This window comes from Streptosporangium sp. NPDC000396, assembly GCF_042898655.1.
In the GTDB taxonomy this organism is placed as follows: domain Bacteria; phylum Actinomycetota; class Actinomycetes; order Streptosporangiales; family Streptosporangiaceae; genus Streptosporangium.
Genome location: NZ_JBIAZA010000027.1, coordinates 1 through 56,142, shown reverse-complemented (window position 1 = coordinate 56,142; position 56,142 = coordinate 1). Strand labels below are relative to the sequence as shown.

General features: G+C 66.4%; 54 protein-coding genes and 1 pseudogene (1 of these 55 only partly in view). 30 read left to right on the top strand and 25 right to left on the bottom strand.

Annotation, left to right across the window (positions count from 1 at the left end):
- From ACFY2X_RS34715 to ACFY2X_RS34705, 3 genes are all read right to left on the bottom strand, one after another.
- Nucleotides 1–376, bottom strand: partial view of an SDR family NAD(P)-dependent oxidoreductase gene (locus tag ACFY2X_RS34715; RefSeq protein ID WP_389946993.1) — the 5' portion only. 5,438 nt of this gene lie to the left of the window's left edge; the window shows 376 of its 5,814 coding nt (coding positions 1–376); it begins with the start codon at nt 374–376; its stop codon lies beyond the left edge, outside the window.
- A 127-nt stretch (nt 377–503) separates the two neighbouring features.
- Complete coding sequence (locus ACFY2X_RS34710) at nt 504–1,778, bottom strand: NAD(P)/FAD-dependent oxidoreductase (protein ID WP_389946991.1); 1,275 nt, start codon at nt 1,776–1,778, stop codon at nt 504–506.
- 229 nt (nt 1,779–2,007) lie between these two features.
- Nucleotides 2,008–2,823 (bottom strand): tetratricopeptide repeat protein, encoded by an 816-nt coding sequence (locus ACFY2X_RS34705; protein WP_389946990.1) that lies wholly within the window; start codon nt 2,821–2,823, stop codon nt 2,008–2,010.
- Between the two features lie 120 nt (nt 2,824–2,943).
- Between ACFY2X_RS34705 and ACFY2X_RS34700 the strand changes: the two genes are divergently transcribed.
- The gene (locus ACFY2X_RS34700) at nt 2,944–3,087 is read left to right on the top strand and encodes an SGNH/GDSL hydrolase family protein (protein ID WP_389947115.1); all 144 of its coding nucleotides are present in this window, start codon (nt 2,944–2,946) and stop codon (nt 3,085–3,087) included.
- 164 nt (nt 3,088–3,251) lie between these two features.
- Here ACFY2X_RS34700 and ACFY2X_RS34695 read toward each other — a convergent pair whose 3' ends face one another.
- From ACFY2X_RS34695 to ACFY2X_RS34685, 3 genes are all read right to left on the bottom strand, one after another.
- Entirely contained in the window at nt 3,252–3,464 is a 213-nt protein-coding gene (locus ACFY2X_RS34695) for a hypothetical protein (RefSeq protein WP_389947113.1), read from the bottom strand.
- 30 nt (nt 3,465–3,494) lie between these two features.
- Nucleotides 3,495–5,060: a serine hydrolase domain-containing protein gene (locus ACFY2X_RS34690; RefSeq protein ID WP_389946988.1), complete on the bottom strand. Its 1,566-nt coding sequence runs from the start codon at nt 5,058–5,060 to the stop codon at nt 3,495–3,497.
- 418 nt (nt 5,061–5,478) lie between these two features.
- The gene (locus ACFY2X_RS34685) at nt 5,479–6,702 is read right to left on the bottom strand and encodes an MFS transporter (protein ID WP_389946986.1); all 1,224 of its coding nucleotides are present in this window, start codon (nt 6,700–6,702) and stop codon (nt 5,479–5,481) included.
- Between the two features lie 70 nt (nt 6,703–6,772).
- On the opposite strand from ACFY2X_RS34685, the gene ACFY2X_RS34680 reads away from it, so the two are divergent.
- The 3 genes from ACFY2X_RS34680 to ACFY2X_RS34670 all read left to right on the top strand — a co-directional run bounded on the left by ACFY2X_RS34680 (nt 6,773) and on the right by ACFY2X_RS34670 (nt 9,732).
- Entirely contained in the window at nt 6,773–7,744 is a 972-nt protein-coding gene (locus tag ACFY2X_RS34680) for a helix-turn-helix domain-containing protein (protein WP_389946984.1), read from the top strand.
- A 153-nt stretch (nt 7,745–7,897) separates the two neighbouring features.
- Entirely contained in the window at nt 7,898–8,398 is a 501-nt protein-coding gene (locus ACFY2X_RS34675) for a GNAT family N-acetyltransferase (RefSeq protein WP_389946982.1), read from the top strand.
- A 215-nt stretch (nt 8,399–8,613) separates the two neighbouring features.
- Entirely contained in the window at nt 8,614–9,732 is a 1,119-nt protein-coding gene (locus ACFY2X_RS34670) for a serine hydrolase domain-containing protein (RefSeq protein WP_389946980.1), read from the top strand.
- 395 nt (nt 9,733–10,127) lie between these two features.
- Here ACFY2X_RS34670 and ACFY2X_RS34665 read toward each other — a convergent pair whose 3' ends face one another.
- Nucleotides 10,128–10,655: a GNAT family N-acetyltransferase gene (locus ACFY2X_RS34665; RefSeq protein WP_389946978.1), complete on the bottom strand. Its 528-nt coding sequence runs from the start codon at nt 10,653–10,655 to the stop codon at nt 10,128–10,130.
- A 106-nt stretch (nt 10,656–10,761) separates the two neighbouring features.
- Here ACFY2X_RS34665 and ACFY2X_RS34660 point away from each other — a divergent pair, with 106 nt between their 5' ends.
- Nucleotides 10,762–11,010: a hypothetical protein gene (locus tag ACFY2X_RS34660; RefSeq protein ID WP_389946976.1), complete on the top strand. Its 249-nt coding sequence runs from the start codon at nt 10,762–10,764 to the stop codon at nt 11,008–11,010.
- 123 nt (nt 11,011–11,133) lie between these two features.
- On the opposite strand, the gene ACFY2X_RS34655 is transcribed toward ACFY2X_RS34660, so the two are convergent.
- Both ACFY2X_RS34655 and ACFY2X_RS34650 read right to left on the bottom strand, forming a co-directional pair.
- On the bottom strand, nt 11,134–11,823 hold the full coding sequence (locus tag ACFY2X_RS34655; RefSeq protein ID WP_389946974.1) for a response regulator: 690 nt from the start codon (nt 11,821–11,823) through the stop codon (nt 11,134–11,136).
- Entirely contained in the window at nt 11,820–12,950 is a 1,131-nt protein-coding gene (locus ACFY2X_RS34650) for a sensor histidine kinase (protein ID WP_389946972.1), read from the bottom strand. Before ACFY2X_RS34650 ends, ACFY2X_RS34655 begins: the two co-directional genes overlap by 4 nt.
- Nucleotides 12,951–13,138: 188 nt before the next feature.
- Here ACFY2X_RS34650 and ACFY2X_RS34645 point away from each other — a divergent pair, with 188 nt between their 5' ends.
- Together ACFY2X_RS34645 and ACFY2X_RS34640 are read left to right on the top strand one after the other, a co-directional pair.
- The gene (locus tag ACFY2X_RS34645) at nt 13,139–13,795 is read left to right on the top strand and encodes a hypothetical protein (RefSeq protein WP_389946971.1); all 657 of its coding nucleotides are present in this window, start codon (nt 13,139–13,141) and stop codon (nt 13,793–13,795) included.
- 105 nt (nt 13,796–13,900) lie between these two features.
- A complete protein-coding gene (locus ACFY2X_RS34640; protein ID WP_389946969.1) occupies nt 13,901–14,509 on the top strand; it encodes a response regulator in 609 nt (202 codons plus the stop codon).
- On the opposite strand, the gene ACFY2X_RS34635 is transcribed toward ACFY2X_RS34640, so the two are convergent.
- Entirely contained in the window at nt 14,450–16,102 is a 1,653-nt protein-coding gene (locus tag ACFY2X_RS34635; RefSeq protein ID WP_389946967.1) for a sensor histidine kinase, read from the bottom strand. The genes ACFY2X_RS34640 and ACFY2X_RS34635 overlap by 60 nt on opposite strands.
- Nucleotides 16,103–16,197: 95 nt before the next feature.
- Between ACFY2X_RS34635 and ACFY2X_RS34630 the strand changes: the two genes are divergently transcribed.
- The 3 genes and pseudogenes from ACFY2X_RS34630 to ACFY2X_RS34620 all read left to right on the top strand — a co-directional run bounded on the left by ACFY2X_RS34630 (nt 16,198) and on the right by ACFY2X_RS34620 (nt 19,981).
- Nucleotides 16,198–18,156: a serine hydrolase domain-containing protein gene (locus ACFY2X_RS34630; protein ID WP_389946965.1), complete on the top strand. Its 1,959-nt coding sequence runs from the start codon at nt 16,198–16,200 to the stop codon at nt 18,154–18,156.
- Nucleotides 18,157–18,283: 127 nt separating this feature from the next.
- A pseudogene (gene tnpA, locus ACFY2X_RS34625) lies at nt 18,284–18,682 on the top strand (IS200/IS605 family transposase).
- Nucleotides 18,683–19,981, top strand: a complete 1,299-nt coding sequence (locus tag ACFY2X_RS34620) for an RNA-guided endonuclease InsQ/TnpB family protein (RefSeq protein ID WP_389946963.1) — start codon at nt 18,683–18,685, stop codon at nt 19,979–19,981.
- A 56-nt stretch (nt 19,982–20,037) separates the two neighbouring features.
- On the opposite strand, the gene ACFY2X_RS34615 is transcribed toward ACFY2X_RS34620, so the two are convergent.
- Nucleotides 20,038–20,583, bottom strand: a complete 546-nt coding sequence (locus ACFY2X_RS34615) for a dihydrofolate reductase family protein (RefSeq protein ID WP_389946961.1) — start codon at nt 20,581–20,583, stop codon at nt 20,038–20,040.
- Nucleotides 20,584–21,041: 458 nt separating this feature from the next.
- On the opposite strand from ACFY2X_RS34615, the gene ACFY2X_RS34610 reads away from it, so the two are divergent.
- The 8 genes from ACFY2X_RS34610 to ACFY2X_RS34575 all read left to right on the top strand — a co-directional run bounded on the left by ACFY2X_RS34610 (nt 21,042) and on the right by ACFY2X_RS34575 (nt 28,298).
- Nucleotides 21,042–21,554, top strand: coding sequence for a hypothetical protein (locus ACFY2X_RS34610; RefSeq protein ID WP_389946959.1), 513 nt, complete (start codon nt 21,042–21,044; stop codon nt 21,552–21,554).
- Between the two features lie 200 nt (nt 21,555–21,754).
- Nucleotides 21,755–22,435, top strand: coding sequence for a hypothetical protein (locus ACFY2X_RS34605; protein WP_389946957.1), 681 nt, complete (start codon nt 21,755–21,757; stop codon nt 22,433–22,435).
- 534 nt (nt 22,436–22,969) lie between these two features.
- On the top strand, nt 22,970–23,575 hold the full coding sequence (locus ACFY2X_RS34600) for a hypothetical protein (protein ID WP_389946955.1): 606 nt from the start codon (nt 22,970–22,972) through the stop codon (nt 23,573–23,575).
- Between the two features lie 145 nt (nt 23,576–23,720).
- The gene (locus tag ACFY2X_RS34595; protein WP_389946954.1) at nt 23,721–24,425 is read left to right on the top strand and encodes a class I SAM-dependent methyltransferase; all 705 of its coding nucleotides are present in this window, start codon (nt 23,721–23,723) and stop codon (nt 24,423–24,425) included.
- A gap of 405 nt (nt 24,426–24,830) precedes the next feature.
- Complete coding sequence (gene bla / locus ACFY2X_RS34590; protein WP_389946952.1) at nt 24,831–25,778, top strand: class A beta-lactamase; 948 nt, start codon at nt 24,831–24,833, stop codon at nt 25,776–25,778.
- 366 nt (nt 25,779–26,144) lie between these two features.
- Nucleotides 26,145–26,687: an RNA polymerase sigma factor gene (locus ACFY2X_RS34585; RefSeq protein ID WP_389946950.1), complete on the top strand. Its 543-nt coding sequence runs from the start codon at nt 26,145–26,147 to the stop codon at nt 26,685–26,687.
- Complete coding sequence (locus ACFY2X_RS34580) at nt 26,684–27,586, top strand: hypothetical protein (protein ID WP_389946948.1); 903 nt, start codon at nt 26,684–26,686, stop codon at nt 27,584–27,586. The genes ACFY2X_RS34585 and ACFY2X_RS34580 overlap by 4 nt, the downstream gene beginning before the upstream one ends.
- A gap of 226 nt (nt 27,587–27,812) precedes the next feature.
- Entirely contained in the window at nt 27,813–28,298 is a 486-nt protein-coding gene (locus tag ACFY2X_RS34575) for a hypothetical protein (RefSeq protein ID WP_389946946.1), read from the top strand.
- Between the two features lie 24 nt (nt 28,299–28,322).
- Here ACFY2X_RS34575 and ACFY2X_RS34570 read toward each other — a convergent pair whose 3' ends face one another.
- Entirely contained in the window at nt 28,323–29,285 is a 963-nt protein-coding gene (locus tag ACFY2X_RS34570; RefSeq protein ID WP_389946944.1) for a GlxA family transcriptional regulator, read from the bottom strand.
- Between the two features lie 72 nt (nt 29,286–29,357).
- Here ACFY2X_RS34570 and ACFY2X_RS34565 point away from each other — a divergent pair, with 72 nt between their 5' ends.
- From ACFY2X_RS34565 to ACFY2X_RS34555, 3 genes are all read left to right on the top strand, one after another.
- Nucleotides 29,358–30,098 (top strand): DJ-1/PfpI family protein, encoded by a 741-nt coding sequence (locus ACFY2X_RS34565; RefSeq protein WP_389946942.1) that lies wholly within the window; start codon nt 29,358–29,360, stop codon nt 30,096–30,098.
- A 182-nt stretch (nt 30,099–30,280) separates the two neighbouring features.
- Entirely contained in the window at nt 30,281–30,715 is a 435-nt protein-coding gene (locus ACFY2X_RS34560; RefSeq protein WP_389946940.1) for a helix-turn-helix domain-containing protein, read from the top strand.
- A 572-nt stretch (nt 30,716–31,287) separates the two neighbouring features.
- The gene (locus ACFY2X_RS34555; RefSeq protein ID WP_389946938.1) at nt 31,288–31,755 is read left to right on the top strand and encodes a MarR family winged helix-turn-helix transcriptional regulator; all 468 of its coding nucleotides are present in this window, start codon (nt 31,288–31,290) and stop codon (nt 31,753–31,755) included.
- Between the two features lie 69 nt (nt 31,756–31,824).
- Here ACFY2X_RS34555 and ACFY2X_RS34550 read toward each other — a convergent pair whose 3' ends face one another.
- The 3 genes from ACFY2X_RS34550 to ACFY2X_RS34540 are packed head-to-tail and all read right to left on the bottom strand — an operon-like array spanning nt 31,825 to nt 36,180.
- Nucleotides 31,825–33,771, bottom strand: a complete 1,947-nt coding sequence (locus ACFY2X_RS34550) for a hypothetical protein (protein ID WP_389946936.1) — start codon at nt 33,769–33,771, stop codon at nt 31,825–31,827.
- Complete coding sequence (locus ACFY2X_RS34545) at nt 33,759–34,760, bottom strand: hypothetical protein (RefSeq protein WP_389946934.1); 1,002 nt, start codon at nt 34,758–34,760, stop codon at nt 33,759–33,761. Before ACFY2X_RS34545 ends, ACFY2X_RS34550 begins: the two co-directional genes overlap by 13 nt.
- The gene (locus ACFY2X_RS34540; RefSeq protein ID WP_389946932.1) at nt 34,747–36,180 is read right to left on the bottom strand and encodes a hypothetical protein; all 1,434 of its coding nucleotides are present in this window, start codon (nt 36,178–36,180) and stop codon (nt 34,747–34,749) included. Before ACFY2X_RS34540 ends, ACFY2X_RS34545 begins: the two co-directional genes overlap by 14 nt.
- Before the next feature lie 290 nt (nt 36,181–36,470).
- On the opposite strand from ACFY2X_RS34540, the gene ACFY2X_RS34535 reads away from it, so the two are divergent.
- Complete coding sequence (locus ACFY2X_RS34535) at nt 36,471–37,826, top strand: DUF4407 domain-containing protein (RefSeq protein ID WP_389946930.1); 1,356 nt, start codon at nt 36,471–36,473, stop codon at nt 37,824–37,826.
- Nucleotides 37,816–39,321: a serine/threonine-protein kinase gene (locus tag ACFY2X_RS34530; protein WP_389946928.1), complete on the top strand. Its 1,506-nt coding sequence runs from the start codon at nt 37,816–37,818 to the stop codon at nt 39,319–39,321. The genes ACFY2X_RS34535 and ACFY2X_RS34530 overlap by 11 nt, the downstream gene beginning before the upstream one ends.
- A gap of 143 nt (nt 39,322–39,464) precedes the next feature.
- Here ACFY2X_RS34530 and ACFY2X_RS34525 read toward each other — a convergent pair whose 3' ends face one another.
- Both ACFY2X_RS34525 and ACFY2X_RS34520 read right to left on the bottom strand, forming a co-directional pair.
- Entirely contained in the window at nt 39,465–39,926 is a 462-nt protein-coding gene (locus tag ACFY2X_RS34525) for a hypothetical protein (protein ID WP_389946927.1), read from the bottom strand.
- A 508-nt stretch (nt 39,927–40,434) separates the two neighbouring features.
- Nucleotides 40,435–41,724, bottom strand: coding sequence for a hypothetical protein (locus tag ACFY2X_RS34520; protein WP_389946925.1), 1,290 nt, complete (start codon nt 41,722–41,724; stop codon nt 40,435–40,437).
- A 268-nt stretch (nt 41,725–41,992) separates the two neighbouring features.
- On the opposite strand from ACFY2X_RS34520, the gene ACFY2X_RS34515 reads away from it, so the two are divergent.
- Entirely contained in the window at nt 41,993–42,283 is a 291-nt protein-coding gene (locus ACFY2X_RS34515) for a hypothetical protein (RefSeq protein WP_389946923.1), read from the top strand.
- A gap of 408 nt (nt 42,284–42,691) precedes the next feature.
- A complete protein-coding gene (locus ACFY2X_RS34510) occupies nt 42,692–42,823 on the top strand; it encodes a hypothetical protein (RefSeq protein ID WP_389946921.1) in 132 nt (43 codons plus the stop codon).
- Here ACFY2X_RS34510 and ACFY2X_RS34505 read toward each other — a convergent pair.
- Nucleotides 42,820–43,167, bottom strand: coding sequence for a hypothetical protein (locus tag ACFY2X_RS34505; RefSeq protein WP_389946919.1), 348 nt, complete (start codon nt 43,165–43,167; stop codon nt 42,820–42,822). The genes ACFY2X_RS34510 and ACFY2X_RS34505 overlap by 4 nt on opposite strands.
- Nucleotides 43,168–43,716: 549 nt before the next feature.
- On the opposite strand from ACFY2X_RS34505, the gene ACFY2X_RS34500 reads away from it, so the two are divergent.
- Together ACFY2X_RS34500 and ACFY2X_RS34495 are read left to right on the top strand one after the other, a co-directional pair.
- Nucleotides 43,717–44,508 (top strand): WD40 repeat domain-containing protein, encoded by a 792-nt coding sequence (locus ACFY2X_RS34500; protein ID WP_389946917.1) that lies wholly within the window; start codon nt 43,717–43,719, stop codon nt 44,506–44,508.
- 508 nt (nt 44,509–45,016) lie between these two features.
- Nucleotides 45,017–46,063: a hypothetical protein gene (locus ACFY2X_RS34495; RefSeq protein ID WP_389946915.1), complete on the top strand. Its 1,047-nt coding sequence runs from the start codon at nt 45,017–45,019 to the stop codon at nt 46,061–46,063.
- Between the two features lie 673 nt (nt 46,064–46,736).
- Here ACFY2X_RS34495 and ACFY2X_RS34490 read toward each other — a convergent pair.
- The 4 genes from ACFY2X_RS34490 to ACFY2X_RS34475 all read right to left on the bottom strand — a co-directional run bounded on the left by ACFY2X_RS34490 (nt 46,737) and on the right by ACFY2X_RS34475 (nt 49,272).
- On the bottom strand, nt 46,737–47,555 hold the full coding sequence (locus ACFY2X_RS34490) for a hypothetical protein (protein ID WP_389946913.1): 819 nt from the start codon (nt 47,553–47,555) through the stop codon (nt 46,737–46,739).
- Nucleotides 47,556–47,844: 289 nt separating this feature from the next.
- The gene (locus ACFY2X_RS34485; RefSeq protein ID WP_389946911.1) at nt 47,845–48,477 is read right to left on the bottom strand and encodes an HAD-IA family hydrolase; all 633 of its coding nucleotides are present in this window, start codon (nt 48,475–48,477) and stop codon (nt 47,845–47,847) included.
- A 148-nt stretch (nt 48,478–48,625) separates the two neighbouring features.
- Nucleotides 48,626–48,949: a helix-turn-helix domain-containing protein gene (locus tag ACFY2X_RS34480; RefSeq protein WP_389946909.1), complete on the bottom strand. Its 324-nt coding sequence runs from the start codon at nt 48,947–48,949 to the stop codon at nt 48,626–48,628.
- Nucleotides 48,949–49,272, bottom strand: a complete 324-nt coding sequence (locus ACFY2X_RS34475; protein ID WP_389946907.1) for a type II toxin-antitoxin system RelE/ParE family toxin — start codon at nt 49,270–49,272, stop codon at nt 48,949–48,951. Before ACFY2X_RS34475 ends, ACFY2X_RS34480 begins: the two co-directional genes overlap by 1 nt.
- 487 nt (nt 49,273–49,759) lie before the next feature.
- On the opposite strand from ACFY2X_RS34475, the gene ACFY2X_RS34470 reads away from it, so the two are divergent.
- On the top strand, nt 49,760–50,284 hold the full coding sequence (locus ACFY2X_RS34470; protein ID WP_389946905.1) for a hypothetical protein: 525 nt from the start codon (nt 49,760–49,762) through the stop codon (nt 50,282–50,284).
- A gap of 815 nt (nt 50,285–51,099) precedes the next feature.
- Nucleotides 51,100–51,429, top strand: coding sequence for a hypothetical protein (locus ACFY2X_RS34465; RefSeq protein ID WP_389946903.1), 330 nt, complete (start codon nt 51,100–51,102; stop codon nt 51,427–51,429).
- 209 nt (nt 51,430–51,638) lie between these two features.
- On the opposite strand, the gene ACFY2X_RS34460 is transcribed toward ACFY2X_RS34465, so the two are convergent.
- The 3 genes from ACFY2X_RS34460 to ACFY2X_RS34450 form a co-directional block, all read right to left on the bottom strand.
- Nucleotides 51,639–52,130, bottom strand: coding sequence for a DinB family protein (locus tag ACFY2X_RS34460; protein WP_389946901.1), 492 nt, complete (start codon nt 52,128–52,130; stop codon nt 51,639–51,641).
- Between the two features lie 137 nt (nt 52,131–52,267).
- Complete coding sequence (locus ACFY2X_RS34455; RefSeq protein ID WP_389947111.1) at nt 52,268–52,366, bottom strand: inositol monophosphatase family protein; 99 nt, start codon at nt 52,364–52,366, stop codon at nt 52,268–52,270.
- Between the two features lie 533 nt (nt 52,367–52,899).
- Nucleotides 52,900–53,508 carry a hypothetical protein gene (locus tag ACFY2X_RS34450; protein ID WP_389946899.1) on the bottom strand — a complete coding sequence of 203 codons (609 nt, stop codon included), beginning with the start codon at nt 53,506–53,508 and terminating at the stop codon, nt 52,900–52,902.
- Nucleotides 53,509–54,348: 840 nt separating this feature from the next.
- On the opposite strand from ACFY2X_RS34450, the gene ACFY2X_RS34445 reads away from it, so the two are divergent.
- Entirely contained in the window at nt 54,349–55,920 is a 1,572-nt protein-coding gene (locus ACFY2X_RS34445) for a hypothetical protein (protein WP_389946897.1), read from the top strand.
- Nucleotides 55,921–56,142 lie beyond the last annotated feature (222 nt).

Here is a 56,142-nt window from a genome sequence, read left to right as displayed (position 1 = left end):
TGAGCGAGTTGCCGATGATCACACCGGTGGTCTTGTGCGGGGCGCCCTTCCCGTCGGGGAAACCGGCGTCGGCGAGAGCCTCGGCGGCCACCTCCAGCGCGAGCCAGTGGACCATGTCGGTGTTGCGATAGGTCGTTCCCGCGACCTTGAAGCGCAGCCGGTCGAACTCCCAGTCGCGCAGCAGCGCGGCCTCGGTCGTGTAGAAGTGGTCGGGCGCGGAGCGGTCCGCCGACCAGTAGTCGGCCAGCCGTACGCGCTCGGGGGGCAGCCGTCGGAAGGCCCTGCGGCCGGCGAGCACGTTGTCCCACAGCTCGCCGGCCGTGGACGCGTCGGGAAAACGGCATGCCATGCCGATAACGGCGATGCGAGAACTCAAAGGTATCCCCAAAGTCGGATTGCGGTGATTCCCGGTGGCCGCTGTTGTTTCTGCGGCTGCGAATTCAGGGCGAATTCTGGCGAACTCAGAGCGAATTCAGGGCGGATCAAGGCGGATCAGAGCGGATTCAGAAGGGAGTGCGGGCCTTCGCGGAATCGGATGACCCGTTGCGGAGCCGGTGGAACGCGTTGACCCGGACGGCGCGCAGCAGGGATCCCGGTGACGCGAACTCCTTGATGTCGATGAGACGGGAGGCGAAGGCGTAATAGTGCCTGGCCGCTCCGGCGTCGCGTGCCGCCGCGGAAAGCAGCAGCCGCTCGAAAGGATTGAACGGCCGCACGGCCGAATAGTTCTCCATCAGTTTGTGATGGCTGTCCAGCCCCGCGCGGTGGACCTTGGCGTACTCCGCGAGCCCCGGCAGCACGTCCCCCTGGCCCGCCACGGCCGGGCCGACCGCGTCCACCAGCCACTGCGCGGACTGGAACGCCCAGCCGCACCCGACCCCCCACAGCGGGTCGGTCGCCAGCGCCGCGTCGCCGACGAGGGCGAGCCCGGGACCGTACGGCTTGCGGTACACGTTGGGCAGATCGAGAGTTCCGACGATCTTGGAGACGCGCTCGGCCTCGTCGATGCGGGGAGCGTCGGGCAGGGCGCGGACGAAACGCTCGAAGCTTCCTTCGAGATCCTCACGGAATGCGGAGCTGTGCTGTTCCTTGTTCGGCGAGCAGGCGACCACGGTGATGTCGCCGTCGTTGGGGAAGGCGAAGGCGGTGTCGGGGTCGAGGAACCACACCCGGCTGGGATTGCCCTCCGGGGCCGGCAGGCCGCGGTACTGGGCGAAGAAGCCGAGCCTGTTGTTGGCGCTCAGCCTGGCGGGGAGCCCGCTGAGGCCGGCGACGGTCGAGTTGCGCCCGTCCGCGCCCACGACGAGTCGCGCGTTCACCCGCGTCTCCGCGCCGTTCGCGGTGATCCGGACCCCGGTGAAGCGGCCGTTCTCCTCCAGCAGCCCGTTGACGTTCTGGCCGAGTCGCAGGTCGACCCCCGGCGTTTCGGCGGCGAGCCGTCTGAGCAGGGGGTCCAGAGTCTGGCGCCGGATGTTGAGACCGTGGGGGAGCGCGTCCTTGCCGGGTTCGGGCTGCGGCGCGATCCAGCCCCAGCGGGTCCAGAGGTGGGTGACGTGCTCCTGGGCCCCGGCCTCCTCAAGCAACGGCAGCAGGCCCAGCGTCTTCAGGACCGGCATGCAACTCGGCTGCAGCGTATGGGTGCACAGCACCTTGTACGCGTCCATGTTGGAATGCTTTTCAAGTAGGGCGACGCGAGCGCCGAGATTCGCAAACAGCACCGCGCTGGCGCATCCGGCAATGCTTGCACCCACTATGACGACGTCATAGTCATCTGCCATGTGAGGTGTTTTCTACGAGGCTGTGAGGAAACCACTTCCGGGGGTTTGAAAGTGGCGGTCCGTAAAAGGGGGTTTAGAGAGATCATTAAGTGTTACCAGATAGTAGGGATCTCTCTCTCAGATCGTCAAGGGTGCGACACCCCCGTCCTATGGGCCATTTCCGTGGACATATGATGACCGTTGGTGACCGTGCGTCTATTTTGTTGCCGGCCCTTACCCGAACCCGCTGTCAGCCCTTGCTCGACCGGGCCGGCTCCGGCGCCGGGGCGGCGGCCAAGGAGCGAGCCTGGTCGGGATCGAGCGCCGAACCGCGCTCGAACTCCGCGGCGAACCTCGCACCGCCCAGAGCCCGCACCGACGCGTCGGTGATCCGGTCGACATCGGACCGCTCGGCCGGCGGCAACGGCGCGTCCGCCGCCTTCCTGGCCGCGGACGCGGCGCCCAGCAGCAGTGCGGCCTGGTCGTGGCGCCCGGCCAGGGAGCGCGCCCCGGCCAGGCCCTCCAGCGCGAGCGCCATGGCCCTGCGGTCGCCGATGACGTCCCTCGACACGGTGAAGGCGTCCAGGTGCAGCGCGAGGGCGGCCTCGGCGTCGCCGCGCTGCTCGGCCACGAAGCCCAGCTCGGCCAGGATCAGCGCGTTTCCCGGCTCGTGGTCCACCCGGCGATACCACTCCAGCACCGCGCGCAGGTGCTTTTCCGCCGCATCCGGCTCACCGGCCCTGCGCGCGCCGAGCCCCAGCCCGATCTCCGCGTAGATCTCGGCGGGCTTGAACCCGTGCTCCACGGCCAGGTGGCGGGCCCGCTCGTGCAGGTCGGCGGCCTGCTCGTAGTCGCGGGCCAGCAGCGCGAGCCTGCCCAGCCCGGACAGCTTGTAGGAGACCTCGGGCCACAGCCCCAGCTCCTCCGCCGCGCGCAGGCCCTCGTGGTAAAGCCGCCGCGCCCGCTCGTACTCGTGGGCACCGACGACCTCGCCAAGTGGTCGTCCACGCGCGACGTGGTCAACTCCGTGACGGGCGGCTTGCAGTACGCGGCCATGGGCGCCCACTCGTGGGGCGTCAAGGTCGTCGTCGGCACCGTGCCGCCGATGAAGGGCGCTCCCCACGACCCCGCCCAGCTCAAGCGGATCAACGACTGGATCCGCGCCTCGCCGTAGCACTTCGACGGGATCGTCGACTTCGGCAAGGCGCTCGCGGACCCGGCCGACCCCGAGCGGCTCAACCCGGCCTACGACAGCGGGGACCACGTGCACCCCAACGACGCGGGATACCGGGCGATGGCCGACGCCGTCGATCTGAGCGGGCTGGGGTAGAGCCGCCGCCGACCCGGACGGGTCAAGGCGGAACCGCCACCGGTCCCGGCAGGCTGAAGTAAAACCGTCGTGATGAGCCCGGCGGCTCCTGGAGCCGCCGGGCTCATCGGGCTTTGCGGAGTCCCTCAGGCTTCGCAGGGCTTGTCGGGTTCACCGGGCTCGGCTCAGGACCGCCCGACCGCCTCGATGAGGCTCGGCAGGCCGTCCGCGACGCGCCGGTCGATGAGGGCCTTGAGGGGAGCGAGCAGGTCGCCGCCGAACCCCTGCTCCTCGCTCGCCCGGATGATGTTGTCCAGACCCGCCTGGTTGACGTTCAGGTTGGAGACGTCGGTGGCGTAATCCCCGTTGCCGATGTCCTCGGCGAGGGCGGGGAGCAGGGCGTACGGGTCCGCGGTGCCCGGCCCCGTCTACTGAGTCGGCTCGGCCTCGTCAGCCGACCCGGCCTGCCCGCCGGAGAACACCTCATTGACGAGTCTCTGCGTCGCCTTCTGGAACGCGACTGCCAGGGACAGCGCGGCGTCGTCGGCATAGTTCAGCGCGGCGGTCAGAGTCTTGCTGCCGTCGGGCGTGCTGTACATCAGCGCCGCGTGACCCGCCATGCCGCCGTTGTGGGTGATGACGGTGCCGCCGTCCGGGCCCGCATCCTGCACGAACACCCCCAGGCCGTAGCCGGCCTTGGGCTCCGGCGTGCACATCTCGGCCAGCAGCGGGGCCGGCAGGAGCTTGCCGCCCATCAGTGCGGAGATGAACGTGTGGAGGTCCTGGGTGGTCGAGATCATGTCGCCGCCGCTGGAGATCCAGGAGGGGTTCTGGCGGGTGACGTCGACCGTCTTCTGCTCGCCGGCGTCCTCGTACCGGTAGTAGGCGTGGGCATGAGGCTCGGGGACCTCCGTCTGGGTGGTCGGCGCCACGGTGCCCGACAGGTGGAGCGGCCCCAGGATCCGTCGCTGCATCTCCTCGGCGTAGGTGTGGCCGGTCACCTTCTCGATCAGCAGCCTGGCCAGCACGTAGTTGGTGTTGGAATAGCTCCAGTCCGTGCCCGCCTCGAACCGCGCCGGCTTGGACAACGCCAGCTCCACCAGCTCCTCCGGCCGGTAGGTGTGGAACCGGTTGTCCACCCACTCTTTGCCCGAGGTGGTGGCGGGGATCCCCGGCACGTACTCGGGATAGTAATCACCGGTGAAGTTGAACACCCCGCTGGTGTGCTGCAACAGCATCCGCACCGTGATCCGCCGGTCCAGCCCGAACTCGGGCAGATAGTCATCCGCCGGGGTGTCCAGCCCGATCATGCCTTCGGCCACCAGCTGCAGCACCATGGTCGCGGTGAAGGTCTTGGTGTTGCTGCCGATCCGGACATGCCCGTTCGTCGGCGGCTTCGCGGCCCCGCCCAGCTCGGCCGCCCCGGCACTGCCGACCCACTCGCCCCGCTCATCGTGCACCCGCAGCGACACCCCGACGAAGCCGGAATCAACCATCTCCTGGATGACCTTCTGCAGCTCCGGGCGATCCTGCCCCGCAGTTTCCTTCGGCACGGCCCCGTTGCCCGCTTCGGCCACCCCGGGCGTGGCCGAAGCGGCATCCAGGGCTGCGGTGATCTTGCGGGCCATCTCCGTCATGGTGGGGCTGGACTCGCCCTGGTGGGTGCGGGTGGATGCTTCGACGGCGACGATGACGGTGCGGCGGAAGTTGTCGGCCTCGGCCGGCTCCTGCTGCTTGAGCAGGCTCATGGCCGCGGTCAGGGCCGGGAGCACCTGGTCGGCGAGGTCGGCTACAGTCTTGCCCCATTTCACGCCCTTGGGCGCCTTGGCGAGCACGTGCCCGACCAGGCCGGTCGCGGAGGTCAGCGCGATGGAGCCCTCGGTGGCGGCCTTGTGCGCCGAGCCGGCGGCACCAGCGGCGGACATCAGCGAGACGGCGCCCCACGCGGCGATCCGCAGGGTGAGTTTGTCCTGGTCGGTAAGGGTGACGGACATGATTTATGCACTCCTCAAATCTGTTACGGAATTCAATAGAGCAATCTGGATCGCTCAGGCCGGGTCGCCCGAGGGGGTCTCACCCAGCCAGACTTGAGGCCGCAATCGCTGAATCGTTCATGGCGTCCACCATCGCCGACCGTCCTGATACCAGGCCGTTGCCGTCCTGACGCCACCGCTGACACGACACCGCATGGTCGACGGCGGGTTGATCAGCTGGGTCGATGACGTTCGTGAGGGGTTCGGTGGCGGGCTGGAGGAGCAGCGGGAGTGGTCGCCGCTGCTCGGCCATCGACCGCGTCATCGCCGGCCCCGGTGCCGGTGCCGAGGCCCTTCCGGTCAGGCGTGCCGCGCGTCGGCGGGACGGCCGGTGCGGTCCATGTGAGGCATGACGAGGACCGCCTTGCGATCGTCGCCGTCAGGCCGTGGCCGCGGCGGGTTCGGGGGTGGTCTCGGGTTCGGGGGCGGCCGTACGGCGGGCGATCATCGGGGCCAGGAGCCCGACTCCGAGAGCGGCGGCGATGCCCGCGACGGCGCTGAACCACCAGACCGCGGCGGGGCCGACGGCGGCGTAGACGGTGGTGCCCACGGCCAGGGCGGCGAATCGGGCGACACCCCAGGTCCACTGGTAGCTGCCCTGGTAACGGCCGCGGGCGTCCGCCGGGGCGAGGCTCGCGATGATCGCGCCGGGGATGCCGCCGACCATCGCCTCGCCGATCGACCAGAGCACGACGGTCCCGCCGTACGTCCAGACGTCGTGCGCCACCCCGGTCAGCGCGATGCCTGTCGCGGTGATCACGCTGGCGCCCACAAAGACCGGGATCTGCGGGAGCCGGGCCAGGACGTTCATGGCGACCGGTTGCAGCAGCACCACCAGGATCGCGTTGAGCGTGGCCATCAGGCCGAGCGTGGTGGCGGGCAGGCCGTGATCGCGGATCGCCAGCGGCAGGCAGACCTCGGTGAGCGAGTAGATCACCAGTCCGATGCCGAACAGCGGGAGCAGCGCCCGCATCAGCGGATCCCGGAACACCACCCCGTAGCCCGTCCCGCTTCCGGAGTCGGTGGTCTGGGCGGCGCCACCGCGTCCGCCGGGCAGCAGCGCGACCACGATGAGCGCGTACGCCAGCGACGTCGCCGCGTCCATCGCGAACAGCAGCCAGTAGCCGTGTGTCGCCAGGAAGCCGCCGAGAATCCCGGCCGCGGCGGTACCGATGTTGACCGCCCAGTGGAACAGGGAGAAGGCGGCGCGCCGCCGCTCCGCCGTCACCGCGTCGGTCAGCAGCGCGCCGGCGGCCGGGCCGACCATGGCACCCGCCGCGCTGAGGAACACGGCCGCGAGCGCCAACGTGACCACATTCGGGGCGGCGAACAGCATGCCCTGAGCGAGAGCCGTTCCGACCAGCCCGGCCAGCATCGTGGGGCGCCGTCCGACCCGGTCGGCGAGCAGGCCGCCGACCATCGGGCCGATCAGGTTGCCCGCACCCAGCGCGCCCAGAACGTACGGGGTCTGCTCGGTGGGAATGCCCCGCGATCCGAGATAGAAGACGAGGAAGGGCGTGACCACATAACCGAGCCGGTTCACCACGGTTCCGGCGAAGATGATCCAGGCGGTGCGGGGCAGTCCGCTGAAGGTGGAGAGCATGACGGGAATCCTGCGCCCGGCATAGACTCGGGGCCACTGATTAAGCTCAGACTGAATCCACGGAGCGGTCATGCTGTCCGAACTGGCCTTCACGGCTGACGACCTGGCGCTGACCCGGTTCGCGGTCTCGCCGATGTGGGAGGTCGTCACCAGTTTCCGGCTGCTGGCAGCGGGCTCCGCGCATCCGGTGCATCACACCTGGATCGATCAGGTGCGGCCGCGAGCGGCCGCCGCCGGGCTGGACTCGGGCTGGCTGGCCGAACTGATCCCACCCACCGGCTATCTTCCCGATTTCCTCACCCCGCTGCCGTCCGAACTGGCCCCCACCCTCGACGCCGAGCTCGCCGCCATCCGCGCCACCTCGGCCGATCACGTCCTGACCGACCTCGACGTCCTCGGCCGCACCGGTCCCCGCTGCCAGGCCCTGCGTGCCGACCCGGAATCCCGGCTGGTCCGGGTCACGGAGGAGATCGAGACCTACTGGGAACTGGCGCTCGCCCCTTACTGGGCGAAGATCCGCGCGGTGCTGGACGCGGACATCTTCCACCGCGCCCGCCAGGTGGCCGAGCACGGCGTGGGTCACCTCTTCAACGACCTGCATTCCACGCTGAGCTGGGACGACAACACCCTCCGGATGGTTCGCAAGCAGTGCGGCATCTCCCGGAAGAACACCGGGCCGGGGCTGCTGCTGGTCCCCTCGGCCTTCGCCGTGAACACGTTCACCTGGTCACGCTCGCCGGAGTCGCCCCAGCTCGCCTACCCGGCCCGGGGCACCGGCACGCTGTGGGAACGCCGCCCGGTAGCGCGCACCGAGGCGATCGCCGCCGTCATCGGCCGCTCCCGGACCATCCTTCTGACCGAGCTGGAGGCCCCGGCCTCCACGACCGAGCTCGCTCACCGCACCGGCATCTCCGCGGCCGGGGTTTCCCAGCACCTCACCGCCCTGCGTGACGCGGGCATGGTCAGCGCCCATCGTGCCGGGCGCTCGGTCCTCTACGCCCGTACGGCCGTCGCGGAATCCCTTCTCGCCGCGACCGCCTGAGCCGCCGGGGCCGCCTGAACCGCCTGAGCCGCCGGGGCCGCCGGGGCCGTCTGAGCCGCCGCGACCGTCGCGGCCGCTGAGAACGCGGAGCCTTCCCCCCATCATCCGAGCTGCGAGGGCCTGGGATGGGTGGAGTGTCCTAGTCTGGCGACCGTGAACCCCATTCTGACGACGGAACGTCTGGTTCTCCGCCCGGTGACCGTACAGGACCACGCCGCGCTGCTGGCTCACTGGACCGCGCCGGACGTGCGGCGGTTCCTGTTCGACGGAGCGATCCTGTCCCCGGCCGAGATCACCGAGGTCATCGACGACAGCGTGCGGGACTTCGCCTCGGCCGGGTACGGCCTCTGGCTGATTCGGGAGACGGACGGGACCGACCTGGTCGGCACAGCCGGACTGCGGCCGCTGGAGGACCTCGGACTTGAGGTTCTCTACAGCCTGGCGCCCGGCGCGTGGGGCAAGGGGTACGCCACCGAGGCCGCCCGCGCCGTGGTGGAGCACGCCCTCGGTCCACTCGGGGTGCCCGAGGTGCTGGCCGAGGTCGACGAGGGCAACGCCGCGTCGGTCGCGGTCGTCGAGCGGCTCGGCATGACCCCGTTCGAGGTGGTACCCGGCCTGCTCGGCCCGATGACCCGCTATCGCCGGACGCGCTGAACCGCCGAGCCGGATCTCGTTGGCGAACGCCCGCCTCTTCGGGGTCTCATGGAGAACTGCCGGATTCGCACCCCCTGCCATTGCCGTACGGACGTCGTGCGGCCACGCGAAGAGCGGACTGTGGTTTTCCTCAGTGGGATCGCTGGGGTCTTCGCGGGCGAGACCGACGGTTTACCTCATGGGCCGGTGGCGTGGGTGTTCATACCGTTGTACCCATGATCAACGGAATTCGCCGATGCCTGATCGCCGGAGTGCTGACGGCAATTTTGGTCCACCCCTCCCTGTCTGCCTCGGCGGCTCCTCCGCCCGCGCGGGAGACGACCAAGACCCTGATCGATCAGCTGGTCAAGGGGGACAAGGCGACAGCCGCACTCATCCGCGTGGACGGCAAGGACGGCAAGGACGACGGCTGGGCGTACGGTGCCGGAGTCAGCGACCTCAGATCCGGCAGGCCCGCCGCGGCCGACGGGTACTTCCGCATCGGGAGCATCACCAAGACGTTCGTGGCCACCGTGGTCCTGCAGCTGGTGGACGAGGGACGGCTCGCCCTGACCGATCCGATCGAGCGTTACCTTCCCGGCCTGGTGCCCCACGGCAGCGACGTCACCGTCAAACAGGTGCTCAACCACACCAGCGGCTTGTACGACTACATGCATGAGCCCGGATATTCCACCAACCGATGGCGGGGACAGGACCGGTTCCGCCACTACGAGCCCCAAGCCCTGCTCAAAGTGGCCTTCGCCGATCCCGCCGGATCCACCGCGCCGGGCTCGACCTGGTCCTACTCCAACACCAACTACATCGTCGCCGGACTGCTGATCGAGGAACTGACCGGCCGCCCATACGGAGAGGAGGTCAAGCGCCGGATCCTCCGGCCGCTCGGCCTGACCCAGACGTTCGTCCCGGGGGACAGGGCGGGACTGCCCACCCCGCACGCGCATGGCTATGAGGTGCTGGCCAATGGGAAACCGGTGGATGCCACCCGGATGAACCCCTCGCTCGACTGGGCCGCGGGAGAGATGGTGTCGACCGGGCGTGACCTCAACCGCTTCCTGGCCGCTCTCGTCGGCGGCAAGCTCGTCAGCCGGTCCTCCCTGGCCGCCATGCGGACGACCGAGGCCACAGGCGCCGGGTTCGGGTACGGACTCGGCCTTCAGAAGTACGCGCTGCCCTGCGGCAAGACGGTCTGGGGTCACAGCGGCGAACTCATCGGCTATCTGACCTTCGCCTTCACCACCGACGAAGGCACAAGGATGACCTTGTCCCTGAACCCGTCCAAGCTGCCTGTCACCACAAATGAGGTCTTCGCCATAGCGACGGCGACGTTCTGCTGAACGGCAGGAGCCCGCTTTCCGGGCTCCGCCGGAAAGCGCCGCCCGGCGAGCGGCGTGCCGGGTGCGGGACCGTACGAGACAGGCGGGACAGGCCATGAGAGGCGGCACACCGGACCTGGGCGGCCGGTGTGCCGCAGGCGCGACAGCGGTGCACGGCTGACGTGCTGAATACGCGGAACGGCCGACGAATCCGACGACATCCGCGGGGTCGGAACTCGGCGCCACGTACTCCCTCCGCACGACCGCAACCCTACCGACCGCCCCTGCACGGAGCCGTGGTCACGTTCATCGCCAGAACGAGATTCGTAGATGTCGGCTCGACGGACATGGTGAGGGAAGCCGGTCGGGATCTTCTACCGCGTCACGGACTCCGAGTCCGCCATGGCCGATCCGGACTATTCGGGGCCGCGGAACATGCGCACATTCGGGAGCTTGCCGCGCCACAGTTCCCGCTCGTCGGTCAGGACGAACCCGTGACGGGCGTAGAAGTTCACGGCCCGCTCGTTGTAGCTCGTGACCCAGAGGCGGATCGGTACGTTTCCGGCCCAGGCCAGGAACTCGCTCATGAGACGGCTGCCGATGCCCTGGCGCTGGGCCTGATCCAGGAGATACATCGGTCCGAGCGAGGTCACATCGCCTCGTTTGCCGCATATGAGGCCGACAATCTCGCCATCGGAACGGACGACGCGACAGAAGACGTTGCGGGGATCCCGCTGGGCGGCTTCGATCACCGTGCGCCATTGGGCGATCCCGTCGGCGGTCACCACCGAACCGACGTGCTCCCTGATCCAGGCTTCGTCGATGCCCGCTTCCCGGTTGGGATAGGTCTGGAGCCAGGCCGTCAGGTGGACGCGCCCGAGAGCGGCGGCGTCGGCAACGTCAGGGGATCCGATCGATTCAGGTGGGGGGCGGTGCTGGGACATGGGTCGAGAGTAGGGCGTTCAGGTTCCGAAAATCCGCCTGCTGGCGGACATGGAATCAAGGGCTGCTTTGACGACCGGGGAGGGGGAGGATTTCTACCGTGAGCCCATGATTTTCCATGCGAACGCGTTCCGCCGCACAGCCGCGGGTGTCAGCCTCATCCTCGCCGCCCTTGTTCTCCCCACCGCGGCGCAGGCGGCCACAACACAGACCTCTGCCTCCGTGGCCGCCGGCACCTGGGTGAGCCAGGGCCCCTACCCGTCCTTGAGCCTGTGCACGGCGGCGGCTTCCGCGTACGGTCCCAACGCTTACTGCTATCAGCGGTACGGCCGTTGGTATCTGATGGTCTGGAAGTAGCCGGCACACGGGAAGAGGCCCTCGGAGCCGGAGGGCGCTTCGGGGGCCTCGCGCCTTCATGAAGGCGGCCTCAGCTTTCGTGAAGGTCTCCATGAAGGCGGCCTCGGCCTTCGTGAAGCCGACTCAGCCGGGCTCCGGGCCTCCGGGACGGACGATGCCGGACTCGTAGGCATACCGGACGGCCTGCGCGCGGTCCCGGAGGGAAAGCTTGGCCAGCAGCCGGTTGATGTGCGTGCTCACCGTGGCGTGGCTGATGGACAGCGTCGCGGCGATCTCGGCGTTGGACAGCCCCCGCGCGACGAGGCGGAGTACTTGCTCCTCCCGTGCGGTCAGCCCGGAGGCGGCCGGTGCGGCCACCGGGGCCCGCCGGTAGGCGTCGATCACCCGCCGCGTAACGGTCGGGTCGAGCAGCATGTCCCCCCGAGCCGCGCTGCGGATCGCCGCGAACAGGTGCTCGGGCGGCGAGACCTTGAGCAGGAAGCCGCTGACCCCGGCGTGCAGCGCGTGGTCGAGGTTCTCGTCGGTGTCGTATGTCGTCAGCATGATCACCCGAGGCGGATCCGGTGCGGCGAGTATCCGCCGAGCCGCCTCCAGCCCGTTGATCCGTGGCATCGCGATGTCGAGGAGCACGACGTCGGGCCGCAGGCTCCTGGTCAGTTCCACGGCGGACTCCCCGTCGGATGCCTCGCCGAGCACGGACAGGTCGGGCTGGGTGTCGATGACCAGGCGGAGCCCGGCCCGGATCATCGCCTGGTCGTCGGCGATGAGGATCCCGACGGCGCCCGTGCCGCCGTTCTCGCCGGACTCGTTCACAGGGGAAGCACCACCCGTACGCCGAATCCACCCGAGCCGAGCGGTCCGGCGGTGAACGTCCCCTGGAACAGCGCGGCCCGCTCCCGCATGCCGATCAGACCGTGCCCGCCCTCCCGTCCCCGGCTCCCTCGGGACCCCCGGGGCCCCTGGTCCACCACTTCCAGGTGGAGTTCGAGGGGGTGGTATCCGACGGTCACCGCGGCCGTCGTCGGGCCCGCGTGCTTGAGGGTGTTGGTCAGCGCCTCCTGCACGATGCGGTAGGCGGACAGGTCGAGTCCCGCCGGCAGCCGCACCGGCTCGCCTTGGACGTCGAGTGTCACCTCAAGTCCCGCGGCGCGGACCTGTTCGAGCAGGTCGTCCAGACGGTCGAGACCGGGTTGCGCGTCGGACCCGCCGTCCTGCGGCCCACGCAGCAGTCCCAGCATGCGCCGCAGCTCGTCGACGGCCTCCCGGCCCATCTCCTCGACCGTGGTGAGCATCTCCCGCTCCCGTTCCTGCTCCTCGTGGAGCATCAGCCGTACGCCACCGGCCTGCAACGTCATCACGCTGACGCTGTGGGCGACGATGTCATGTAGTTCGCGGGCGATACGGGTGCGCTCCTCTGACACGGCCTCGCGGGCGAGCAGCTCCCCGCGCTCGGCGGCCTGTACGGCGAGCACCCGGTGGCGGCGTACGGCCAGCCCCGCCCCGGCGGCGATCGCGCACATGACCAGCCCCACGGCGACGTCTCCCCACCCGGGAGGGGGAGAGGCGATGGCGATCATGAAGAACACATAGGTTCCGGTGGCGGCCACCCCGGCCGCGGCCTTCGCGCTGCGCGGCTGTACTTCGGACAGCAGGGTGAACAGCAGCACGAGCTGCGTGTAGAACTGCCAGGCGGCAGCCGGCTCGTGCAGCAGGGCGAACGACGTGATGTTGGCGGTGGAGTAGACGGACAGGACGGCGAACGGGGCCCGGCGTCGGAACAGCACCAGGATCGCGGCTGCGCCGCCGACGGCGACCCACAGCGCGAGATATTGACGGGACGGAGCCATGGTGCGCCCGCTGATCTCCTCGGCCACCGCGAACAGGCCCACGGCGCTCGCGACCAGCCAGTCGACGCGGGTGGGAGGACGGCGACGGAACATGAGCGAAGACTAGCTTCAGGATTCATTGCACCGTTCCAGGGCACCGGCGGGCGGCCCCGCACGTGATCGGGCAGCCTGGAGCCCTCCCGAGTCCGCCTTCAGAAGTACGCAGGATCACCTTCAGGATTACGCAGGATCAAAGGGCGCTTTGACGACGCGAACGGGCATCGCTCCCTACGGTCCCCTCCATGATTTCCAACGCGAACTCGTTCCGCCGCGTCGCGGCGGGCGCAAGCCTCGTCCTCGCTCCGCTCTGCCTGCTCCTCGGCATGGCCGTCGACCCCGTGCAGCCCGGCGTCGAGGACCCTCTGGCGTACGCCCACAACCCCGTGGCCGTCGGCATCAGCGCGACGCTCCTGCACTACGCCTGGATACTCTGGGTGCCCGGTGTCATCGGGCTCGTCCACCTGGTGCGCCGCAAGGGCGTGGTGCTCGCCCACATCGCGGGCGTGGTGGCCGTCCTCGGGCTCATCAACTTCTCGTCCCTCATGATCTCGGACTTCTTCGACATCGTCCTCTTCCAGAGCCTGCCCGCCGCTCAGGCCGAGAAGCTCATGCAGGACGCGGCGCAGCCCGCGATGATCGCCGCCTGGCAGATGCCCGGGATGATCGGGTCCTTCCTCGGGCTCGTCCTCGTCGCCGTCGCGTACGCCAGGGCGGGCAGGGCCGGATGGTGGTTCCCCGCCGGAGTGCTCGCGGGCATCGTGGTCTGGGTCGTCGGCGCGAACGCTTTGAACCTCTTCCTGGGGCTGGGCGGGCCGGTCCTCCTGCTGGTCGTCTTCGGGATCGTCGGGGTCTCACTCATCCGGATGCGCGACGAGGAGTGGTCGCCGGCGGCCGGGTGAGCTCTGCTGAGCCTCCTAGTGGGATGGGCCAAAGTGCGCGCTTCAGACCCGGGCACCGGGATCATTGGGACAGAAAGTGCGTAGTGGAGTTACTGGGGGGCGGCTGTGATCAGTGTGCTGCTGGCCGAGGACATGCACCTCATCAGGGGGGCGTTGGTCGCGCTGATCGAGTTGGAAGACGACATGCGGGTCGTCGGCGAGGTGGCCACCGGGGAGGAGGCGGTCACGCGGGGGCTCGAACTGCGCCCCGAGGTGGTGGTGCTGGACATCCAGATGCCGGGACGGCTGGACGGGCTGGCGGCGGCGGAGGAACTGCGGGCGCGGGCGCCGGAGTGCGGGCTGCTCATGCTGACCTCGACAGGGAAGACCGAGACGCTTCGCCGAGCGCTGGCGGCCGGGGCACGCGGTTTCATGCTGAAGGACGCGCCGCCTGCCCGGCTGGCCGAGGCGATCCGGCGGGTCGCCGCGGGCGAGACCGTCGTCGATCCGAGTCTGGCCGCCGCAGCCATCACCGGGCGGCCGAATCCGCTGAGCCCACGCGAGGCCGAGGTTCTGCGACGGGCGGGCGAGGGCGCCGACCTGGCCGAGATCGCGGCCGAACTGTTCCTGAGCAAGGGGACGGTGCGAAACTACCTCGGGGCGATCGTCACGAAGCTAGACGCGCGCAACCGGCTCGACGCTGTGCGCATCGCCGCCGAGAACGGCTGGATATAGGACGGCCAGCCGGTACTCGCCGTCGTCGCCACCGGCGGTCAGCGTGCCGCCCGCGGCGGCGACCCGCGTGGTGAGGTTGGCTGTGCCGCTACCGGTTCCCCGGACGCCGGAGGCGCCGTCGTTGACGATCCGCAGTCCGGCCGGGGTGATTTCGATGAGGCAGCGGGTGGCGTCGCTGTGCCGCAGCACGTTGGTGACGGCCTCGCGCAGGACGATCGCCAGCAGCGCGTCGTCCCGTTCCGACTCCCGGCGGACGGTGACCTCGACGCCCGCTGCTTCAAGGATCGAGCAGGCCGAGTCCAGCTCGGCCGCCAGCGACAGCCGAGGATCGGGCTCGGCGGGGATGACGCGCAGCGCGGCCAGGGACCGGCGGGCGATCGCGGCGATCTCCGCGAGCTGATCTCCGGCGGCCTCCGGCTCCAGCCGTACGGCCAGCTCGGCCTTGACCGTGATGGCGGACAGCCCGTAGCCGAGGAGGTCGTGAACATCGCGGGAGATGCGTCTGCGCTCGTCGGCGGCGGCGAGCGCGGCCAGCGCGCGCTGGGCCTCCCTCGCCTGGAAGACCAGCGCGGTCTGCGCCGCCAGCCCGTAGAGCATGGCCGCGATGGCGACGGCGTTGAACGTCCAGTACAGGTTCTCGGAGGGAGGGTAGCCGCGGACGGCCAGCACGGCGGACAGCGACGCCACGACCGCTCCGGCCAGCGGCCACCACGCTCGCCCGTAGACCAGGAAGCCGGCCGCGGCGAACCCGGCGAGCTGCGGATAGGCCTGCCCCGGATACAAGAGCGTGATGGCCGTGAGCAGGAGCAGCGTGGTGGCCGTCCATACGGCGTGCCGTGGCCGTGCGCCGGGCGGACGAGGCAACGCGTGGTACAGCTGCAGCCCGAGGATCCCCGCGGCCAGCAGCGCGGGCGCGGGACGTCCCTGGAGGTAGATCAGCGAGGTCACGAGGTATCCGGCGTGCACCGCGACCAGGATCGGCAACGCGAGCCGGGGCGTGAGATCCGGCTCGGGCACGGGTTCGCCCGGCGTCTCCGGGACGGCACGCGCCCGCGCGGCCGTCTCCCGGGAGACCGCGGCGATCCGTGCCGCGTCACCGCGCCCGGCGAGGTCGATGATCATGGACAGGGTCGTTCCGAGGACGGCCTCCAGATCGCGGGCGGCCCGCACCCGTTCGGCGGAGACCGACCGGGCGGCGAGCTCGGCGCGCGCGGCGTGGACGGCGGCGCGCGTGTCCCCGAGCCGGGTCACCCCGAACAGGACAAGCCCCTGACACGCGGCGTTCAGCACCGCGAGCGCGACCCCGAACGGCGTCGCGGGCGCAAGAAGGGCCGCCGCCGTGACCACCACCGCGAACAGGCACCAGCGGGTCGCCCCGCGCAGGACGAGCAGTGCCGACGACGCGACCATGCCCGCCGCCGCGGGCCCTGCCCAGGGCAGGAGCAGGGTCTGGGCCGCCAACGACCAGCGGCTCCGCCACGGCGTCAGGCAGTGCAGCAGCTGGAGGACAAGAACGAGGGCGAACGGTGGGCTTGGCACCGGGTGGAGTGGATCGAACGCGGCGCCTGCGAGAACCACCAGAACGATCAGCACCTTACGCACCATATGCCCTGGTCGTGCATTCTCCATGCCGGAGTCGGGTGCCAGACACTGATGGCGGACGAGGCCCGCGCGGCACGCTGCCGGGCATGAAGAAAGCGATCACCGTGGCCCTCGCCGTTCTCACCCTCCACGCCGCCCCCGCCTTCGCCTCCACTGTCCATGTCGATGACCTCGGAGCGGCCATCGACCGCGCCGTCCCCGCGATCCTCACCGAAGACAGGATCCCCGGTGCGGCCGTCGTCGTCGTGGAGAACGGGAAGACGGTGGTCAGCAAGGGCTACGGGCTGGCCGACGTGGGCACGGGCCGTCCCGTCGATGCCGCCACGCCGTTTCTCACCGGTTCGTTGGCCAAGGTGTTCACCGCCGAGGCCGTCCTCCACCTGGTCCGGGAGGGCAGGCTCGACCTGCACGCCGACGTCAACCGCTACCTCACAGCGTTCACAATCAAGGACACCTATCCGGGCCGTCCGGTGACCTTGGAGCACCTGCTCACCTACACCGCGGGCTTCGACGACGACATCATCGGTCTCGCCGGGGAGGACCCGGCGAGGCTGCCCTCCCTCGCCGAGAGCGTCAAGGCCCGCCAGCCGCGCCGGGTGCGACCGCCCGGCACCCGGATCGTCTACGACAACTACGCCCTCGCCCTCGCGGGCTATCTCGTCGAGGTGGCATCGGGCGAACCGTACGCCCAGTACGTCGCCAAGCACGTCTTCGCCGCACACGGCATGACCGGCGCCACCGCCGCCCTCCCGCACCCCGCCGCGATCGGGGTACGGCTCGCCCGCGGCTACCGGCCGGACGGCGGCGGCTACACCGAGCAGAAAGGCCAGTACGCCCCCTGGACGCCGTCCGGCACCGGCCCCGCTGTCACCCCCGCCGACATGGCTCGCTACATGATCGACCAGTTGAAGGGTGGTCCCATCGCGCGGCAGATGCAGGAACGGCACTTCACCGTCGACGAGCGTATGCCCGGCATGGGCTACACCCTTGAGGAACGGCCGCGCAACGGCCGCCGGATCCTCTACAAGGACGGCGACGTTCCCGGCTACCACAACGCCATGGCCCTCATGCCGGACCGGAAGTTCGGCGTCTATGTCGTCTTCAACGGCGACGGCACATCCGGCACCGCCGCATGGGACGCGCAGAAGCTCCTCAACCAGATCATCGACTGGCACTTCCCCCCACCCGCCGCGCCCACGCCCGCCGTCCCCACGTCAGCCGCGCGCACGCCCGTCGTCTCCACTTCCACTGCCGTCCCCACGCCTGTCGCGCCCGTCGTCCCCACTTCCATTGCCGTCCCCGTGCCCACTCCGCTCACCACGGACGTCTCCCACTACGCGGGCTCCTACCGGTCCGCCCGTACCAGTCACACCAGCCTGACGAAGGCCTCGACCCTGTTCTTCGTCCCGACCGTCGAGGCTCACCCCGACGGCACCCTCACCACCGTCGGTCTTTCCCCGGACCCCGACCGGGTGGCCCAGCACTGGATCCAGATCGCCCCCAGCCTCTTCCAGGAGCGCGACGGCCAGGCCCGCATCTCCTTCCCCGGCGACGGCACCCTCGTCTCCTCCGCCCTCCCCTCCGAGGTCTACGAGAGAATTCCCTGGTACGACGCCCCCGCCTTGAACCTCCCGCTCTTCGCGATCGGCGCCCTCGCTTTGCTCCTCGCGACCCTCGGCCTGCCCCTGGCCGCCGCCGTCCGCCGCATCCGCAAGGCCCGCTCACCGCTCCCTGCCCGCCTCGCCACCCTCTCCGCCTGGATCAGCGCCGCCCTGGCCACCGCATTCCTCGTCGGTTTCGTCCTCCTCATGGCCGACCCCAACGTCCTCATGTCAGCCCTCCCGCTGAACTCCCCGCACCTCGCCGCCCTCCCCGTCCTGGCCACCTTCGCTCTGGTCTTCGCCATCCCCATGGCCCCCGCCACGGTCATCGCTTGGCACGCCCGCTGGTGGAGCCTGCCGTTCCGGGTCGCCTATACCCTGCTCACCCTGGCCGTGGCCGTCTACTTCAAAGTCGCCCTCGACTACCGCCTCCTGCTCTTCTGATCCAAGAAGAGCTCGATCGGCATGCGATCGAAGATCTAGGGCGCGGACCCCTGGCTTTAGCCATGGGGGTAAGCCCTTCTCTCGAAACTTCGTACGGTAGACAGCGCAGCGCCGCATACTGATCCGCGTGGCTGTGACGCTGCGGACCACCAGCACCATCGCGTTCCAGCGCGCGTCCCATGTGGTGTGATGCCCGACCTGCCGGCGCCGCGTGCTGGGCGGCCGGATCGAGGTGCGGCTCAAGCAGCTCATTGGTGAGGTGATCGAGGAGAAGGGGGCGTGGCTGGTGGAGGTCGAGGTCATGCCCGATCATGTGCACCTGCTGGTCGAGGTGGACCCGCGGTTCGGCATTCACCGGCTGGTCAAGGCCGTCAAGGGCAGGTCTTCCCGGGTGCTGCGCGAGGAGTTCCCGCACCTGAAGTCGTGCCTGCCGACGTTGTGGACGAACTCCTCCTTCGTGGCCACGGTGAGCGGCGCGCCCCTGGCTGTGGCCAAGCGGTGCGTCGAGAACCAGAAGAGCCGGTGAATGATGCTGACCGGCCGCAAGTACCTTCTGGACCTGACACCCGGGCAGGCCGCCTTCGCCGAGCGGATCGGCGGGGCGTGCCGGGCGGTGTGGAACACCGCACTGGAGCAGCGCCGCACCTACCGGCGGCGTGGGGCGTTCATCGGCTACCACGAACAGGCCCGCCAGCTGGCGCAGGCCAAGAGCGAGCCGGGGCTGGAGTGGCTGGCCGAGGCGCCCGGGCACTGCCTGCAGCAGACCCTCATCGACCTGGATCAGGCATGCGCCATGTACGGCACGTGGAAGGTGCGCTGGAAGTCCAAGATGCGCACCCGCCCGTCGTTCCGGTTCCCCGAAGGCGGCAAGATCGCGGTGGAGCGGCTGAACCGCCGCTGGGCGCGGGCCAGGCTGCCCAAGCTGGGCTGGGTCCGGTTCCGCTGGACCCGACCGCTGGGCGGGGCGGTGAAGAACGCCATCGTCATGCGGGAGGGGCAGCGCTGGTACATCAGTTTCCTGGTCGACGACGGTGAACAGACTCCCGCCAGGCACGCCAAACCCGACAGCGGGGTCGGCGTGGACCGCGGCGTGGTCAAGATCGTGACCACCAGCGAGGGCCGGTTCCACCACCGGGTGTTCGCCACCGACCGGGAGGTCGAGCACGCCGCCACGCTTCAACGCGACCTGGCCCGTACCCGTAAGGGGTCCACCCGGCGCAGGCGTGCCGCGCGCCGGGTGGGGGCGTTCGCTGCGCGGATCCGCCGCCGCCGTGCGGACTTCGCGGCCAAGACCGCGCATGTGCTGACCCGCGACCACGACATGATCGTGTTTGAGGCGTTGAAGACCACGAACATGACTAAGGGCGTCGCGCCCCGGCCGGACCCTGACCAGCCGGGGGCTTTCCTGCCCAACGGCGCCGCCGCCAAGTCCGGCCTGAACCGGGCCATCCTGGACAAGGGCTGGCGCCGGATCGAGCTGGCGGTGCGGAGCAAGGCCCGGTACACGGGCACCTGTGTGATCATCGTTGATCCGGCGTACACGAGTCAGACGTGCAACGTGTGCAAGGTGGTGGATCGGAAGTCCCGCGAGAGTCAAGCGGTCTTCCGGTGCACCTGTTGCGGACACACCGAGCACGCGGATGTGAACGCCGCCAAGAACATCCTCACCGCCGGGAGGGCGGAGCTCGCGACGGCCAGGCCGGCCGCGCGGGCTGGGGCGCGCAAACCACGCAACCGCGTGGGCCGGAAGGTGAACCGCCAAGCAACAGCGGCGCAGGACCCTCCTACGGCGAGTCCCGGGCTGGCTGGAATCCCCCGGCTTTAGCCGTGGGGAGCGCTTCAATACGCACGGGAACCATGGCGGCGTCCCACGGGTATCGGTCAGCCGGCGTCCGGAACGTAGGTCAGGTTGAGCACGCCGGTCTGGAACGTTTCGGACTTGACCAGCTTCAGCGGGTAGGTCGGGGTGCCCTCGAACAGTCGCTGGCCATGCCCGACGGCGATCGGATGGACAAGCAGGTTCAGCTCGTCGAGGAGCCCGTTGGCGAGAAGCCATCGCACGGTCGTCGCGGAGCCGGACATCTGGATGTCGCCGTCGGTCTGCTCTTTGAGCTCGCGCAGTTTGGCCGCGACGTCATCGGAGACGACGGTGGTGTTGTTCCAGTCCGCCTTCTTCAGGGTGTTCGACACGACGTACTTGCGGGCGTTGTTGATGAACTTGGAGAAGTCCTGGTCCACGTCCGCCGTCGGCCAGTACGCCGACCACTCCTCGTACAGCTTGCGGCCCATCAGGAACGCGGCCGCGTTCTGCACGCCCGCCTCGACTGCGGCGCCCATCTCGTCGTTGAAGTACGGGAAGTGCCACTGGTCCGGTGATTCGACCACGCCGTCCAGGGAGATGAAGAAGTTCGCGATGATTTTGCCCATTTCTCTGTCCTTTTGTCGTCGGAGTTATGAGGAGTGATTCGCAACCACGGTCCGGGCTGATGGGCGCCACGTCTGCGATGTCAGCGGGGCGTGGCGGATCAGTGGGATAAGGCGCCCGGCCTGCTTGGTGAACTGACGGGCGGTGGTCGCTTGGCTCGACACACAACGAAGCTAGCGTCTCGCTACGACATTTTCCGCGCCAAGATCCCCTAGATATGTATGGGGTCCGGCCGGGGACCGTACGCTACGCGTGGAGTCGAGCAATCCCATCCTCATCGAGCAAAAACACCCGCCACGCACGCCGGCTGATGATCGCCTCTCGACCCCGGTTCGACGCGGGGAAAAGTGCTGCCCGCCAGCTTGTCACCTTTCGTGACCGCGAACAGGGAGAAATGCCTGCCCACTAACCAGAAACGGTTTCACCCGTGCTTGACTGACCCTCTCTACTATCCGCGATCATGTCGAACATGGTGTTCAACCGTTTTCTTGCCATCGGGCTTCTCGGCGGAGTCGCGCTGCTTCCTCTCCTCTGGCTCCAGCGGGGCGATGAATTCGAGCACATGCGCTTGGCCGCGCTCATGGGCCTGGACATCGGCCAGTTCTTCACGGTCCCCGTCGCACTGGCGGTCGGAGCCTGGAAGGTCCGCCCTTGGAACAAGCGGTCCCGTCCGGCGTCTCCAGGCTTCGTCCTGGGAGGGGTCACCTTCGTGTTCGGGGCTTTGGTCATGACGCAGGCGATGGCCACGACCCTATGGCTCGAAGGCCGGCCATCCGGAGTCGGCGATCCGGACGGCGAATCCGCTATGGCAATGCTCGCTGTGCTTTCGGGAGGAGTGACCCTGCTCGTCGGCACGATGATCTTGATCAATCGAGGCATCGCCGTCAGACGTTCCCGGAAGATGAAGGTCCCAGGGCTCATGGGCCACTGGCGAACGGAGAACATTACGGATGCGAGAAGTCCGGACTCCTGACCTCTTGCTTGCAAAGACGTATGCCGATCATGCTCGACCTGTAAAAAACCGGCTCAGAACCGCTCCTGGTATTGCTGGAACCTTCGTACAGACCCAGGACGTTGTATTGATCAACAAATCCTGATCAGCGGAGGAGGGGCGGGTTGACGACACCCCCCGAAGACCGACCGGCCCAATTTCCTCGCACGTTGGTCCTTATCGTGGGCGGCACGGTTGCCCTTGCCGTCACTCTGATTGCAGCGGCACTGTTAGCACTTGATCTTGTTGCGGAGCATGCTGCCGGCTCGCTCCCAAAGGAGATCTCCGCTGGTTACGGCATCCCATCGGATGCCAAACCTGGTGACTGCCTGAAGGATGGGAAACACGACGACTACGAGATGGTTGCCTGCACGGACATGACGGCAGTGTGGAAGATCACTCGCACCTTCAGCGGCATGACCAAGGGAGCCTTCGACGCCAAGATGGCCAACGGCGGCGACATCTGCTCGGAAGGTGAGACGACCACCGCCTCCTACAGCGGTGAAAGCGCCAACACCGAGGCGGCGGTTTACTGTCTGGCCCGGCCCGCCACTGCGCTGGCCAAAAAGCAGGCAGCTTTGGAAGCCGAGGAGCTTCGGGACCCGTCTGGTGCCCAGTTGAACGCCGCGATTGGTGACTGCCTGACGTCCGGCACGGACATGAGTTACAAGGTCGTCGCCTGCACCGACGCGGCGGCCCGGTGGAAGGTCACGAAGAAGGTCGAAGGCATGGCGCGCAGCGAGTTCGAGTCTCCCAAGGACGGTGGCGTTGTCTGCAAGTCGGGGGAGAGGGCGGTCAGCCAATGGGATGACGAGCATAACCAGGCGCAGATCGACGTTTTCTGCATCGCATCCATAAACTGATCACCAGTTTGGGAAGATTTCGGGTAGCGATCTTGTGACCTGCTCCGGTGCAGGTCAATGCGGGAAGCGGCCGACCCGCAAGTGCCTATGATCCCCCTGTTTGACCGCCCTGACGGGCACACAACGGGCACGCGCATGGGACCCTGAGTCGTGGAGCGGATGACACTGGCGAGGCTGCTCGACCGTGACGGAGAGGCGGCATCCGCATGTCGTCGCTTGCCTCGGTGTGAGCCAGCAACGGTAGGCCCTGTCCGTGCGAACGCGTACATCTCAGCCCACTGACTACCCGGACTTGTCGCGATCATCTCGGAGCCTGAGGCCCCCGCCGGAGGCAGCTTGAAGCAGTACCCCGATGGGTGGGACTCCGTGAGATCGGAGGCCCGCCCGTTCCTACGTGCCGATCACCCACGAGTTGGTCACTCTGAACGCGGTCAGCATGACTGTTGCGGTCCCCGCTGCGGCTAACACGACCAGGGTGGTCAATCCCACAAAATGTCGTTGTGTATGGTGCTGGCCTCCATCTACATTGGCGCTGTGATCGACACCCGGGAGCTATACGCACCTACCTTGCTGTATGTCGTGGGACCGCCAGCAGTCGGCAAGATGACGGTGGCCTATGAGATCGCGCAGCGTACCGGGTTGAAGGTATTTCACAATCATTTGTCTATCGAGCCGGCGCTACGGTTCTTTGAATTCGGTAGCCCGCCTTTTGTCAGAACCGTCAGCGAATTCAGAAGCCGGATCTTCACTGAGGTGGCCTCCAGCAACCTGCCGGGGCTGATATTCACGTTCGTCTGGGCGTTTGACCTGCCCAGCGACCAGGCTGAGCTGGAGCATTACGCGACCCCGTTTCGAAGCAGGGGAGGGCAGGTCATCTACCTGGAGCTTTCGGCGAGCGAGGAAGTGCGTCTTGAGCGGAACAAAGGAGAGCTCCGCCTGGCCGAGAAGCCGTCCAAGCGTGACCTCGAGTGGTCGCAGCGTAATCTCTTGGAACTAGACAGGAAGTATCAACTCAATTCTAATGGCGAGTTTGACGAGCGGGCGGACTATCTACGGATCGACAACACTGAACTCTCAGCGGATACCGTGGCTCTGCGGACTATTGAGCATTTCGGCCTCGGCTGGCAGATATCCGAGTAGCCGTGTTATCGGGCTATCGCCGATGCGCTAGAGGCGATCGCCAAGGAGGGGCCCAAGCCAAGGGCGATGCCGGTGATGGTTCATCCGGTCGAACGGTCCGGTTTTGCTCCGCTTGGTGTTCTGTCCGGGGCTAGTGTTGCCTGCCGTGACCGACTTCATTGCCCTTCCCTTCTATGACCTGCTCCATGAAAACGGGCACGTGCCGGGGATCCGTGAGAAACTTCCCCCGCTTCTCTCCGGAGTACGGCGGAGCATCCTGGAGATCGGCGCGGGAACCGGCCTGATCACCACGTCGCTGGCCGACTGGACACCTGCGGAGGTCTTCGCGCTGGAGCCCTCGGCCGGTATGCGCGGGGTGCTGCTGTCCCGGTTGAGCGCGCGTCCGGAACTGCTCAAGCGTGTGACCGTACTTCCCTGTGACGCGCTGAGCATGGACCTGGACGAGCCGGTTGAGGCCATGGTGATGATCAATGTGATGTACGCCCTGGAGCCGGACTATCGCAAGCGGCTCTGGCCGGTGCTGGCGGCCCATCTGGAACCCGGCGGTCTGCTGGTCTTCACCTGGCGCGATGGTGGCCCCCCGGCGCCGAGACCTCTACAGGAACTGGACTCGCGTCAAGTGGGCAGGCATGCCTACACGGTCCTGTCGGAGATTCTTGAGTCGGACGAGGAGAGGTGCAAGGCTCGCTACCTCTATCGGATCACCGAGGGCGACAAGCTCGTCAGTGAGGAGGAGATTGTCGGCCACGTCTACCGTCCCGTGTGGGAGACCCTCGAAGGAGAGCTGGTCGGGGCGGGTTTCGCCCAGATCGACGCACCCCAGGGGCTTCTCGCCTGGCGTCTCGCCTGAAGCCAGGCGGGACGCAACGCTGCTGCTCCCGCAACATGCTGAGCCGATGTGCTGACCACCCCGTTTGCCGACGATCCGTCCGCAGGGGAGACAGAGCACGGGCCGGGCGTCAGGTCGTTCGTTCACAGGGTGCTCTACCTGGTGCCCCGGCCGTGGTCTGCTCGGCTTGTCCCGGATCGAGGGCGGATGGGGTGAGCAGGCCGGATCCCCAGAATCAAGGGCCGCAGAAGCATCGGAAATCGACGCCAAGCGCTGTTGGGGCCTTTTAGGTGCTTTGTCGTGGGATCCCTGGCCAGCATTTATATATGAACAGATATCGATCGAAGTTCGATATCGATATTAGACATCGCCTGATCGCATCTGCTTTGCTTCGACTTTCTGACAGGCGACAAGCAAGGATTTGACATGCGATACCTCCGCTCCCGCCGACTCGCGGCCACGTTGCCCGTGACTGCCTTGGCGATCTTCCTCTCGTCCGGTGGTGCCCTCAGCGCGGGCACGGCCTCGGCCGCGACGGCGGCGTTCCCAGCGGCCGCGGTTTCGGGAGAGGCCCAGGTCAGGAAGGAGCTGCGTGAGCTGGAGGCGTCCTTCAAAGGCCGCATCGGTGCGTACGCCATCGACACGGCCACCGGCAAGACAGTGACATACCGGGCCGGCGAGAGCTTCCCGCTGCTGTCCACGTTCAAGGCACCCCTCTGCGCGGCCGCGCTGCACAAGGCACGCACCTCCGAGCCCGGGCTGATGAGCAAGGTCGTCAAGTGGACGGCCGCCGATCTGAAGCCCAACTCGCCGGTCACCGAGAAGCATGTCGAGGACGGCCTGACCGTCGCCCAGCTGTGCGAGGCGACCATCACCCTGAGCGACAACACCGCGGGCAACATGGTGCTCAAGCAGATCGGCGGGCCCGCCGGCCTGACGAAGTACTTCCGCACGCTGCAGGACCCGATTTCCCGCCTGGACCGCTGGGAGACCGAGCTCAACGACTGGACTCCCAAGGAGAAGCGCGACACCACCACGCCCGCGGCCATCAGCCGCGACCTGCGCGTGCTCACGGTCGGGAAGGCACTGCACGCCAAGGACCAGGAGCAGTTCAACGCCTGGCTGCTCGCCAACAAGACCGGTGACGAGCGCATCCGCGCGGGTCTGCCCAAGACCTGGACGATCGGCGACAAGACCGGCACCAACTCCGACGGATTCGGCGGCGGGAACGACATCGCCGTCATCTGGCCCGAAAAGGGAGCCGCCCCCATCATCATGGCGGTCTACACCAACCGCACCCCGGGCCTCGCCGCCGACAACGCGACCATCGCCAAGACCGCCACCATCCTGGCCCGTGGGCTCGGAAAGCTCTGACATCAAAGAATCATGGCCCGGGTCGGGGGATAATCCCCGGCCCGGGTCTTCGTGTTGAGAGCGGGTGACGGGAGTCGAATCCGCTGGAACAGGTCCGCTGCCGCTGTCCGTAGCAAGATCGGAGACGTCTGCAGACGGTCGGCCTGGACCAAGCCGTCGACCGGGGGACTGAGGGTCGACCATGGCGGCCGTTGATCCCTCCGGCGGTGCCGGCCCAGTCCGACTCGGTGGCGCCGGTTCGCCCGTGGTTCCGGGCGGCTCCTCGGGTTCCGTCGGTCTGGCGTGTACGCATCGCCTCCTAAGCCTGTAATAGATCGGGATTTCCGGACATGGGGTGGATGTTGACCACTCAAGCGAGGAGACCGGATGGGAAGGGATCCCGAGCGCCGGTTCGTGGAAATCTACGAATCCACCTACGGCGCCATTCTCGGGTACGCCTTACGCCGTTGCCCCGATCCTGACGATGCGGCCGATGTGGTCGCCGAGACGTTCATGGTCGCGTGGCGGCGGATCGACGAGGTGCCCTCGGGGGAGGATGCCCGGTTATGGCTGTTCGGTGTGGCCCGGCGGGTGCTGGCCAACCATCGGCGCGGTGAGCGGCGGCATGAGCAGCGGACGGCGGCGCTGCGCGAGCAGTTGGCCGCCTCACCCGTGCTCGGCGAGCCACCTGTCGAGGACCACTCGCAGGTCGGGAAGGTTCTGCGGAGCCTGTCGGATAACGACAGGGAACTGCTGACTCTCGTCGCCTGGGAGAACTTCGGCACGCGGGAGATCGCTCGCATCCTCGGCATTTCCCGCAACGCCGTGGCCGTCAGGCTCTACCGCGCCCGCAGGCGCTTCGCGCGCGGCCTGGCCAAGGCCGGAATCGACTATTCGGGCTTCGTCGCCATCGAAGGGAACACGCTGTGAACATCGCCGACCTCGCGCGGGTGCGGAACGAGGACGTGGCCCGGGACCCGGCCGGGCAGGTCTCGGGCGCCGGGGCGCGCGCGCTGATGGACTCGATCATGTCGGAGGAGCGGGAGCCGGTCAGGAGGCCGCGCCGGCGCCTGGCGACCCGGCGTGGCCTGACGCTGGGCGCGGTCGCCGTCGGCCTGGCGACCGCCCTGGTCATCGGGATCGGGTTGCCCCAGAACGGCCCCGTCACCGAATACGCCAACGCGGCCGTCTCACTGAAGAGGGCCGACAACTACCTCACCGTCACCGTCAATGACCCCGGCGCCGATGCGACGGCCTTCGCGGAAGCGTTCCGGGCCGTCGGGTTCGACGCCACCGTGGACAAGATCCCCGTGCCGCCGCAGATGGTGGGCAAGATGTTCGGCCCGGACCTGGTCGGCGACCTTCCGCCGGGCACGGGGGTGACGTACAACCCTCAGCGCACCTGCGGATCGGCGTGGTGCGGTGAAGTGATCTTCCCCGCGGGATACACCGGGAAGATCTCCGTGAGCATCGGCCGCAAGGCGGCGCCCGGCGAACCCTATGCCGGGATCTCCACCATCAACGAAACCATCGACGCCACAACCGTGGACGGCTACCCGGTGCGTGGCAAGACGGTCGCGGAGGTCAGGTCCGAACTGGCCAAACGTGGGCTCAAGATCCGATATGTCTTGATGCGGAGCAATCCCGACGGCACCGCTGTCGGCACACCCGTCAGCGCGGACCCGATCGAGGACGGCTACATCGTCTGGATGGCCGTGCCGTACAGTTCCGACACCGTGGTGCTCCACGTCGGCCCGGAATCCGACCCGCTCTCCCCCGATCTTCGCCACGAGGGCCCGGGTTCGGAGAGTGATCACAACTCCGGTTGACGGTTGCGGTCTCGCGGTGGACGGCGGTCACGGAGCCTTGGCTCATGCCTCGGCGATCATCTCGGAGGCGTGGTTCTAGGGTCTGCCCTATGAGTCATGAGAGCCGGTCCAAGGCGGCGACCAGCAGCCGGCAGGATTCGACAGCGGCAGTCGGCGGCGCGCTTCGCTCCAGGGTTCCACGTTTCACGTGGTGCCGGGGCGCCTGGGCCGGCTCGGTGGTTCGGAGATGACCGCGATCGACGGGTTATGGCCGGGCGAGTCCATGATCTCGCTACTCAGCTCAACGTTCGGCCTGTACGGCGAACCACCGGGGGCGTTCGCCGTACAGGCCGGCCGGGGCTGTCAGTCCGTATTGGGCAGCGGTGATCTGGTCGGCGACGAACCCCGTCTGCTGATTGATTTCACCGAGGGACGGCCACTGCTGTCCGTGCGCGGAGAGCAGGTGGGTGAGCGCCGCAAGAACACCGTGCGACTGTGGGGGCAGGAGTACCACATTCACCGCTCACGGTTTCGACAGAAGTTGCATTTCGCGGTGACCGTCGGCGAGCGCACCGTTCTTCGGGCCCGGGAGCACTCCAATCCCAAAGCCACCGTCCGCACCCTGCGAACAGACAGCGATCCCGCGCTCGACCCCGTTGTCACACTCGCCCTGCTCCTGCTGACGGCACGACCCGACAAGATGGGCTTCCTCAACGAACTCTTCCGGAACTGAGACCAAGTCCTGCGACCGGAATTCCTACACTTCCTCCCAGAGCCGGAACGCGGCCCGGTATGCGCTGGGACTGACACCCACATGCTGGGCGAACCGGTGACGGAAGGTCGCGGACGAGCCGAAGCCGCAGCGCTCGGCCACCCGCTCCACCGGTAGGTTGGTGGTCTCCAGCAGCTCACGCGCCCGGTCCACGCGGGCGTGGAGCAGCCACCGCAGGGGCGTGGTGCCGGTCTGAGCCCGGAAGCGGCGGTTGAGGCTGCGAACGCTTGTGTTCGCGTGGCGAGCGATGCCGGCGAGCGTCAGCGGGAAATGCAGTTCCTCGCGCATCCAACGCAGGGTCGGCTGCAGGTCGGCGTCGTTGAGGACGGGAAGCGGGCGGCGAATGAACTGGGCCTGCCCGCCCTCACGCTTGGGGGCCATGACGACGCCGCGGGCGACGTCCGCCGCGACCGCGGGCCCGTGGTCGGTGAGCACTATATGCATGCACAGGTCAAGCCCGGCGGCGACGCCGGCGGAGGTGAGGATCTGCCCGGCGTCGACGTACAGAACTCCCGCGTCCACCTCGACCTGGGGATAGGAGTGTGAGAGTTCCTCGGCCACGCGCCAGTGCGTGGTGGCCCGGCGCCCGTCGAGCAGTCCAGCGGCGGCCAGCACGAACGCGCCGGTGCAGATGGACACGATGCGAGCACCGCGCTCCGCGGCCGTACGGAGGACCTCCAGCACCTCGGGCGCTACCGGAGGCGCGTCGTGAGCCAGACCGGGCACCACGACAGTGTCGGCAGACGCGGCATCACCGAGGGGGTGGCCGGGGCGGAGCTGGAAGCATGTGGTGTCGGCGGCCGTGGCGGCCACATCGTCAGATCCGCACACCTTGACCCGGTAGAGCGGCGCCCCGCCGGGCGCGTACGCGGCGGAGAACACCTGGCAGGGGACGCTCAGGTCGAACGCCACGACACCGGGGAACGTCAGCACGGCGACGGTGTGCATGGCCAGAACCTAGCGCACGACGGCACTTCCGCCACTGGTCGCGCTGGACCCTCGAATGCAGACTCGTGGCCCATGGAACGCAGAACCCTTCTCCGAAGCGCCGCCGTGGCCACCACCGGAGCGCTTCTTCCCGAAGACGCGGCCATCGCCCGTGCGTCCGCTGAAGACGCGGCCGTCACCCGTGCGTCCGGGCCGTCGTCCCTGCGGCGGGTACACATGGTTCTCTTCGATGGTGTCGAGGAACTCGACTTCGCGGCTCCGCTGGAGGTGCTCGACATCGCGAGCAAATTCGGCGCCCCCATTGAGACGACGCTGGTCACCTGTGACGGGCCGAGGACGGTCGTCGCCGGCTGCGGCACCAGGATCGAGGTACGCGCCCCCTGGGAGCCTGCCGGCGCGGATGTGATCATCGTCCCGGGCGGCGACGTGCGCGACCACACCCGGCCGGGCGTGGCCATGGAGATCAGGCGGGGCGTGATCCCCGCCGCGCTGCGGGCCACCCGCCGCCCGCGCCTGGTCATGGCGTCGGTCTGCACGGGCGCTCTCCTGCTCGGAGCGGCGGGATTGGTCAGGGGACGGCCTTGCACGACTCACCGGATGAGCAGGGACAGGCTGGCGGAGCAGGGCGGCAGGATCATCGATGCCCGCGTGGTGGACGACGACGACCTGGTCACCTCCGCCGGGGTCACCAGCGGCCTGGAACTGGCCCTCTGGCTCGTCCAGCGCGGCCACGGCATGGACATCTCACTCGATGTCGAGCGCGTCCTGGAGTACGAGCGCCGCGGCGCTGTCTACAGGGCCGCGCACAGATAACCGGTTCCCGGAACGCGGCGCCAGAACCTCCACGAAAGCCGGATCGGTTCAATCGAGGAGCCTCCAGCGCCGACGGAGACCGTACGGTTGCGAATGCGCGAGTCCGCCGAAGTCGAGCGTGCGTGGCGGGTCATGCAGCGGTGTATCGCCGAGGCGCACACGGCAGACGAGGAGTGAGCGACATGGGCGAGCGCAGGAGCTGGGGCGCCAAGCGGGCTGAGATCATGAGCAGGCCAGGAGCGGGTGCGGCATACGAGGCCACCAGGATCCGGTTCGAGTTGGGCGAGGCGGTACGGCTGCGCCGTGAGCAGCTCGGTCTGACCCAGAGCGAACTGGCCGAGCGCGCGGGGTTGAAGCAGCCGGCGGTGGCGCGCTTCGAAGCAGGCGGGACGATGCCGACCATTCCGATGCTGGAGCGGCTCGCGGAGGCTCTGGAGATGCGGCTGAGTGTCCAGTTCCAGCCACTGCGCGAGGCGAGCCGATCCTCCAACACCTTTACCTCAGCCACCGGTAAACCGATTGACGGTGTGCGTACCGTTGGATCATCCCGGAGCCGGAGCGCCCTCGCCGGAGGTTGTCGTTTGCCCTGTCCGAGTTGGGGCGGGGTTGTGAGGTGAATCGTGTCTGCTCGTGATCGTAGATTGGCTCGGGGCGCGTCGTGGCCTTTGACCCGGTCGGATCTGGAGGAAGGGCTCGGGAAGAGTTTCGAGCATGTTCGTGAGCTGAACTTCTGGGGCGAGGTGCCGGGGGGCTGGCCTCTGGCGGTCAGCTGGCGTCCGGGCCGTGTGGGCGGTATCCACCCGGAGGTCTATGGGATCGCGCTGTCGGTTCATCCTGTCCGGTCAGTGGATCGTGCTGAGGTCCGGGAGGCACTGCGCAAGATTGTCCTGCCGGAGCTCCGCGGTTGGATAGCTCACGCGGTGACGGCTACCGAGGTTTGGAAGGCCGCTTCTCACTTGCGGCAGTGGCGGTGGACGGAGGATCGAGTGTTCGAGCCGGAAGAGAGGTCATGAGGGGCTCGGCGATGGGCGTGAAGGTCAGCACTGATCGGGTGAACGGGCGCGGAAGAAGGCATGGATCTGTCGAAGGCGGCCGGGCCAGTCCACACTCGCCACGGTCGCCTTGATATCAACTTAACTTCAGGTTCTACGGTGCTTACATCAGCGATCATTCATAGGGAGCACCGCACATGAAGACCCAGCAGATCTCCGACGCCGAGCTGGCCGCACAACCGGCCGCGTACTGGACCGGAGTGGCCTACGAGGCCATCATCGCGTTCATCCGAGCCCAGCAGGCCGAGCTCGGCTTCACCCAGCCCCAGTACTGGTTGCTGCGCAACCTGTCGAAGAACGACATCTCACCCGACGGCTACGGCATGACCATCTCCGAACTCCAGCAGGCCATGAGCTCCTACCTCAGGCCCGAGGACGACCTGGAGACCGAGGCGGAGGTCCTGCTGCGGCGTGGCTGGCTTACCCGCGACGGCGAGGGGCGGCTGTGGATCACCGAGTCGGGGGACGAGGCCCGCGCCGACCTCAAGCGGCACGCCCCGGCAATCCGCGACCGCATCCACCAGGGCATTGACGACGCCGACTACGTCACCGCCCTGAAGGTGCTCCAGCAGATGATTCAGAACACCGGCAGCACCCCGGTCTAGGCATTCTGCCGTCAAGAGGTCGGGCAGTGCCATGGGTGGTCTTTGTAGTGGACATCCGGGCGCTACAGGTCAGGGCCACAACCACAGTCGCAGCCACAGGGCGAGGCCCGCGAGGACAATGATGATCGACGCACCGATGAGGACCTTCCCGAGGGCGGAAGCCGGTTTCAGCTTTCCCGGGGTGGGATCGAGTCCCTGGAAGCGCCTGCGATATGACGTTTTCTGGTTGTTGCCGTCATCCTCGGGGGCGGTCATTCGGTCGAGGCCGGCTTTGATGTGGCTGGTGACGGGCCTTCCGGCCAGGCCCAGGCTGCGCACTGCGCCGCCCGCCAGTGTGTGGAGCAGCGTCGAGGCCGTTCCGGGTGCGCTCTCGGCCACGATCGCGAGCAGGAACGTCTGGGGAGGGAAGTCCAGGTACCCGAGGATCTCCTCTATGTCGGCTGAGGTGAGCTGCCGGCGATAGCTCACCCGGAGCACGTTCTGGTAGTAGATGACGCTCTCCTCGGCGGCGCAGATGGAGCTGATCGCCTCGGTGAGGTAGCGGTGTCGGGTCAGCGCGTATTTGATGGCCTCCATGGCCCGCGGATCGGTGGGCGGGGCGCGGTGCTCGGCCTCGGATATAGCGATGTCCAGCACCTTGCGGTTGCGAGACTGGATGGCGACGCGGAACAACTCGTCCTCCGACATGCCGTCGAGGATCATGTGCAGTTGCTCGCGGCCCAACAGGCTCGCGATGAGCAGCTTGCCCGAGGGGGCGCTGGTGGGCAGGATGCGGCTCATCGCGGCGAGCAGCGCCGGCGGGAGGACGAGCTCCTTCCGGAACGATCCACCAAGGTCGACCAGCATCTCCTCGACATCGGCCGCACGCGCCGGCGACCCGTACAGCAGCCGTAGCAGGATCTCAAAGAAATGTTGCACGACGGGCGAATCGGCCAGCCGTTCGGGCGGACGGATGGGGTTCGCTCTGATGAACACCCGGTAGGTCTTGCGATCGTGGTCCGCCACACGACCGTGAGCCCTCTGCGCCAGCTGCGCGTTGAGGACGCCGAGCCGCTGCCCGTCGGCGTTCGCGATGCTCTCACGGCACTGGTGCAGCAGCTGCTCAACCGAGGGCGCGGCGGCGGCGTGCTGCTCGACCTGCGCTGGAAGCTGGGGGGAGGGACGGCCGCGGAGCAGCCTGGACGCCGCGGCACGGTGGGAGGCGTCGTTGAAGTCGCGCGGTTCGGCCGAGGCCGTGAGCCGCCTCATCAGCTCACAAAGGTCATCGCCCTGATAGCGCTCCAGTTCCCTCTCGTAGAACAGCGCCTGGGGCATGATCGACATCGCCGGGTCGTCGGCCTCCCAGGGCAGCTCCCAGGCCCCGTGGGTGGGCGGCATCTCGGCGAAGGAGAGGCGGATCCGGTGCCGGGAAGCACTGTTGGTCCATGTGGAGACCGCCAGTGTGCGGCGGAACCCGTACGGGAGCAGCGCCGCCACGGCGTCCAGGAAGTCCAGCCGCTGGTCCAGGGAGAGATGGCCGGCCCGCACCATGCAGACGGGCCGCCCGGTAAGCAGAAGCGCCGCCGCCCGCCGTGCCGTGCCGTTGACCTGGCCGGCGAGATGACGCTCGTCGTACGCCGCGAGGGAGAGCTGGAAGGGCGCGTCTCCGGAGAAGTTCTCCCTCATCAGCGCCTCGTACAGGGCCCGGTACGACACCCTGGTCGACTCGGAGGCGACATCCGCCCAGCGTACGCAGACGTAGTACGTCATCGCGTACGGGCGTTGGAAGCCGTCCTGGGAGTCCGGCTCGGTCTGCAGGGACAGCCCCAGCCAGGACTCGCCATCAGTGCTGGAGAAGTAGTTGGTCGCCACCCGGGGGAGAGCCTTGGGCTCCATGGTGCCGGAGGTGAACGCCTTGAGCCACGTGCCGAACTCCGCGTTGGTGATCGCCCCCGTGCTGCAGCCGATCACGCTGTAGTCGTCCAGGCTCTCCGGCGTCTTGCCGAGGATCGCCCAGTGGGCGGTCAGCCGTTCCATCGCCTGCTCCTCATCGCGCCGGGCCGGAGCATGCGGCCGAGCCAGATCACGGGCTCCATGACGTTCATGGGGCGGATGGCCCCCCGGATCGTCAGCCCGCCGTTCGCGTTGTCGATGACGTTCAGGAAGTCGTCCGGGTCGAAGCGGCCGAGATCTTCGTCGATGAACAGGCCCACCGCCGACGTCACGAAGTACCTGATGCGGTCCTCGTGGAAGAACGCCTCGATCAGGTCGAGGATCATCTCCGTGTTGTGGTCCTGGGCGTCCCGGCACAGCAGCCGGAAGAAGTCGCGGACCCGCTCCTCGGGCACATGGGGGATTCGCAGCTCATCGCCGGGATCCCGCTCCGTGTACCCCTCTTCGATCGCGGTTCTCAACACCTTCGGGTCGTCGTACTTGGTGATGCAGACCGCGATGTGGTGGGGTAGTTTGCCGTCCTCGTACTCGTCGCCGACGAGCATCCGCCCGGCGACCTCGTGCAGCGCGGCGTCCAGGTGCTTGAAGGCGTCGCCTACCCGGGCCTCGCGGTCCGGGTCGAACATGTAGATCAGCCCGCGGCTCTTGACCAGGCTGTCGACCAGGGCCTTTTTGTCGATGTTCGACTCGGACTCGGCGTACAGGTCACCGCGCAGGTCCAGGAAGTCGAGCTTGATCTTCGGAGCCTTCCCCTCACGTGTCTTCCACGGCCACCACCATCGTCTGTGCGGTGCCTCCGTAGGGCCGATGATCAGCCAGCTGTAGTGGGTGAGGGCCTCGGTCGGGGCCGGGAACGTGCGCGTCTGTAGCAGCGTCGTGCGCAACTTCGCCAGTTCCGTCCGGGACACCGGGTTCTCCCCGATGAGTCTCCAGCCCGCGTCGGGGGCCTTGTTCAGCGCGATGCTCAGCGCCGCCAGGAAGGCGGTCTTGCCGCTGCCCGAAGCACCCCACATCGCGATGTCAGGCTCGCGATCGCGCTCGGGATCGGCGGGGGCGGAGTCAGTGTCGGCCACCGATGTCCTCATTCTGGGAGACGAAGGGAAGGGAGAGCGCGGCGGCAGGCGGTGTCACCAGGCCGAGCCGGATCATGAGTTCTTCCACGTTCACCGCATCCACCTGGAACAGCGCGGCCGAGCCGAGCCGATGCCAGGGGGACGAGGGGGCGGTGGGCGGATTGTCGCAGATGACCGCGCTCCTCAGGTCGTGGCGCTGTTCCATCTCGCGCAGCAGTGTCAGCCAGTCGTACCGCGCGGGGCAGGGGGGCACACGGTCGAGGCCGGACCGAGGCGGATGCGGAGGCCGCGCCCCGATGGTGAGCAGTGCCGTCCGCGTATTGACCGGCTGCGGGAGCAGCCGGGTGCTGACCTCCGCGAGCACGTCCTCGAGTTGGGCGCCGTTCGGGTAGGTCGGCGCGGTGGGCTGCAGAGACTCCAGGGCGGCCCGTGCTTCCGCAGCGGACGCGGACCAGACGGCCAAGGTCGGTTGGGTTCGGTCTGTATGCCGGGTGCCGAACACGTGGGTGCCGTATCCCACGACGGACACCTGGAGTTGCTGGAGGTCGAGACGGCGCTCGGCGAGAAGGTCGATGATGTAGCCGGCCCAGTGGCAGCGAGCCTCGAACTCCTTCGCGGTCCCCGCCGTCTCTATGGCGCATACCAGGTGCGCGGGCCGGGGCGCGGGTTGCAGCCGCGACGGCAGCGTGGCCACCACTTCCGCCCACGACCGCGTGTCCGGTTGGAGGCCGGGGATCCCGGGAAAACGGACGACGCCTGGCCGCTCCAGCACCGCCCGCAGGAGATATCGTCCCGGCGAGAGCGGCGCGTGGTCGACCGACAGCAGCTCCGAAGGCTGGAGCGGGCCTGCCCAGGCGGAGACCGCGAGCAGCATGCCTCCCGCGTCGGTGCACGTAACGGTCACATGGGCGTCATCCCCGGGCTTCGCGCCGGGGCCGAAGAGCCGCCGTCCCACCAGTTCGAGTCTGCCGTCGTCCGCGCGCTTCCGCACCACGATCAGGTCGTACGCCTGGCGCAGGGGCGCGCCGGCGACCAGTTCATGGAGCAGCTCCTCGACTTTGACCTCGGACACCTCGACAACCTGGGCCGATGGGTGCCACTGCCGCAGCGCGCGCACGGCCGCCTCCTGCTCCTGCCCGTCGGCGGAGCGCAGTACCACCACCGGGTCACCCTCGTCGGCGGAGATCAGATCGCGGGCGACCCGGAGCACCGCGTCGTAGACGCCATCGCCGGCGGCGGTCAAGGTGGACCACTTGGCAGCGGCCCTGCGAGTGTGGTGGGTCGTGCCGACCTCGTCGGCGCGGACCTCGAAGATCCGTGTTCCGGCAGCGTCGATCTCCACGACGACCAGCCGTTCCCTGAACGAGCCGATCAGATCGGCGAGATAGCCACGCAACCCGCCCTCTGCGAAATGGTTCAAAGAGCTCCCCGCCCGCTTCGGACCTTTATCCGGTGCGAATTACGTTCTAGCATCTTTGATGGAGCATGTGGCGATAAGGGCTGATTGGCAATATCTTGTCCGTTTTCTGATAGTTTGCGATCGCTGTCAGCCATCGAGATAGCCGCGCACGGCGGACTGTCAGATGCTGTCTTCGCGAGTTGACGTTACCCTTTTGTTATAAGTCGGGATTGCCGATTGTTTATGGTAGTCAGTGGATTACCCACGGGGTAGGGCGTACAAGGTCCTGTCCCTTTCCCCCGGAGCCGCGCGTGGTCGGTAGATGGTTGATCGTCTTGTCGGGTGCCCGTCCGGACGTGCTGGACAAGTGCAAGGGGGAGCGCGCCAGATTCCACGGCCTGGGTGGCGCCATCCTGACCACGGCCTGTATCGCCGCCACCTCCATGACGTTCGCGTTAGCCTCGGCGCTCAAGGTGTTCCCGCCCCTCGCCGTCCTGATCGGCCTCGTTTGGGGTGTGGCGATTCTGAGCCTGGACCGTTGGCTCGTCACATCCCTGCCGGCCCGAGGCGGACGGCGCTTGTGGCTCGCCCTGCCCCGGGTGCTCCTCGCGTTGCTGCTGGGGGCCGTCATCTCCACGCCGCTGGTCCTGCAGATCTTCAAGCCCGAGATCGACGCCAAGATCGTTGACATCCAGCAGGAGAGGGTCGACGCGTTCACCCGCGCGCAGCAGGGCGGCGAGACCGGCCGGCGCATAGCCGCTCTGGAGAAGTCCGCGGCGGCTCTGGAAGCCGTGATCGCCTCCCGCGGGGAAAGCGCGCTTGATCCGGCGACCGACCCCCGGATCCAGGAATTGAGTAAGACGCGCGAGCGGGCGGTGAAGCAGCGGGACGCGTTCTACCAGGAATGGCAGTGCCAGCTGTACATCGGGCCGCCCAAATGTGCGAAGAAGGGCTCCGGGCCTCTTGCGAAGGCGGCGGAGGAGGCACATAGGACCGCCCGAGATCGGGTGAACGACATCGACAGGCAGATCGAGCAGCGCAGGAAACGGCTCAGCGACACTCAGGAGGCCGGAAAAGCGAGCAGACTGGCTCAGGCGGAGCAGGATCTGCCCGGCGTACAGACGGAGCTGAACAAACTGACCGAGCAGCAGGCGCGGCTCAGGTCCGTCTTCGCCACCGAGATCCAGGGATCCGACGGCCTGCTGCTGCGGCTGGAGGCGCTCAGCAGGGTGTCGCAGGACAACCCGACCCTCAACATGGCGAGGATCCTGCTGTTCCTGTTCATCCTGCTCATCGAGTGCCTGCCGGTCCTCGTCAAGCTGATGCAGCGGCCTGGTAGTTACGACATGATCGCGGCCGCGTTGGAGAAGCGGGAGGTCAACTCGGCCATCGACCAGATCTACGAGGCAGACAGGCGGCCACCGCGCGCCACTTGGCGGGACGGCACGACCCGGCCGTACATCGTGGACGAGCCGCGTACCGAAGTCTTCTACAACCCCGATACGTCTTCTCCGCCCTCGCAGGGGCCGCCGCAGGCGGAGCGCCACGAGGACAGGAGCTTTGAGGACGAGGCACTCCGCAATCTCCGAGACAACCGCGACTCCCGGCTGGCCGGGACGGGCGACGGCCGACGGGCCGACTACACCGGACTGAACGATGATTGGTAAGCGCATCGCCGGCCGGTTCGTCATCGAGGCGCAACTCGGCAGCGGCGGCATGGGACGGGTCTGGCGCGGCCAGGACCGCAAGCTCGACCGCGTGGTGGCGCTCAAACAAGTACGGGCGGACATCGGCCACCTGCCCGAGCTGAAGACACGGGCAGAACGCGAGGCACAGGCGCTGGCCCGGATCGACCACCCGGGCATCGTCCGAGTCCACGACGTGCTCGACGCGCCTGACGGCCCCTGGATCGTGATGGACTACGTGCAGGGTGCCGTGCTCGGCGCGCTGATCGAGAGGGGGCCCTTGTCCGAGCCCGCCGTGGTGCGGATCGGCGCCCAGGCGCTCGACGCGCTCGCCGCCGCGCACGCGGTAGGGGTGCTCCACCGCGATGTGAAGCCGGACAACATCCTGATCACCGCTTCCGGCGGGGTCGTCCTGGTGGACTTCGGGATCGCCGCCATCGAGGGTCACGAGCGCATCACCATGCTCGGTCACGTGATCGGCACCCCGGACTTCATAGCCCCCGAGCGGCTACGGGGTACCCCGGCAGGAGAGGCGGCCGATCTGTGGTCGCTCGGCGCCACGCTCTACACGGCCCTGGAGGGACATCCGCCGTTCCGCAGGGGCACCGAGGAGGCCACCAAGTTCGCCATCCTCACCCTCCCCCCGGACCCCATGACCCGGACGAGCAGGCTCAAGCCGACGATCAACCGGTTGCTGGCCAAGAGCCCGGCCACCCGGATGGCGGCCGGTGAACTGGCGCAGATGCTGGAGCAGACCGCCGGGCGCGATCCTAAGGTGGAAGCGCACTGGACGTCGCAAGGCACTGCCACGAAACCGCCTCCGCCTCCCCGGGCGAACGGGGCCGGAGGGATGAGTGACCGCACTCCCGGAGGGAGCGGCCGAGGAAGAAACGGCGGTGCCGCCGGCGGGGGAGACAGCGCAGGAACGGGTGGTGGCGCGGCGGCGCAACGAGTGCGTCGGGCGCTCGTCGGCGCCAGCGCCGCAGAACGGGGCTCGATGATCCTCACGCTGCCCGCCGCCGAGGCGGCGATACTCCTCGCCGAGCGATGGCAGCTGTTCACGACCGCCGCAGTGGAGGAAATCTGCCGCCAGGCGACGAAGAGCGCGAAGATCCTGCAAATGCTGCTCCCGCACCGCGTGGGCTGGCTGATGGACCAGGTACGCGACCCAAGCCTCGTGGCCGGGGTCGTGCTGGCGATGGACACCCACCACCGCGGACGCGTGCTCGGTCACATGCACGATCGGCATTCCGCGGCGGCCATCGAGGCGATGGCGGCCATCGACACCCGACAGGCCGGCCTCGCTGTCGCCGCGATGCCGGAGGACCCTGCCGGTCAGGCGCTGAGCCGCCTTTCACCGGCCACGATCGCCGGGTTGCTCGTGCATTGCCGGCCGTCCTGTCGCGACCGCCTGCTGTCCCTGCTGTCGTCTGCGACCCGCGAGGACGTTGAGCGGAGACTCGCCGCCGAGGGATAGCCGTCACTCCTGGTCCCCAGCCGAAGCGCGGTCAGCTTGGGAATTACACGGATCACCGCTCGTAGGGTGGCTGACCTGCGGCTGGGGTCGGTCGTGAGTGACTGGTGGTTGACATCTCGTTACCGGGGTTAATGGCACGATGATCAAAGCTCTGAGCTGGGCTCAGTGGCGGACTCGCCGGCGAGGGCACGAAGCCGCTCGATCTCGGCGGAGATCTCACGATCGCTGAGCACGGACATGACGGTGATGCCTTGCGGGCCCGGTGCGCTGTGGTGCTTGCGCAGGGAGAAGCCGAGACCTGCCCGAAGCTCTCCCAGCTCCCGGCGGAGCGCGTCGCGTTCGGCGATCAGTTCTTCCAGGTCGTCCAGGGTGAAGAGTGTCTTGGAGGGGCCGTTCATGGTCCAGCCGTGCTGGCCGGGCTCCCAGAAGATCTCGACCGCGATGCCTTCGTGGGGATCGCCGCCCTCGGTGACGTCCTGGGCGGTCGTGACGTTGACCTCCTCCACGCGGAGGGACCAGTTGTCCCCGTCGTGGACGTCGATCACGACGGGGGTGTCATCGGGCAGGCCGGTGAGGTAGTCGATGAGCTGGCGGACGGTGAGCATGAGCGCAGGGTGGCACGGATTACGCACCTGCGTACACCCCGCCCGCCTGCTCATCCCGGAGCCGGAGCGCCCCCGCTGGAGGCGGTGTTTGCCTTCTGGGAACCCTTCCAGGGGTGGGGCTGCTACCTCATCAAATACTTGATGCAGAGACCTTGGCGAGGGAGCCCGGCAGAGCATGGCGTGGTTTCGCAGCAATGGCCAGGACCTTCAGCAACGGACCATTGAAGAAGCACGGCGGGCATATCAGGAGGGACGCACAGTCTTTGTGTCCCGTCTTCGTTCCAAGAAAGAGAACGCGAACTCCTGGGCCGTGCCAGACGCAGCAGAGCTGATTGAGGGCATCGAGCGTGAGGGGTGGGAGCTCAGCCATATGTCGGAGGCCCTGTTCGGAGACTACTATGCACAGATGACGTGTGTTTTTCCGGCGCCGGTAGTCGCAGCGTTTTAGCGGCGGCGCCACCTTGATGCCTATAAGAACAATTCGACCAGCTTTTCGCCGGAGGGCACATTAGTCGAGCAGTTCAGGACGGTGTGCTATGAGCGCTCTGCGAGCTGTGATGTACCGCTCGTGGAACTCTTGGGCGATGGCTTCGCGGCGATAGCGCTGGCGTAAGACGCGGTCGAGGTCTCCGGCGCGGTTAACAAGGTCGGTGAGTGATCGGCGGTCGATGTCGAAGGCGGCCATGCCCTGTTCGATGGCGGTGTCGAGGTCGCCGCGTCGGGCGTTAATGATGCCGAGGTCTATGTGGGCATCGGCGACGCGCATGGGGGCGTTGGAAGTGCCGTCGGGGCGGGTGTGCATCTGGATCGTTTCCAGGGCGTGTTCTTCGGCGCGGTCGTTGTCCTCAAGCCAGGTGTAGGCGGTGGCGGCGTAGAAGACCCACTTGGCGTGGTCGAACACGAAGTGATGGTCGGGATTTCCGGGGATCGGGAGCTTGGCGAGAATGTCGGCTCCGCGGGTGAGGGCTTTGTCGGCTTCGCGGCGGTCGCCGATGCGGGCCAGTCCGCGGGCTTCTTGCAGGGTGAGCTGGACCATGGCACTGGATTGGCCGGCGGCGGCCTGGCCCATGCGGGCGGAGGTGACCACGTCCTCGTAGCGGCCCTCGACCAGGGCGAACCACGCCGACATCTCATAGGCCCAGCCCATGAGTTCGCCGTGGCCGATCTGGCGGCCCATCTCGTAGGCGGTACGGCGGGCGGTCTCGGCCTCTTCCCGCTCGCCCAGGTCGTAGTGGACGCAGCCGAGTAGCGCGGTCAGCCATCCGGTGATGACCAGAAGCTCGCGATGCTGGTCAAGGGTGACCCGGCCGGACAACAGGCGGGTGATCTGGGCGAGGCGTTTCTGTGTCCGGTCGCGCAACGTGGCGGCGGAGACGACAGGGTAGGCGCGGCACAGCAGGTCGACGGCCTCGGCGAGAGCTTCGAGGGTGCCGTTCCCGACGTCGGACGCCTGGAGCTGCTGGGCCAACTCCATGGTGCCGTAGAGGTCGGCCTCGGCTCGGAGCGCGTCCACGGGCGTCACGGTGGCCTCGATCAAACGACTCTGACCGCGCCGGTTCTGACGGAACCCCAGGGCTTCGGGCTGCAAGCCGGTCAGCTGTGTGAGGGCAAGCCGGTAAGACGTGTGCGGCCACAAGACCTCGCCCGCTTCCCAACGTCTGATTCGCTCCTCATCACACGTCAGTCGCTCGGCGATGCCGATCGGAGTGGTGTTGATCCGATCGGCCATATCGGCACGGGTCAGATGGTGCTCGTTGCGCCATGCCCGGAGTTGGACGTTCGGGATGTTGTCTGGCATCTCGGGTCTTCCTCCCGGCTGGGGGCTCAAGAGGGGGAGCGAAGGGGGGCCTTCTGGGGATCCTGCCGTCTCCGGTTTGCCGGTGGACTTGTACTCGAGCAACCACGGTACGTCAGCCCGCCTTCCGCCGCAGGGGCACGGATCAAAACGAGGAGATGGTGACGGTGACCCGGCGAGACGAGTCCATCGAGAAAACACCCTGCCCCTCACACATGAGAACCGGAATGTCTCGAATGCTCGCAAGCGGCCGGGCCGAAAGGAACGCCAGATGAATCCGATCATGCAAGTCATCGCGGCCCACCTGTACGAGCAACAGCAGCAAAAAGAGGCCCGCCTCCTCACACAGTTGCGTGATGCCCTCCTGCGGCTCGGCATCCCCGCCGAACTGCGCGACAACGACACCGCGCTGATGGTTCCCCGTCCACAGGTGGGACTTCCGGTGTGGGTGTTCGTCGGGTACGGCGGAGCCTTCTACTCCTGGCAGTCCGCCGAGAAGCGCCACCCGGTGAGCGACGTGGACGGCGCGGCCCAGGTCTTGGCCGACTACGTCGGTCGATAGGCGGGCACGGCGAGGCAACGAGTCCCCCGACCTGGAGGGGGTCGGGTGACACTTCCCCTGTCTCGTCGTTCCCTTCATCTCCCGGCAGGCAGAGATGCCGATGCACGCGTCCACCCCCGGTGTGCGTCCTTCCCCCGCTCCCTGCCTGCCGGGACTCTTGTCTTCTCCAGCCTTCCTGTCAGCATGCGCGAGCAAAGATGGATCGAATCCCAGCAGGGCAAGGGCCGGTCGTGCGCGGCTGTCCGGCGGTCACCCCGGCAGAACAGCCTCGACCCGGGCGGGCATATCTGACCGCTCCCGCAGGGCCTTCGTGAGCATCTTCAGTCGTGCAAAGGCGTGCGATTCGATCACATCGTGGAACAGATCGCCGCCCGCATGCCTGCGACGGATGAGGCCAAGTAACTCGGCATGCCGAAGAACACGTCGCTGCTGGCCGTCTACGGCGTGGCCCGGGATGCCTCCGGTAACGCCCTGGCCGTGGTAAAGGTGCTGCTCCCCGCCGACCGTCACGAGCTGGAAGATGCCTACCCGATCGGTTAACAGCCGGGTACCCCTACGGCCTTGTCCGGTGGCGCCGTACAGATTTCGGGCTGACTGGGCGTAGTGGCGGGAAAGATGCGGTCAATCGGTAGTAGCTCCATGCGTATGGCAACGAAGAGAAGGGCCATCAGGGGGGTGGCGAACAGCACCGCCGCCACCCACCTTCTAGTCACCAAGGAGACCAGCAACCCGATGACCGGCACGCCGACGCCAACGGTCACGGTGGCGACGGCGAAAACGGCGGCCAACTGCGCGTTGTTCGGCTCTGTTCCTGCCAGGGCAAAGCCGTTCTCGAAGGTCAGCAACGCCAGGAGCAGCGTTCCGACGAGCCAGAAGACCCCCAACCAGAGCAGTCCCGCGCCACGGCCCCCCGAGTATCACCAGACCCCATGATCAAGATTATTCGCCACCCCACCCCGGACGAATAGCGCAAAACGCTCACATTCACCTGAGTGAATCCGTCTGACGAGAAAAACCCATTGGTCGTCGGCTCATGAGGTAGGTGAGCCAGCTACGGGAGTAGCTGACCGTGGACGGCTTTGATGCCGACGAACCCAAGGGCACATAACTCACCAGACCATCCCAACGGTCCAGTGTCGACCCTTGAGTCCGCCGGAACCATGGGCTTTCAGGGGCCAGTGGTATCGGCGAAATTTTCGCCGTATATGCAGGTCAAAGTCTTGTTGGCGACCTATGGGCGTGACGTGGAAGAGTGCCAGGCGACCTGCGTCGACGTTGTTTCCTCCGCTGTCGCCACTGGGACCCCGAGTGGCGACGGTTACGCAGGCACCGGGTCCTGCTCCCGGCCCTGCCCTGCCCTGCCCTGTTCTCCCTGCCGGGTCTTACTTCCAGACGGCCTTGCCGAGGATGCTCTCGAGGCCCGGTGTCTTCCAGTGGACCTGGCCACACGGAAGGTTCTGGCGGAGTTCGCCACGGGCAAGGGGAGCTCGCAGGTGTTCTTCAGCCCTGATGGGACCAGGCTCGCGCTCTCGCGGCGGCTCGGGCGGGGGCACGCCGTGGAGCTCTGGGACTGGCGGTCCCATCGCAGGCTGTGGCAGACATCGACCCGCATGCCCCTCACCGTGGCGTTTTCCCCCGACGGGCGGCGGCTGGCCGTCGGCGGCCCCGACCAGCGAATCCTCGACACCGCCGGTGGCAAGTTGATCGGTGAGCCGTTCGGCGGCGACGCGGCCGCCACCGGCGACCAGGTGTGGTTCACTCGCTCGGGCAAGATCCTGGTCGTGCACGACTCGCGCGGGCGCATCACCCGCTGGGACACCGCCACCCGGCGCGGCATCGGCATGCCCACGCGCGATGTCTTCGCCGGGAGCGCCTCCTACTCGCCCACAGAGGATCTCATCGCGTTCGCGCAGGGCGAGGGCCATGTGCTGCTGTTCGACCCGATCTCGGGAAGCAGCCTCGGCCGGTCCGCGGACACGGGCGGCGGGCTGGCCTCAGGCACGGGCGACCTGAAGTCCGTGGCCTTCACCTCCGACGGGACGCAGGTGCTCGCCGTGAACGGCCACGGCACGATCAACAGATTCCCCGCCGCCGCGCAGGCCGTCGCCGAGGCCGTCTGCGCCCGGGCCGGAGGGGCGCTGACCCCGCAGGAGTGGGCGGCCCACATTCCCTCGCTTCCCTTCCGGGAGGTCTGCCCGTCCCCAGATGACCGGTCCGCGCCTTAGCTTGTGATTTAACCTGTGCGGCGGCTTATGGCTTTTCAAGTGGGGCGGACGTATGCCTCACCGGTGGTCAGAACGCGCCCAACATCGTGGCATGGAGCGGGTGACGGGAATCGAACCCGCGCTGTCAGCTTGGGAATCGGGTTGATCTGCACGGTGCGTATATGGTTCGCCGGGCTTCCTGCTACGCAACGTTGACAAGCGGCCCAGCGGTTCGCCGCCGCGTCCCCGCGTTGACCGCTGTATCGGGCACGGATCGGGCACGGCCAGGCTCAAAACGCGAGCAATCTTCGAGCGCGGCGCGGTCACTGGCAGATTTCCGCCATGCCGCCGAAACCCGGGCCGGCGGTTAACCTCCGGCCCGACCGGGGGGTTAACCCCACGGCCTATCCGGGGGCATATCGGGTGGTTACACGGAGCGCATTCGCTGAGGCTGATGGACGCATCAGCACCGTCCAAGGCGGGTTCGTTCAAATGGCTACGACCCCCCGATCCTCAGCTGGAGGTCCCGTTGACCGTCCTTGCAACATGTCTCAGCGCGATGCGCGGCTGGCACCGCCCGCTGGTGGCGAACGCGACACTCATGTTCACCCTGACGTTGGTCTCCGCCGTCGGTCTGTTCGTCGACGATCGCCTGCTCATGGGCGAATCGGTCTGGGTGAAGCCGATGAAGTTCGGCTTCGCCATGGGGGTGTACGGCCTGACTCTGGCGTGGCTGCTCAGCAAGCTGAGCAAGGGCAGACGTTTCGGCTGGTGGCTCGGCACCGTTTTCGCGGTCGCCGGTCTGCTGGACGTCGGTGCCGTCGCCTACGCTGCCGCGCACGGCACCGTCAGTCATTTCAACAACAACGCCGAGCCTGTCGCTCAAACCGTACGGACGGTGTTCGCCATCGGCGTCGGGCCGCTCCTGCTGATCACTTTGATCATCGCGGTCCTGGTCCTGATCCAACGCACCGGCGACCGCGCCATGACCCGTGCCCTGCGCGCTGGACTCGGGCTTGCCATCGCAAGCATGGTCGTGGCCCTCTGGCTCGGCAACTCCTCAGGCACAACACCCCGCACGGTGACCGATGCCAACGGCAACCCGGTGTCCATGAAAGGCGGCCACGGCATCGGCGACCCCGACGGCAACGGAATGTTCCTCACCAACTGGAGCACGACCGGCGGCGACCTCCGCGTACCGCACTTCGTCGGCTTGCACGCCATCCAGGTGCTGCTGCTCATCACAGCGATCCTGAATTTACTCGCGACCAGTCATGGTTGGCTCCGCGACGAACGGGTCCGGGCCCGGCTGGTCGGCGTCGCCGGCCTCGGCTACACCGGTGTGTTCGCAGCGCTCACCTGGCAGGCGAAGCGAGGCATCCGGGTGACCCATCTCGATCGGCAGACACTGATCGCCTTCGCAGGGGTAGCGGTGTTCACACTCGTGACGGCCGCCGTAGTAGTCGTCGCTGCGCGTCGGCGGTCTGCGTCGCCCCCCGACGCGATGCCCGCCCAGATCTGCTCGGCCGCATCTGTGCATGCCTCGCCGTCGCCCTCGGTCAGATCCCGCTCGTAACGCTGAAATTCGGTAGAAGTCATGACAGATAAAACCAGAATTCCATCGTCGCAGACCTGGTCAACGGCTACCTTGACGCCTCACGGAGGCGGCGAGGTGCCCGATGAGGCCGTGGTGGAGATGCGGCGCGTGTACCTCCCGGGCAGGCCCCTGGCCTGCCCGGCAACGCCGACCCGAGGGGTCGCAGAGACTCTGGGGTCAAGGGCGGCCCGCAAGGCCGTCGCGCAGCGACGCGAAGCGCCCTTGGCCTTGGAGGGGCGCGGTCCCGCACCCTCTGCGCCGCTGCAAGAATCGAGATTCATAAGGCGAAGCCCTGGCGGGACATCAGCCTGACCCGGGCCTTTCGCGTGGAGCGGTGACGGGAATCGAACCCGCGCTGTCAGCTTGGGAAGTCTCTAACGCATCTGGTCGGTGACCTGAGGAAACGCTGACCTGCGGGGGAGCGCTCCGGCTGCCCGTGATTCCCCGTGAGTCCCCCTGGGTCATCCTCCTGACGGGCACGCAACGGGCACGGTCTGACCTTCTGATCCCTGGGTCCCTAAACGATCTCCAGGATCGTTCAGAGCCGTTCGCTTTGCCGTTCTCGAGGCTCCGGCCGTACGGGTCCGTCCGGCCAGTTTCCGTTCCAGTGACTCCCCAGGTGGCTCCCAGAAGTCCAGGCGAGCATGCACGGTCAGTTCCCGGCCAGGAGAAACATCGCAGCCAGGTCGCCAGCCGACTCGTCGACGTCTTGAGAGCCATCGATGTCCAGGACCGGCAAGTCCTGCCTGAGAGCTTGGCGTCGTACCTCTTCGTCCCAGAGTTCGTCGCGGCCCAGCCGATTCACCATCGCCTCGGCGTGGTCACTGTTTCCCCAGTTGGCTCGCGCTCGGGCCGGGTCAGCGAATCGGGTTCCCAATGCATGGCGACGGAATTCGGGTGTTGGCAGCAGAAATACGGCTTGCTCACGCCACGTCAGCAATGGTGCAACGTCCGCAGGCAGCGTACGGAAATCGTCGACCAGCACGGGTCGATCGGTCGGCAGGGTCAGCAGGTCTTCGATGACGAGTCCGAATGTCTCGCCGTGCAGACTGGGCATGCTCTGGAAGAGCTCGTCCGGTGTACGGCCCGTCCATCTGTGTTCCAGGGGCGTTTGCAGCAGTGCGCACATGTAGGGATGGCGTTGTGGGGTGCACCGCTGGATGTAGCGATGTTCGGCCAGATCGCCGTCATACACGAACACGTCATAGCGTTCGGCCAAGACCCGGCTAAGGGTGCTCTTGCCTGCGCCGGTACCTCCAGCGATCCAGCGGACGTGCGCGAGCCGACGGATGAGATCAGCAGAGTCATTTTGGTTCAGGCTGGTCATGCCCGGCAGTCTCGCAAGATCGAGCAGCTGGAAACAGTCTTGTTTTCGCATCCCGTGCTGGCGAAGCTTGAAGAAGACGACCGATTCATACATGGCATGGCCGTGCCGGTCCCGCACTGTCGGCTTGGGAACTGCATCGATCACGGCCTGATGGGCGCTGAGGCGGGCGGAAAGCCGATCCTGGGCGACCGTGGTTGACTCCTCGTCACCCCTTTTAATGGCCCGCTAATGGCCCGGTGATTAGGTCGCGACCTGGTGTTTCTCACGCGACGCGCACACCTGGCCCGCTCGGTTGTCCCGGGTCGATGGTGGGCGCGATGATCAGGCTTCCACCTCAACCACCTACGGAACTCAGACCTGGCGCAGCGATCATCCCGGAGCCGGAGAGCTCCCGCCGGAGGCTCGTAGTTGAGGGGTGCCCGAGCCCGTATCGTCAGATTACAGAGATCATTCCGAGGATGCTCGGAGTGGCGGCCTGGAGATCGGGAAATGAGAGGTCAGCTTCGCTGAGTTCCTCCACAGTGTGAGTAGCCGCGATGGCGATCACCGTACATCCGGCTGCTTTGCCTGCCCTCACTCCATTGGGGGCGTCTTCGATCACGACGCATCGAGAAGGCTCGTACCCGAGTCGTTCTGCTGCCTTGAGGTAACCCTCGGGGTGCGGTTTGGAGTGCTCGACGTCTTCGCCGTAGATCTGGACCTGGGGAAGGGTGAGCCCGCCCAGCTTGAATCGTTCGTGCACGGGAGCACGACTGCCAGAGGTCACGATGGCCCACTGGTTTTGGTCCAGGCTGGAAAGTAGGTCTGCCGCGCCGGGAACGGGTGGGAAGGCGGCGTTGCCCTCCTGCTCCATGAGTTTGTTGAGGATCAGGCGCTCTGTGCTCGGATCCAGCTCCGGGGCAACGTCGCGGACGGTGTCCTCGGGGCGACGGCCATGTGTGAGGCTCCAGACCCATTCCTGGTTCAGACCGCGCATTGCGCTCCATGCGTTCCAGATCCGCCGATACGCAGCGTAGGAGTCCAGGAGTACGCCATCAACGTCGAACAGTAACCCAGCGATCATCATGTGCGTCATTATGGGCCTGGCCGCGTGCCGGAATCACCTGGGATGAGGCGCCTGCGCAAGTAGCGTGGCCGTGAGTCCCCGTGAATGACCCCTATAGTCCCTTGTTCACCCTGGCTAATGGCACGGTCGACCCGCTTGCCTCATTCGGCTAACCTGCCATGAGATCGATCTGTTCCGCTTGGTCGTCTCCCACGGAGATGGTGAACCGAACACCCATCGCTCTGCCGATCCGGTCAAGCATCTCCAGCGTCGGCACTCCACCGCCCAGCTCAATACGCGACAGAGCCGGCTGGGAGATCCCTGCTCGCCTGGCGACCTCGGCCTGAGTCAGGTTCCTCGCCACACGAACCTCACGAAGCCTGTCTCCCAGATCCATGTCCCGGACGGCTCGCGTGTATTCGGGGTGCTCTTCGGCCTCGGCCTCCAGAAGCCGCTTGGCCTTCAGGGTCTTCCACGTACTGTGTCCAGCCATCACGACCTCCTGTCGAACACGTGGGTGACGGTCATGTCATGTTCGAACTGGCAAGTCTTCTTCGCCTTGACCGCACGCTCTACGCCATCATGCTGCGGCCCGTTGCGGGTCTTGGCAAACACCGTGAGCAGAACGATCGCCCTGCCCTCAGGCCTCCAGAACGTGATTCGCCAGGACCGTTCCCCGAGGGGCAACCTCAACTCGCTAACACCATCACGCAGGCTCTTGACGTGATCACCGTCCGGCAGGCCACCTCTCTCCACGAGATGCCGGTCCACCTTCGCCATCGCACGCTGGAACTGCCCGAACGGCAACTCCGCCAATCATGCCTCCACCTCGGGCTCCAGTGCGATCTCGAAAATACCCTTGATGGTATATACCTTCCATGGTAAGTCGGCGTGAACGAGAAAACCAGCCTCGGACTTCAAAAACGATCAAAGCCCGGGTTGGGATTATTTCCCTGACCCGGGCCTTTGGGTTTGGAGCGGGTGACGGGAATCGAACCCGCGCTGTCAGCTTGGGAATTGTAAGGATCCTGGCTTGTAGAGGCGCTGACCTGCGACTGAGGCCGGTCATGAGTGACCGTGGTTGATCCCTCGTCACCGCCCTTAATGGCACGCTAATGGCACGATGATTAGCCCTCGACCTGCTGTTCTCGCGCAACGCGCGCACCATGCCGCCCTACATCAGCCACTCGCAGACCGGTGGCGATGAGCACGTCCTTGGCGATCACCCCGGAGCCGGAGCGCCCGCCAAGGGCGATGGAGTTGAAGGAGTGGCAATTGTGGCTGGACCGGTACAGTTTTGCCCATGCAGATCATCTACCGTCCACGTTGGTCGCTCGCCTTTTTCTCTGGTGGAGTCGGTGCCATCGTGCTCGCCGTCGTCTATTGCGTCCTGGCCATCGCCCTTGGCTTGCCCGCGAATATGACGGCAGGGGTTACCGTGGCCGTGAGCGTGGTGTATCTGCTTTTCATTGTGATGAAGGTGCGGCGCCGAAGTCTGACGGTTACCGAGGAGGGAATGATCGCTCAGAGAGATACCTTCAGGGTTGCAGTGAACTGGTCGGACTTCGTTGATGTGCAGCCCAAACGCATTGGTGGCCTGTATCCGGTGGACGTGATGACCTTCGGTGTCGGTGCCGTGGAGCCGGTGGACGTGAGAGGCCGTCGGCGGAAGGCAGTTTCCCCGAAGGTTCACACGATCGGTGCCGATCGACGGATTCAAGTAGGCGTCTACGCCTCTGATTGGCGTAGGGGGCCGATCGGCGAGCTGGTCGCGCGTCACTCCTCGCCGGGCCAGGAGGCAAGTAGGAATCGGGAAATCTCGCCCTGATGTGGGCGCAGACCTCGGTGAAGGGGCCGGCGCTTGTGTCTGGCTCCGATTCGGACCGGGGCGCGGGCGCCTCGACACAGTGCAGATCTGGGGAACAGGGGTGCAGCTCGGGATGGGGTGGTTGACCGTGAGTCCCGTGAGTTACCGCGGTTCCTCGCCTGTTCTGGCATACGGCCAAGATCTCGGTATGCGGGGAAACTATGCTATTCGTCCGTCTATGCCGAGTGGGTCAACGATGTATCGCTATCCAGGCGTCCCGGAGGCCGGGAGCGCGAGGGGCGGCAGCCTCTCGCCGGGTTTGGGGCGAAGCCCCAATAGACACAGCCTGAGCTGATCGCGCGAAGCGCTCAATGAGCGAAGGCCATGCAGTTGGGCGGGGTGCGGGGGCCGCGCTTCCGCTGTGCACGGTCTGAGCTGATCAGCGCGAAGCGCCTCTTCTGGAGAAGGCGATGCCGTTGGAATGTTGGAGCGGGTGACGGGAATCGAACCCGCGCTGTCAGCTTGGGAACTGCACGGATTGCCGCACGTGATGCCTCTGAGCCGGGCGGGAGCCCGGTCGTGAGTGACCGTGATTGACCCCTTGTTACCCTGTCTAATTGCACGGCGATCAGCCCGCGACCTGGTGTTTCTCGCGCAACGCGCGCACCCCGCCTGCCTGATCATCCCGTCTGCCGTCGGCCCTGGTCCGCTCGGCTTGTCCCGGGTCGATGATGGGCGGGATGATCAGGTTTCCGCCCCAGCCATCTATGGCTCCGACGCGGGGATCATCCCGGAGCCGGAGTGCCCCCGCCGGAGGCATGAAAAGGGAGTTGTCTATGCAACTGTTGAGACTCCTTGTGGGCTGGTTCTGGCGAGTAGATTCGTTCTTGGGCGGCAGTGCTAGGCCGAATGCCGGCCGGCGGTTTGTTGCTGCTCATTTTGTGCGCGGCGCGCTGATCGTCGGCCCTGTCTATGGCGGGCTATTCGCCGTCTTACTGTTGATATTGGGTGTGCCCTTCACACCGCCTGCCTTGCTCTCTTGCCTCGGCATTGCGGTTGGCGGTGGGATGTGGTCCATGGGCCTGGACTACTTAGAGCGCCTGCGTCAACGGCACTACGGGTACTACCCGTATGAGGCTCAGGATGAGCCCGGCGGTAATGATTAGCGGCCCGCGCGCGTCGCGCGAGAACGGCCCCCAGGCCGCACGCGCAGCGTGCGGGCATGCGCGGGCCGCGTGGCGCCGCGGAGCGCCGTCCTTGATACCTACAAGAACAATCGAGAGGGCTCGGGCTACGAAACCTTGTCCTGTGTAGGGCGGTGTTGAAAAGGCGTTGAAAATGGGTACGTAGGCGACGCTCCAAGAACCGGGTCCCTCTAACGCCCGGTGGTGCCATCAATCTGCTCGCGGAGGATATCGGCGTGGCCGGCGTGGCGAGCGGTCTCGCTTGTCATGTGGGCAAGGACCCAGCGCAGCGTCCGGAACTCACCATCGACGGGCTCAGCCACCGGAGCCGCCGGGTCACCTGCAGCGCGAATCGCGGCATCGCTTACCTGGATCGCCGTGTGGTAATCGGCCAGAACTTGCGCGGCATCGAGCTCGGCCACATCCATGCCGAAGTCCCGATCTTTCTCGGATGTGACTCCGGCCACGTGGTACCCGAACCAGTAGCGTTCGGCTGCGGTCAGGTGATGGATCAGCCCGAGGAGGGTGGTTCCGGTGTCAACCAGGACGCGCCGTAGCTGCTCGTCGTCCAGCCCGTGGGTCTTCTTGAGCACCGATTCCCGCGCGAAGGTCAGGAACGCCAAGGCGGTGTCAAGCTCACCAGAGTCGTTGCGGGGCACTGGTTGACGTTGCGTCTCAGCCATGCCGTCACCCTACAGAGCCCCCGACGATGAGCTGTGCGGGAGCCATCAGGAGGGGCGGGAGCGTGACGTTGCTGCGGCGACGAGCTCGACTAGGTCGGCCACGAGCTTGGGGCCGGCTGCGATGGTCGCGCGGGATGTCATGGTGCGCGGCTGCCGTCGATGTCCACGACTGCGGCTCCGGCCTCTCGGGCGATGAGGACGCCCGCGGCTGTGTCCCACGGGTTGTCGCTCAGCATGACTAGGTGGCACATCAATGGCACGCGGAAATCAACAACCCCAAACAAGATCAAAGCCCAGGTCCCGATTCTCTCGGTTGACCTGGGCTTTCGTCGTTGGAGCGGGTGACGGGAATCGAACCCGCGCTGTCAGCTTGGGAATCGGCTGCTGGTGTTGGTGGGTTGAGCTGGGAGAACGGGGGTGCAGGTCAGGGCGGGGCGAGTGCCCGTGAGTCTCCGTGAGTGACCGGGGTTCCCCGCCTGTTCTGGCACGGATCTGGCACGCGATCAAGGTGTTGACCTGTTGCCTTGTCATCGTGACGAGCCTGGTCGCTCGATGGGCTAGGGCTGAGGGACGAGGCCCTGGACCGTCGATCGCCCCCAACCACGCACGGCGCTCAGCGACAACCAGGCGATCGTGAGGGCTGTGCTACTTCCTATGTCTCCTTTGAAGACCGCCAGAGACTAGAAACCAATTGCCGACGGTTTTACAGAGGGCCGTGTTCCCGGCGACGACATGCCCTCCCAACAGGGCGAAAGCATTCTCCCGGCCTCTACCGCGTAAGATCATCCCGCATATATCCCACGGGCGGAACGACCTCCACGATGTGCGCTGTTCCGGTGGGTGGCCGCATCTCGTGCATGGTGATCACGTCGCCCGGCTTGAGGTGTCGCCAGTGTTCAGGGGTGAGGGGAAGCAGTCGCACCGATACGCGTCCTCCCGGCCTCAGAGAGTCGCGGCCCCCGATCCAAAGGCCAGCGATGCTGAGCAGAGGTTCTCCCTCAGGCGTGCGGCGGCCGAGGCCCCACATGGGCCGGAGCAATCCACCGGCAGGTATGGGCTTTGTACGGTTCCCCTCCCCGGCGGGCAGCAAGTGAAGCTCAGCCAGAAAGGTCCCGGTACGGGCCTCGCTGCGCCGCCATTCACACCAGGCGACATCCGACTTGAGCCACATCAGGCGGGCAGCGTCGGCCAGCAAGCCCCAGAATTCCGGCGGCTGGGGATGAGCGTCACCGAGTTCTTCGAGAAGGAGAAGGGCCATCTCCCACTCGTCGTGCTTGAGGTACTCCAGCACATCGGCCACGCCAACGCCGAGTTCAGTCCGAGCGTCCGCGGGACAGAGACGGGCCGCCTTCAGAAGAGGGGAGTCCTGGGATTTCACAACTCGATTGTTCCTGGCGAGAGCTCAGCCACGGACTAACGCCTCCATGATCGGCACCTTCTGATCCGTAGATCCCCAAACGATGTCCAGGGGCGTTCAGATCAGTTCGCCGCGTAGGTCACCCCCGAGCGGTCTATTCATATTAGTCCAGTCCAGTTCGGGGCCGTACGGCTCGTTGGCTCCCAACGTGGCTCCCAGAGATCTCTTGGAACGCCTCTTGCAAAGACGCACGCCGATCTTGCTTTATTAGCGAAGAAGCAGCTCGGCATGCGGTGGCATTCCCCGTGACTCCCCACAGCTCCCTGCTTCCCCGCCCTATCGGCCACGCAACGAGCACGTCAGCCGCAGCGTCCGGTGGGCCGGGGCTGAGGAACGAAGCCCTGGACCTTCGATCGCCCCCAGCCACCCACGACGGCCGACCACAGACGGGCGATCGTGAGGGCGCCATCTGCGCGGAGTGTTGTACGGACCAAACCTCATTAGCAGCTCGGATCTCATCCGTCCCGTTCAGGCTAACGTGGACCAATATTCTGGGCCGGGCCGCATTTTTTGCAGCATATTTCAAAGTGACGATCAAACATAACGATAGCACTCACGATTTGCCGCAGCAGGCACAATTCGATCTCGTGTGGCGACCCTTAATGAGCGCATCAATTTATTTTCAGTCCATCTCGACAAGTGCTCGCGCTTTCTTGGAGCAATGTGCATTATAGTGCAAAGGTGATCAATTGCTTGCTTGTAAGTTTTAGAAACATGGAGCGATTCCTTTAGATTTTCTTATCGAAGTGGCGGGTAGGGCTTCCATTGGGATGCCAATCAAGCAAATGAGGGAATCGCTACGTGTCTGCCAACTTGTTTGCACGTGGAACTCTAGATAAGAGTGCAGTTCTCTATAAGCTGCTGCAGACCATGTTCCATGCTGAGAATAATTGGCGTGTTCGCGCAGTCGAGATGATAGAACTCTCAAGTGCACTTTGGGCTGAGTACGACCGAAGGGTTCATGTTGCAGCGCTGAATAGCTTCTTGGGTATCGAACAATACAATAAAGAAACAGAGGAGTTGATCTTGCCTGTTATGGGATTTCCAAGAGCGCCTCGTATTGATCTGCGTATTTCGGTTGGCGAGAAGCCCGCTTATGTCGTGTCCCGCGAAGAGCATGGAAATTATATGGCGGGATATATCAGATATCTTGCTAGCACTGAGGAGTCGCTGTCGGCACTTTTAAAGCCTGATGTTGTTGAGTTTCTTGCGGTTTTGTTCAACTTCCATCCTTGGTGTTGGCGCCAGACGATCCATGCGCATAAATATACGAATGAAAGTAGATGGGAGCTGGTCAAGAGTTACCTTAAAAATTTTGATGGCATTCCTCATGAGCTCGTTGATCAAAATTTCATTAGGTGGTGCGTAGAGGCCAAGAAGATTGAAGCGATAGTCCAGGCGACGAACGGCGATAAAAGGCTTTCATGGCGGGAGAGCGCAGCAGAGAATCCTTTGCTCGCGGTGCCATGGATAGCTTCACCAGTTAAGGTGACAACAGTACTGGACGATCTCAGCGCTTTTCTGAAGCACGCAAGTACATGCGGTCCAATCGGCAAGGAAATAGTCGATTTCTACGCGTATTATGGCCGGTTTTGGATTGCTCTCGTCGAGTCGGAAGTGTCACTAGCTAAGCCGTTTATGATTCGAGTACAAGAGAAGCGGCCACTGGATTTTAATTGTCGAGCACCATCAGAGGGCGGCGTCGGACATTCTGTTGGAGGATGGAAAAAAAGATTTGATAAAGTTAGAGGTTTTAAGACCGTGCGTCAACTGGTCGAGTTCCGAGATGCGCAGCTTAATCACCTTAACATTCGCATTCCTGACGATCATGTGGAAATGAAGGGAAACCTAAAGGAGCCCGTTGCGGATCCTGGAGCAGGCTATGAGCGCAGCCCTAGTGACGTGATCGCGAGCAAGGAGCTTTACTCATACTATTCGGCTGATCCTAAGCGCCCTGAGCGTCTTTGGTTTACTTTTCCACTTACACAGAGTGTGCCGCGACGCGTGACGATAGGGCTGATTAGTTCAGCTCTCACGTTTACCGCATTTGGTCTGCTAGTTATTACTTGCGATGTTTCCAGGCACGACTTGTCCGGTCTTGCGCTTCTGTTGCTCCCTTCTTCGTTGGCCGGCTCCCTACTTCTTGTGCGACTGAATTCAACTTTGGGAAGCCGTGTTAATTCGGCTTGGCATGCGATGGTGGCGGTGTTTCTTCTTGCGGTTTGGGTCTGGGCAGGCTGCCTCTACATAACAGGGAAAGTGGTTCCTGGATCAGGGCAGGGCAGCCAACCAAGCGCCTCGCCTAGCGCGAAGGTTTCATCAGGTCGTCCATATGCAACGCCTTCAATAAAGGTTCCGCCAGCAAGCCCGTAATATCCCCAAGGGCTAACAAAATGTGACGCCGAAGATCTTCTTACGAATTCACTTAGAGTCTACAGAGACTATAACGGCGATGTATTGGTCGTGTAGTAACGTGATCTGAGTGAATTCCGGGATGTACTGAGGTGATCTCAGCGAAATAGTTCGGGCGATTGGGATTTCTTGAACGCCGCCCGTGGCGTTCCGGGCCTTTCGGGAGGAGTCGCCGAAGGCCGG

What these genes read in the sequence shown, in the direction of transcription:
- ACFY2X_RS34710 (WP_389946991.1), bottom strand. Translation starts at nt 1,778, where the DNA reads ATGGCAGATGACTATGACGTCGTCATAGTGGGTGCAAGCATTGCCGGA.
- ACFY2X_RS34690 (WP_389946988.1), bottom strand. Translation starts at nt 5,060, where the DNA reads ATGTCCGTCACCCTTACCGACCAGGACAAACTCACCCTGCGGATCGCC.
- ACFY2X_RS34685 (WP_389946986.1), bottom strand. Translation starts at nt 6,702, where the DNA reads ATGCTCTCCACCTTCAGCGGACTGCCCCGCACCGCCTGGATCATCTTC.
- ACFY2X_RS34680 (WP_389946984.1), top strand. Translation starts at nt 6,773, where the DNA reads ATGCTGTCCGAACTGGCCTTCACGGCTGACGACCTGGCGCTGACCCGG.
- ACFY2X_RS34670 (WP_389946980.1), top strand. Translation starts at nt 8,614, where the DNA reads ATGATCAACGGAATTCGCCGATGCCTGATCGCCGGAGTGCTGACGGCA.
- ACFY2X_RS34665 (WP_389946978.1), bottom strand. Translation starts at nt 10,655, where the DNA reads ATGTCCCAGCACCGCCCCCCACCTGAATCGATCGGATCCCCTGACGTT.
- ACFY2X_RS34660 (WP_389946976.1), top strand. Translation starts at nt 10,762, where the DNA reads ATGATTTTCCATGCGAACGCGTTCCGCCGCACAGCCGCGGGTGTCAGC.
- ACFY2X_RS34650 (WP_389946972.1), bottom strand. Translation starts at nt 12,950, where the DNA reads ATGTTCCGTCGCCGTCCTCCCACCCGCGTCGACTGGCTGGTCGCGAGC.
- ACFY2X_RS34645 (WP_389946971.1), top strand. Translation starts at nt 13,139, where the DNA reads ATGATTTCCAACGCGAACTCGTTCCGCCGCGTCGCGGCGGGCGCAAGC.
- ACFY2X_RS34630 (WP_389946965.1), top strand. Translation starts at nt 16,198, where the DNA reads ATGAAGAAAGCGATCACCGTGGCCCTCGCCGTTCTCACCCTCCACGCC.
- ACFY2X_RS34620 (WP_389946963.1), top strand. Translation starts at nt 18,683, where the DNA reads ATGATGCTGACCGGCCGCAAGTACCTTCTGGACCTGACACCCGGGCAG.
- ACFY2X_RS34615 (WP_389946961.1), bottom strand. Translation starts at nt 20,583, where the DNA reads ATGGGCAAAATCATCGCGAACTTCTTCATCTCCCTGGACGGCGTGGTC.
- ACFY2X_RS34610 (WP_389946959.1), top strand. Translation starts at nt 21,042, where the DNA reads ATGTCGAACATGGTGTTCAACCGTTTTCTTGCCATCGGGCTTCTCGGC.
- bla (WP_389946952.1), top strand. Translation starts at nt 24,831, where the DNA reads ATGCGATACCTCCGCTCCCGCCGACTCGCGGCCACGTTGCCCGTGACT.
- ACFY2X_RS34585 (WP_389946950.1), top strand. Translation starts at nt 26,145, where the DNA reads ATGGGAAGGGATCCCGAGCGCCGGTTCGTGGAAATCTACGAATCCACC.
- ACFY2X_RS34575 (WP_389946946.1), top strand. Translation starts at nt 27,813, where the DNA reads ATGACCGCGATCGACGGGTTATGGCCGGGCGAGTCCATGATCTCGCTA.
- ACFY2X_RS34570 (WP_389946944.1), bottom strand. Translation starts at nt 29,285, where the DNA reads ATGCACACCGTCGCCGTGCTGACGTTCCCCGGTGTCGTGGCGTTCGAC.
- ACFY2X_RS34565 (WP_389946942.1), top strand. Translation starts at nt 29,358, where the DNA reads ATGGAACGCAGAACCCTTCTCCGAAGCGCCGCCGTGGCCACCACCGGA.
- ACFY2X_RS34560 (WP_389946940.1), top strand. Translation starts at nt 30,281, where the DNA reads ATGGGCGAGCGCAGGAGCTGGGGCGCCAAGCGGGCTGAGATCATGAGC.
- ACFY2X_RS34555 (WP_389946938.1), top strand. Translation starts at nt 31,288, where the DNA reads ATGAAGACCCAGCAGATCTCCGACGCCGAGCTGGCCGCACAACCGGCC.
- ACFY2X_RS34550 (WP_389946936.1), bottom strand. Translation starts at nt 33,771, where the DNA reads ATGGAACGGCTGACCGCCCACTGGGCGATCCTCGGCAAGACGCCGGAG.
- ACFY2X_RS34530 (WP_389946928.1), top strand. Translation starts at nt 37,816, where the DNA reads ATGATTGGTAAGCGCATCGCCGGCCGGTTCGTCATCGAGGCGCAACTC.
- ACFY2X_RS34525 (WP_389946927.1), bottom strand. Translation starts at nt 39,926, where the DNA reads ATGCTCACCGTCCGCCAGCTCATCGACTACCTCACCGGCCTGCCCGAT.
- ACFY2X_RS34520 (WP_389946925.1), bottom strand. Translation starts at nt 41,724, where the DNA reads ATGCCAGACAACATCCCGAACGTCCAACTCCGGGCATGGCGCAACGAG.
- ACFY2X_RS34515 (WP_389946923.1), top strand. Translation starts at nt 41,993, where the DNA reads ATGAATCCGATCATGCAAGTCATCGCGGCCCACCTGTACGAGCAACAG.
- ACFY2X_RS34510 (WP_389946921.1), top strand. Translation starts at nt 42,692, where the DNA reads ATGCCGAAGAACACGTCGCTGCTGGCCGTCTACGGCGTGGCCCGGGAT.
- ACFY2X_RS34485 (WP_389946911.1), bottom strand. Translation starts at nt 48,477, where the DNA reads ATGATGATCGCTGGGTTACTGTTCGACGTTGATGGCGTACTCCTGGAC.
- ACFY2X_RS34480 (WP_389946909.1), bottom strand. Translation starts at nt 48,949, where the DNA reads ATGGCTGGACACAGTACGTGGAAGACCCTGAAGGCCAAGCGGCTTCTG.
- ACFY2X_RS34470 (WP_389946905.1), top strand. Translation starts at nt 49,760, where the DNA reads ATGCAGATCATCTACCGTCCACGTTGGTCGCTCGCCTTTTTCTCTGGT.
- ACFY2X_RS34465 (WP_389946903.1), top strand. Translation starts at nt 51,100, where the DNA reads ATGCAACTGTTGAGACTCCTTGTGGGCTGGTTCTGGCGAGTAGATTCG.
- ACFY2X_RS34460 (WP_389946901.1), bottom strand. Translation starts at nt 52,130, where the DNA reads ATGGCTGAGACGCAACGTCAACCAGTGCCCCGCAACGACTCTGGTGAG.
- ACFY2X_RS34455 (WP_389947111.1), bottom strand. Translation starts at nt 52,366, where the DNA reads ATGCTGAGCGACAACCCGTGGGACACAGCCGCGGGCGTCCTCATCGCC.